This is a genomic window from Fischerella muscicola PCC 7414, assembly GCF_000317205.1.
GTDB lineage: Bacteria > Cyanobacteriota > Cyanobacteriia > Cyanobacteriales > Nostocaceae > Fischerella > Fischerella muscicola.
Genome location: NZ_AJLK01000086.1, coordinates 1 through 57671, shown reverse-complemented (window position 1 = coordinate 57671; position 57671 = coordinate 1). Strand labels below are relative to the sequence as shown.

Below are 57671 nucleotides of genomic sequence, written 5' to 3'. Positions count from 1 at the left end.
ACCCAAGGAGAAGACACAGTCTTAGCAGCAATGGCTACACGTTGCCCAGATAAAGCCCCTGTGGTAGAAGCAGAGAAAAACGAGCGCAACGCTATTCAAAAACTACTCAACTTCGGTAAGAAGAAAGAAGAAGTTGCCCAAGAAGAGTCTGAGTACGTAAATCACCCACCGCTAGTACTATTTGGTTCACTCCCCGATCCCGTAGTTACTCAGCTGACTCTAGAACTGAAAAAGCAAGGTATTAAAGTTTCTGGCTGGCTACCTGCCAAACGTTTTACAGAACTGCCTGTAATTGAAGAAGGGTATTATGTTGCTGGTGTCAACCCCTTCCTCAGCCGCACCGCTACAACTCTCATGCGGCGTCGCAAATGCAAACTCATCGGCGCACCCTTCCCGATCGGTCCAGATGGTACCCGTGCTTGGATTGAGAAAATTTGCTCGGTTTTTGGTATTACCCCCCAAGGTTTAGACGAACGAGAAGCCCAAATTTGGGAAGGTTTGGAAGAATACGTCAAACTCATTCGTGGCAAGTCTGTATTCTTCATGGGCGACAATTTGTTGGAAGTTTCCCTCGCCCGCTTCTTGGTACGCTGCGGTATGACTGTGCATGAAATTGGCATTCCCTATATGGACAAGCGCTACCAAGCTGCTGAATTAGTCTTGCTGGAGAAGACTTGCAAGGAAATGGGCGTACCTATGCCCAAGATTGTTGAGAAACCAGACAACTACAATCAAGTCCAGCGAATTTATGAGTTGCAGCCTGACTTGGTAATTACTGGTATGGCTCACGCCAACCCCTTAGAAGCACGTGGGATTAACACCAAATGGTCTGTAGAATTTACATTTGCTCAAATTCACGGTTTTACCAACGCCCGTGACATCCTTGAATTGGTCACTCGTCCCCTACGTCGCAATAACAGCCTCAAAGATTTAGGTTGGGACAAATTAGTGAAGGAAGAAGCCAAAGTTTAATAATTATCAGTGAGCAGTTATCAATTTAGTTGGAATCCACTCAAATAAATGTTCACTGTAAGTGTATAGTAATTGAAAGTTTTTGCCTTCCGCCTCTGGGTTAGCTATCACTCATTACACAGGGATTCCTGTAGATAAAAACGAAGGCAAACGGAGCGATCGCAATTAAGCGATCGCTTTTTATAGTGGCATAACACCATATTTAAGCCCCTCTCCGACACGGAGAGGGGTTTGGGGTGAGGTTCCGTAGAACTCACGTTCCTTTAAGCTTTCAGACCAAAACTTTAGTTTAGGACGTGGTAGTTCATTATTGCTAATCTGCACTCTGGTTGCATATAGGCTTGACAAATAATAGATTCCAGATATTTTGTAGATGTAAACAATTTATTGAACAATCAAAACAAAAGTAATCGAATTTTAGGTATGAGGTAACTCAATTCATAATTTTATAAATATAAATATTAAAGAATAAAAGAAATATATTTTTTGATATTAAAATTTTGATTTTTACTCAATTAATAATTACTTGTTATTAATCAGTATGGAATGATTAATTTGCATTATTTCTAAAGTAAATTAAAAAAATTAAAAAGCATTTTAACTTTATGAAATATGCTCACGTCTTACAACATAGCAAAGAAGATTGTGGCGCAGCTTGTCTTGCTTCAATTACAAAATATTACGGACGTAACTTTACTCTAAACCACATCCGTGAAGTCGTGGGTACTGGACAATTTGGAACAACTTTGTTGGGACTCAAACGAGGTGCTGAAAGACTCGGTTTTAATGCTCGTCCTGTTAAAACTTCATCAGAAGTCTTAAACCGAATCAATGAAGCACCCCTACCAGCAATTATTCATTGGAAAGGCCATCATTGGGTAGTTTTATACGGTAAGAAAGGCAAAAAATATGTAGTAGCCGATCCTGCTGTAGGGCTGCGGTATCTAACTTTACAAGATTTAGCAGAGGGTTGGGCAGATTGGTTAATGCTTTTACTAGAGCCAGATCCAATCAGGTTTTATGCCCAACAGAACGATCGCATCGGTAGCTTTTGGAGTTTCTTCAAGCGCATCTGGAATTTTCGGGCAATTCTAGCTCAAGCATTACCCCTTAACCTTCTTTTGGGGTTACTATCTTTAGCTTCTCCTTTTCTGTTACAAATTCTCACTGATGATGTGCTAGTTCGGGGTGATACAAAACTCCTCACTAATATGGCGATCGCTGTGGTAGTCATGAATGTGATTTCTAGCAGTTTATCGTGGGTGCAGTCTAACTTAATTGCTCACTTTGCCCAACGCCTACAATTGGGTCTAGTTCTAGAATTTGGACGTCAAATTTTGCAGTTACCACTCTCTTACTATGAAACTCGTCGTAGTGGAGAAATTGTCAGTCGCCTACAAGATATTCACCAAATTAATCAGTTAGTTTCTCAAATTGTTGTTAGTCTACCTAGTAAATTTTTTATTGCCATAATTTCCTTGGCATTGATGGCTTTTTATAGCCATAAACTGACAATATTAGCTCTCATTATTTCTATATTAATGGTAATATCTACAGTGATATTTCAGCCCAAATTGCAACAAAAAACTCGTGAGATTTTAGTGACAGAATCTGAAGCTCAAGGTGTTTTAGTAGAAACATTTAAAGGTGCTATTACTCTCAAAACTACTACAGCATTGCCGCATTTTTGGGAGGAATTCCAAAGTCGATTTGGGCGAATTTCTACTCTGACATTAAGCACAATGCAGATTGGTATCAACAATCATATATTCTCTAATTTAGTTTCTGGGATAGGTAGTGTTGTATTGCTTTGGTTTGGCGGAAATTTAGTAATTAATCCAGATGAGAACCTTAGTATTGGGCAATTACTTGCATTTAACTCGATGAATGGTAATTTCCTCAGTTTTATTGCTATTGTAATTACTTTTGTAGATGAATTTACTAAAGTAAAAATCGCCACACAACGCCTTACAGAAGTTATAGATGCTACTCCAGAAAATCAAGGTGATGAAACAAAGCAGTTCGCTACAATTTCTGGAGATGCTGACATTACTTGTAGTCATATCAGCTTTCATTATCCTGGCCAAGTTGAACTGCTAGAAGATTTTTCTTTAACAATTCCTGGTGGAAAAGTTATCGCTATAATTGGTAAATCTGGTTGTGGTAAAAGCACTATAGCTAAAATAATTGCAGGTCTATATCCACTCAAATCTGGTAATATCCGCCTGGGAATTTATAATCTAGAAGACTTCTGTTTGGATTGTCTTCGTCAACAGGTAATTTTAGTTCCTCAAGACGCTCACTTTTGGAGTCGCTCTATTATTGAAAACTTTCGTTTAGGAGCGCCTTATCTTACATTTGAGCAGATTGTGAAAGCTTGTCAAGTTACAGAAGCAGATGATTTTATTAGTAAACTTCCTAATAAATATCAAACTATTTTGGGTGAGTTTGGAGCAAATCTTTCTGGTGGACAACGCCAACGCCTAGCAATAGCAAGAGCTATTGTTACAGATCCACCAGTGTTAATTTTGGATGAATCTACTAGCGGGCTTGATCCAGTGAGTGAAGCGCAAGTTCTAGATCAGTTACTGAAGCATCGTCATGGTAAAACCACGATTTTGATTAGCCACCGCCCCCAGGTAATTAATCGTGCTGACTGGATTGTATTGCTAGATCAAGGTAAGTTAAAAATTCAAGGTTCGCTGATGCAATTGCGCTGCCAATCTGGAGAGCATTTGAAATTTTTAAATCCTTAATTATTCAGGTAATTATGCTCTACACTCATAATAAAAAGCTTCTGCCATCAATTCAAAATGAAGATTTTCTGCCTCCTGTTAGTCGTTGGACATCCTTAACAGGACTTTTTCTGATCGGGAGTATTGTCACTAGCATTAGTCTCTGTTCATGGATGAAATACAATGTGACGGTAAAAGCTACTGCCTTTGTGCGTCCTACAGGAGAAAATAGGCTAGTACAATCGAAAATTGAAGGGACTGTTAAAAGTATTTTGGTTAAAGAAAATCAATTTGTCAAACAAGGAGAAGCGATCGCTTATCTGGAAAATCAACAATTGCAAATCAAAAATAGCCAGCTGCAAGGTAATATCCAACAGGATAAGTTACAAATCGCGCAAATTAATGCTCAGATTAAAGCTTTAGATGCCCAGATGCTTGCTGAAGCAAGAGTTGCAGCGGGGACAGTAGCTTCTGCTAAAGCAGATTTGGAGCGTAATCAATGGGAATATCAACACCAGAAAATTATCACCAACAGTGAATTACTTGCAGCTCAAGCAAATTTGCAAAAAGCTAAAGCAGACTTGCAAAAAGCTCAAGCCGATTTAAGTTTTGCAGAGATGGATCGCGATCGCTATCAGCAATTAGCAGAAATTGGTGCAATTGGGAAGCGGGAATTTGAGCAGAAAAAGCTAGTTGTGAAGCAAACTAAAGCCATGCTTGAAGCTGAAAAAAAAGCTGTTGAGATCGCTCAAGCTCAAGTGCAATCAGCTAAAGCCGCTGTTAATCCTACCACTGCTAAAGTGGCGATCGCTCAAAAGCGCATTACCCAAGAAACTGCTAGAGGTAAAGCAACTATCGCTGCTTTAAAAAAAGAAAAACAAGCCTTAATTCAGCGTCGAGTTGCAATACAAAACCAAGTCGCACAATCTCAAAAAGAACTCCAGCAAGTTACCAATCAACTGCAAGATACAATTGTGCGTGCAACTAGTGATGGTATAGTCCTCAAACTCAATTTGCGAAACCCTGGCCAAGTGCTGCAAGTAAGCGAGGCGATCGCTGAAATTGCTCCTAATAATGCTCCTGTTATTATTAAAGCAATCATTCCCACGCAAGAGATCAAAAATGTTGCCGTTGGTCAAAAAGTACAATTGCGAATTGATGCCTGTCCTTATCCTGATTATGGGACTCTTAAAGGCGTTGTTGCAGTTGTTTCTCCAGACGCAATTACATCTACAAGCAACAATATAGATGCAGCAAAATCAGGATCTGCTAGCTATTTTGAAGCGACGATTCAGCCTCAAAGTCTCACATTTGGAAATGGTGAGCGCCAGTGTCAGATTCAATCAGGGATGCAGGCAAAAGCTGACATTATTTCTAGAGAAGAGACAGTACTGCAATTTATGTTGAGAAAAGCTAGGTTAGTTACTGATTTATAAGTATTTTTCCCTATAAAGACCAGGACACAATACGTATTTAAAAAGTCGAATTAACGCCCCTCAATTCCCGAAGCGGGGAGAAGAAATCTTACTCCCTCCCCGAAACGGGGAGGGTTGGGGAGAGGTTCTTATGAAGTGGACTACTACTAACTGTTGGTGTCAGGTTTTTCATTAATTTACATTATCGTTATTATATTGCTAATTTAATAGTTGGTTATTGCACGAAAGTAGCATTTCAATTTACAAACAAATAAATTTATAGAATTATTGATTCAGAAAACAATTCTACTTTGAGGAAAAAAATGCAGAAGTTAAAGCAAAAATTAAATACTCAAACACCACAAAAAGTTGAAAGCACCCAACTTTTTGAAGAGTTAACAGATAGCGAGACAGAGAAAGTCTGTGGAGGTGTTACTGAATTAGAGCTTAATGATTATAAAGCTGATTTCAAATTTGCCAAAGTTGAGTTTACAGCAGAATTTCTAACATTGAAAATCTGAAATAATGACTGGAAAAGTAAAACACTCATGCTTAAATATTCCAAACATTTAAGCATAGGAATATTTATTTTTTGCTTGATTTTCCGCCAGAGAAGTTTTTTCTACTGGCGTTTTTTTAAATTTAAGCGATCGCACAAGGGCGTTTTTACTCATTGTCAAACAACTTCAGTTGCCAACCAAGCCCGTAGCACTTCCGCCACTGTCCAAGCCTGAGCAATACAACCCCGCGCGGTCATGGGGGGGATTACCATCAAAGATTTCGCTGAGACTACCAATACCGTGGGCGTGCAGGTGATTGGCCATTGGTTCCAGAAATTGCCGCGCTTGGGCAGGGTCTTTGTAAACTCGCAGATGTGCCTGTACAAAGGGGCCAATTAACCATCCCCACACTGTCCCTTGATGATAAGCACTATCTCGTTGCAGCTGATCACCTCCATAATGTCCCCTATATTGCGAATGATCACTTGCAAGCGATCGCAATCCGTGGGAAGTTAGCAAATTCTGGGCGCAAGCGTCAACTACACCTTTTTGTTGGCTTGAGTTCAGAGGGCTTTCAGGTAAACAGACAGCAAAAATTTGGTTGGGGCGTAGGGACGGGTCATCGCCATCAGGCCCATCAAGGACATCGTAACAATAACCTGTTTCTTGATTCCAGAAGCGCGAGAATCTGACCAAAGCCCGTTCAGCGATCGCCTCATACTCTCGGTGAGGTTTACCAATATGGCGAGCAAAGTTAGCCATTGTCCGTAAGGCATTGTACCAGAGGGCATTAACTTCAATCGGTTTGCCAATCCGGGGCGTGACTACCCAGTCCCCAATTTTGGCATCCATCCAAGTCAGCTGCACTCCCACTTCCCCAGCGTAAAGTAGCCCATCTGCTGCATCTAGATGGATATTGTAGCGAGTGCCGCGACAGTGCCAGTCGATGATATCTGCCAGGATGGGAAATAGTTCTTCTAAAAGATCATCATCTTCTGTAAAGTTATAGTAAGCCTGTAAAGCTTCAAAATACCACAAAGTAGCATCAACGGTATTGTATTCCGGTATTTCCCCCGCATCTGGAAAGCGATTTGGCAGCATTCCCTGATTTACATATTTAGCAAAAGTGCGGAGAATAGAACGGGCAATTTCTGGGCGACCTGTAGCCAGGGTCAGTCCTGGTAAGCTAATCATCGTATCCCGTCCCCAGTCACTAAACCAGTGATAGCCTGCGATGATCGTTTTGCCATGAATTTCATCTGACCACGAACGATCAACAATAAATTGGTCGGCTGCCAAAACTAGATGGTTCACCCAAGCAGGAGTTTCTTTGGCATGGGAAGGGCGGTTAGTTTTCCAAAGGCTAATTAACTTTTGCTCTTGGGTATGGCGGAGTCTGAGGGTTGTTTCGCCATGTAGGTCTGGTTGCTTGTCTGTGCTAGCAACAAAGGTTAGAGATTCACCAGCATTGAGAGTAATTTGGAAAGTAGCAGCGTGTAAATGGTCTTCCTTGTCGCTCAATCCTCGGTAGCGTTCTACTGCTAAGTGAAATCCATAATACCAATTATGTACAGGAACAGCACTAGCATTGTCGCACAGTAAATAAAGCGGTACAGCAGTGGGAAAGGCTGTCACACAAATTCCTTGGGGAACTGGTTCAACACTCATTTGCCAACCGTTGCTTTGGGTGCTGCCATGATAATCGCGGTAGTTGACTAATGCTTTCAGCGTTAGCTGTAACGGCATAGAAGCACGGCGTAAGACATATCGGACATAGGTAGTGTTAGCACCCTGCTGCATCCAAATTCGCTTTTCTAATAGCGCATCAGCACAGGCAAAATGCCACACAGGAGTAGTGCCTTCCAAAGCAAAACGTTCTATGTGTAGATAGCCATTAGGACTGACTATTTCGTCAGCCCAACGATTTGTATGTAAAGGATAAATGCGATCGCCATACACAGCCGTTTCATCCAGCTTTGCCAACATCAGGGTACGACCCAAAGGTGGCTTTAAGGTTGCTACTAGTAACCCGTGATAGCGACGGTTGAGCAAACCTGCTACTGTACCAGATGCGTATCCACCGATACTATTAGTTACTAGCCACTCCCGTGATTCTGCTAAATCGAGAGTGCCACATACTTCCCTGCCAAATTCAATGCACATATCACCGCATACCTGTATGGAATCGCTATTTTGATTAGCCGTCGTGATTTTTACATCAGATTGAGAAGCTAATTAAGAGTTGCTAAGAAAAAACAGAGTAAAAAGGTAATCAATTGTGTAGAAAATTTAGCTAAGTAAGTCAACCATAAAAAACATAAAATAGACCTCACCCCCAACCCCTCTCCATGGTAAGGTTACGGTATACACACAAGTCTTGCTTACCCCACCCTAACCCTCCCCTTGCAAAGGGGAGGGAACAGTTCTCCCCTTTGCAAGGGGGGATTAAGGGGGTAAATCCAGCCTTTGGGCTTTCATAACCAACATATGTGTACACTGTAGCCTTGGTAAGGAAAGGGGAACCAAAGGCGGGGTGAGGTTTTATATTTAATTTGGTTGAACTACTTAATACTATTAAGGAAATGGGGAACAGGTATTTTCATCCTTAGTTGTGGGATTTTCCTATGTATTGACTAGTGGACTGTCTAGACTAAAATAGTGCATTAATAAACCGCATGAGGCAACAGAGAACACACCAGATAGAAGAAGAGATTGATTGCAACATTTTAGCCTTGACACGATACTACAGTGATTTTATTTTTACTATTAGTCATCAGTCATTCATTATTTACAAATGACTAATGACAAATAACTAATGACAATTACAGCACGCAATTCAATTCGCCGGCTTTTTGAGTAAAGCGAATGTTTTCTCGATAGTCTACAGGACAATCTATCACTGCTGGGACATCTTGAGCCAGGGCTTCTTTGAGGATGGGAACTAATTCGGTAGCGTCTTCTACACGATAGCCTTTTAATCCCATACTTTCTGCTAATTTGACAAAATCTGGGTTGCCAAAATGCACAAAGGATGACCTACCTTTACCAAATTGATTTTCTTGTTTCCACTCAATTAGACCATAGCCACCATCATTAAAAATTAAGGTGACAAATGCTGTACCAACACGCAAAGCAGTTTCTAATTCTTGGCAATTCATCATAAAGCCGCCATCACCAGTTGCTGCGACAACTTTACGATTAGGATGAACAAGTTTAGCTGCAACTGCACCGGGGATGGCAATTCCCATTGCCGCAAAACCATTAGAAATAATGCAAGTATTGGGACTATAACAATGGTAATGACGGGCAATCCACATTTTGTGTGCGCCGACATCAGAAATGACAATATCTTCTGGTCCCATTACCTGTCGCAAGTCGTAAATTATTTTTTGGGGCTTAATAGGAAACCCGTCATCCTTAGCATATAGTTCATAATCAGCACGAATATTGGATCGTAAACTGATAGCGTAAGGATTGGGTTTACCCTGGCGGTCTGCTACTTTTAAAATTTCATAGAGAGAATCAGAAATATCGCCAACAACTTCCACGCTGGGAATGTAACTACTATCTATTTCTGCTGGAGTTGCTGCAATATGAACGATGGGAATTTGACCATCGGGATTCCATTTTTTCGGGGAAAATTCGATTAAATCATAGCCAATTGCTATGACCAAATCTGTGTTATCAAAGCCACAGGTAATAAAATCACGTTGTTGCAATCCTACAGCCCACAATGCCAAAGGATGGGTGTAGGGAATCACTCCTTTACCCATAAATGTGTTGGCAACAGGGATATTTAATTGGGTGGCAAACTGAGTAACAGCATCGCTGGCTTGGTCACGAATTGCACCATTTCCCACTAAGATGATTGGATTAACTGCCTGAGAAATTATGGCTGCGGCTGACCGAATACTAGCAAAAGAAGCAAAAGTTTTTTCAATATTATCCTTATGTAAGGGTTTGCCTTCTACTGGCATAGCGGCAATATTTTCTGGTAGATCAATATGAACTGCACCTGGTTTTTCACTTTGCGCTACTTTGAATGCTTTGCGCACTACTTCTGGTGTAATACTAGGTCGCACAATCTGTTTATTCCATTTTGTTACTGGAGCAAACATCGCCACCAAATCTAAATATTGATGGGATTCGATGTGCATTCTATCTGTTCCGACTTGTCCGGTAATTGCCACTAGTGGCGCACCATCGAGGTTAGCATCGGCAACCCCTGTCATTAAGTTTGTTGCCCCTGGTCCTAAAGTTGAAAGACACACTCCTGCTTTTCCTGTCAGACGTCCGTAGACATCCGCCATGAATGCCGCACCTTGTTCATGACGAGTGGTAATAAATTGAATGGAGGAGTGTTTGATCGCTTCCAAAACGTGCAGGTTTTCTTCGCCAGGGAGTCCGAAAACGTATTGCACCCCTTCATTTTCTAAGCACCTTACTAATAACTCTGCTGTATTCATTGAACTTCCTCACTAGCGAAAAGATTTAGGAGTAGATAGTGGTTAGTGGTTAGTGGATAGTAGTAAAGAAAAAACTACTAACTACTAACTACTAACTACTAACAATTCCCAATTATTTAACCCACACAGTTTTAATGTTGACGAACTCATGTATACCTTGGATACCTAATTCCCTACCATACCCAGAACGTTTAATACCGCCAAATGGTATACGGGGATCGGATTTCACCATGCCATTGATAAATACCGCGCCTGCTTCGATTTCATCAATAAAACGCTGTTGTTCTTGGGAGTTGGTTGTCCAAGCACTTGCACCCAATCCAAAGGGTGTAGCGTTTGCTAGTTTAATTGCTTCATCAATATCGGGTACGCGGAATAATAAAGCTACTGGCCCAAAAAATTCTTCTTTGGCGATCGCACTATCTGGTGAAAGATCGGTGATCATCGTTGGTGGAAAGAAGTTACCAGGACGATCAGCCAAAGGCTGTCCCCCAATCAGAACTTTTGCCCCTGCTTTGACACAAGTTTGCACTTGTTGCTCCAGGTCTTGGAGAATATCAGGTGTGGCTAGTGGTCCAACATCGGTGTCTGGTTGCATAGGATCGCCTACTTTCAGTGCTTGGAATTTTTCTAGCAGTAGCTTTTCAAATTGATCTGCGATCGCTTCTTGGACAATAAAGCGTTTCGCAGCAATACAAGATTGCCCGTTATTGAGCATTCTTGCTGTAGTTGCAACTGCAACTGCTGCTTCCAAATCAGCACTTTCTAACACAATAAATGGATCGCTGCCACCCAATTCTAGAACTGTTTTCTTAATTTGTTTACCAGATGCAACAGCAAGTGATATGCCAGCTGGTTCACTGCCTGTTAAGGTAGCAGCTTTGATGCGCTCATCACTCATTAAATCGCCAACTTTCGCACCAGGGATTAACAAAGTTTGAAATACACCTGTGGGAAAACCAGCTTTCTGAATAATTTCCTCAATTGCTAAAGCACACTGCGGCACATTAGAAGCATGTTTGAGTAAACCGACATTTCCTGCCATCAGTGCAGGTGCTGCAAACCGGAATACTTGCCAAAAGGGAAAATTCCACGGCATCACTGCCAGGACAATACCTAATGGCTGGTATTTGACAAAACTTTTAGTGGCATCGGTTTCCACGTAGGTATCAGCGAGAAATTGGGCGGCGTGTTCGGCATAGTAGCGACAAACCCAAGCACATTTTTCGACTTCAGCGATCGCACTTTTGTAGGTTTTGCCCATTTCTAGGGTCATCAACTTCGCCAAGTCTGCTTTTTCTTGCTCAAGAATATCAGCAGCTTTGTCAAGCCAGCGCGATCGTTCGGAGAAACTTGTCTTGCGGTAATGCTCAAAAGCTTGTTGAGCCAAATCCAGTTTGGCGGCGATTTCAGCATCACTATGGGGTTCAAAGTTTTTGAGCAATTCCCCTGTGGCAGGGTTAATGGTGGCGATAGGCATAGCCAACCTCCCGTAAAAAATAATTTAAGAAAGTGCAAAAGTCACTTTTGCAAAAGGTCTATTCTAAATGCTTACCCGTGTTCATACTGTTAGCTTCCATAAAGATTTTAGACTTTTCGGCAAGACTTGGTTGGCAAATGTTAATTTTTCGCAATCTAAATGCATTAAAAAATACAATAACGTAAGTAATTCTATGTATTGGTTGGTTGTTGGTTGTTGTTTGTTGATTGGAACAAACACCAAACAACTATCAACCATCAACTATCAACCATCAACCATCAACCATCAACCATCAACCATCAACAAACACCCAAATTAATGCAATTTCGTCTGATACACCTTAACTAAGCGATTGATGCCTTTAAACCGATAATCTCCCATTTCATGGAAGTATGCAGGTTGGGAAAGCATTTTATAAGTGGCTTCACTGACGACACATTCACTAGGGGGACAAACTGCTTCCATACGCGCAGCTAAATTTATCGTCGCACCCAGAGCAGTGTAATCTACTCTTTGAGAACTGCCAACATCGCCAACCACAGCCTTACCACTGTTAATGGCAATGCGTAATTGCAGTGGTTCTTGCCAAAAATTACTAGCGTTGAGATGTTCCAGACGCGTGAGCATTTTCAGGGCTGCGGACACGGCGCGATCGGCGTGATCTGATTGTGGTTCGGGGGCGCCAAAAAATGCCATGATGCAATCGCCAATATACTTATCTAAAGTGCCGCCGTAGGCAAATACTTCTTTTAACATCTCCTCAAATAATTTATTAAGCAATTCCGCAATTTCTCTAGCGGTGAACCGTTCGGACATGGCAGTAAAACCTACAATGTCCGCAAACAAAATACTAATTTCACTTTCTCGAGGGGCTAAGCGTCCATCTGGTAATGCTCCCACTGCGATCAACTGCTGTACAACTGCTGGGGAGTGATAGCGTTCGAGTCTATGACGAATGACTTCTTCACTTTTGAGTTTTTCTGCTAATAACCAACGTTGGACACTGGAAGCGACAAGATTTGCCAAAGCGGAAAAAAAGCTGAGTTCTTCTTCACCTTCTTTTGCCCAATGGTAGGAAGAAAGATGAGCATCGGCATAAAGCACACCAACCACCTTATTTTCATCCCACAAAGGCACAGCCATAGCGCTGCGAATGTCTTTAACCAAAATACTGTGTTCGCCAGCAAAACGCTCATCATGCTGGGCATCAGCAGTTTGAATAGCAACTTTTTCTTCAAAGACTTTTTGACAGATACTACGACTGATCCAACTGCCATCGTTAGGTAGATATTCGTATTGACAGGTGCTTCTAGTCGCAGAACTTAATATTTCTAATTTGCCACTACCACTGACATCAATTAATAGTGCCAAACGATCAATACTACCTAAGTAACGAAAGACTACTTCTTGAACTTGAGAGAATATCTCTTCTATAGAAGTCGCAGCAGAGAGATTTTTAGCTATATCAACTAAGTCTTTGAGGCGAGCAATACTTTTATCTTTATTACTGATATCACCATTGTTACTATCAGCTTGTATCCATTGCTCTTGCAATTGTTTAACGTTGTGAAAAATAGTTCTGTGTTCGGCTGTGTCAACCTGTTTAGGCATGATTGTTTCTACAGGTTCCGCCAACAGTACCAGAACACTCACATCTCCCAGCCAAATTATGTCACCGTGACGCACCGGTTGGGGAGAACTGACAAGGCGATCATTCAACTGTGTGCCATTTTTGCTGCCCATGTCCTCAATAGTCCATATATCAGCAGCTGTTTTGATCAAACGAGCGTGCCAACGGGAAACACCCCCAAAGGGCAAGTACAAATCACACTCCGGCAACCGCCCGATGGTGAAGACATCTTGATTTACTGTTACTGTTCTTTCTGTATTTCCCTGTTGTAAACGCAGTTTGAGTTCAGTCATGGTTGTGATTGAAGAAAAAAGGCAGAGGAGCCACTGCACCCTTGGAGGTTCCCGAGGGCTGGATCTGAGCTTGTATCCGGCGAATATTGCCCGTTCCGTTGTAGCACGTGGCGTGGCAGAGGGCAGAAGGAAACAATTGCAGGGGCAAATTGAAAAGAGGCGTGGGGGATATGCCAGAGTTAAACCCTTATTCTTTATGGCACTCTCTAAGCCATTCCGACAACTAAGTAAGTCGGTAGGGTCGCCATTTGCCCTTTGTCATTGGTTATTAGTTTTTCTCCACGTCCCTCTGCGCTGACCTCCGCTAACTGGTGCGTTTTTCTACTTGCCACTTACGCAAAGCTGTACTAAGTTTTTCCAATATTCGGGAAAATAATATGCTTGCGGTTACAGAACAACCAACATTGAGCAAAAAGCTGGTGATCAGGCTATACAGATTGGCAATATTTGCCCTCTACTATGACTAATTCTCATCACATTCTCATTCTCCAAAAAGCACTAATACGCCACTTGTTCGGCTCTATTTTTACTTATTTGAATAATGGTGACTGATTGATGCGTAGTAAGTTTAGACAGCAAAGCCTTGATCACCATATTCATAACTGTGGGTGAACAGCAGGTATAAACATTATGGTTCAGGCTTTATACTGTTGAGATACGTATCAAAATCAACATAAATTTGGGTATTATCACTATTTTGATTGAGTATTCTCCCCGCCGCTAAACCACCACGATCTAACAACCTTTCCACAGCCTGTTTTGCATTAGTACCACGTTTAAGAGTAAATAATAGATTATTGTTGTTGCAAGTATCGTATGTGGTAGCAGCAGCACATACAACAGGTTGTCTATTCAACGTACCAGAGATAATGGTTTTGAGAGTACCGTTATCATAGCTTCTTTGAAATCTATCCGATACTTCTCTACAGCGTTGTATAGGAGATAACGTAGAGGAGAAGTAATTGTTCGGAACCCAGCGTATCATTGGTATTTTCCTTCCACTGTTAGTCTTGGCAAATGTCGTCGGATAACCTTTGCTAACAGCACAAAAGAAGGTTGTACCACTGGCATAACTAGGCTGATGGGTAATTGCAGCTATGGTAAATGCAGTCAGCAAAGCAATACCAGAAACTCTCGCAACTTTTGTCAATATGGAACTACTACTGCTCATAAAAAGTGCGTGAATAATTAAAAAGCGTAAATCCCACTGTCGTGGGGATATAAACAGCTACAAGTTTTATTTGTAGCATTTCGGAATCATGCTCAGATATATCAGTAAAAATAACATTATTTAATTTAAATCTGAAAATATTTAAATATATCTATAGCATATTTATATTCTAGTAAAGGTACTTATTTATACATAGCTTTCTAAGTATTCTTATCGCACCATCCACTCTATCATTAAAATGATCTCTAAGTGCGATCGCTCACAGGAAGATACAAGACTTTAGCCGAGAAATTTTGTTTCTTGGAATCTATATTGTTGCCTATTTTTATATCAATAGACTGATTAATTGTTAATTATGTTTTCAACATAATTAGCAAGTGTAAAAAAATAATAAGGACATAATCGATGACTGAAGAATTTAAAAAAGGAGATAAAGTGAAGTGGAACACTTCTCAAGGTGAAACTACAGGTGAAGTTAAAAAGAAACTTACCTCATCTACGGAAATCAAAGGACATCACGTAGCAGCCTCTCAAGAGAATCCAGAATACTTGGTGGAAAGTGATAAAACAGGCAAACAAGCTGCTCATAAACCCGATGCCCTTGAGAAAATAGAGGAATAATGATAGTTCTATGACTAAAGATGCAAAGTCAGTCATTGATGAGTTTCATGGCTCAGTGAATATGACAGTCAAAGAACTCCAATCTTGGCTGCAAACAAATGAATCTCAATCTGTTGGGCAAAAAGATGCAGACTCAGAGTCTATAGGACACAAATCTGGGAAACAAATTGTTAAATTATTAGAAAATAAAAAAGATGAATATAATGATGACGACATTTCGCATATGCAAAAAGTCATTAGTTACATTCATCGTCACTTAGCACAAAAACCCAATGGAGATGTGGAAAATAGACATTGGCGTTACTCATTAATGAATTGGGGACATGATCCTTTACAAAGATGAGAATAGTTAGTGCTGGGTTATCCAAACCAGTGAGACGGTTCACAACCTGGTTGAACTTTTTCACAGAGATGGCGACTGATCCAATCAGATTTTTCTTGCATGATTGAACAAAGTCTCTAAGTGTATTTGATACTCCAAGGGGCTACGAGGTAACTTGTAGTTTAGCCAACAAGCTTGCTTGGGTTCAATCGCACTATACATACAAGGGATACGGCTAAAACTGCCGTCTGCCTTCTGCCATCTGCCTTGTTTCTAAGTTAAGAGAGTAAGTCTAAAATATCCTCCAAATCAGCTTTTATGCATTATTCAAGCTATTTTCAAGTACGATCTGCTTAACAACAAACAAATGACTGCCGAAAGCTAATAGTAGAATAAGGTACAGGATAAAGCTGCATGGAAGGGAGGCAGGGAAATTGGATGAACTGAGGGCGGCACTCGAACTTGCAACCGAAGATGAATTGCAAGACTTAACGGCAATTCTGTTTAGCCGTAAGTTCAATCCCCTAGATTATGTTCAGACACCTGAACCAATAGAAATACAAAGCCAAGGTCGTGAAGCTTGGCTAGACGCACTGGAGGAACGCTTTCGTTTTTTGGCAGCCGATGGTGTGACGGTATTGCGAGGACGTACAAACCAGGTAACATATCGGCAAGCACTACTACAGGTATGTAAGCATTTAAAAATTCCTTATTCTCATGATTTATCAACTATTGATTTAGAAGCAGAAGTGTTTTTGCATCTGTTAGGGCGGGTGTGGAAAAAATTACCGGAAAAAGAAAAACAAAAATTAACTGCACAAGTGCAGCGTCAGTTGGCAAAATCACAACTGAATGAACCGCTACCACTTTCGTTGCAGCGTGATCCCTTGGGGTTAATTTTAAAAGGAGGTAGCGCTTTAGCTGTCACCTCCGTGATCCAGCCACTACTGCTGAAGCAAATTGCCCGTCAATTTGCGATGCATTTTGCTGCCTATCAAGTCACCAAACAAGCCGCACTCCAAGGTGGAGCTGCTGCTACAATGCAGTTTCAAAACTACGTTACTTTGCAGATGGCGCGGCGGGGTATGGCTGTAAGTGCAGCCCGTTATGGTGCTGTTAGGAGTGTATTTGCATTTTTAGGGCCGATGATGTGGGCTTGGTTTTTTGCGGATTTAGGATGGAGAACGATCGCTGTTAACTATGGTCGAATCATTCCAACTATCTTCGCTTTAGCTCAAATTCGACTCACTCGTGCAGAATGTTGGGAAATAGCTTGACGAATTAGTCACTGGTCATTAGTCATTGGTTATTAGTTATTGATTATTGGAATATTAAGAAACAACTGACAATAAACAATAGACAAATTACAGATGACTAATGACTAATGACAAAGAACAAATGACCAAGTATAAATTACCTTTTTTACGTCATCCTGACTCTAAACTGCAATTTTTGTGGAGTTCCGCCCAGGTAGGATTGCTAATCTTTCCATTACTTCCATTGTGGGGAAGCGTGCTTTTGGGTGTAGCATTGTTAGGAACATGGCTGATAAAATACCGCAGTATTATTCGTCAACCTCATAATTTAGGATTTACGCTTTTAAGTATATTGCTCGTCATTAGTACTGTCTTTGCTTTTGATCAAAAGGAGGCAGTTCTTGGTCTATCGAATTTCTTGCCATTTATTTTATTTTTTGCAGCTTTTAGTGTCTTAATTCAAACACCGCAACAACTGCGGCAGGTATCTTGGATTCTAGTGAGTACTTCTGTATTAGTGGTTTTGATTGGTTTAGGGCAATTGTTTTTTGGTTGGAGTACATCACAATACTGGGAAAGGATTTTTGGTTGGGCGATCGCATCAGGAGGAAACCCACCTGGTCGTATGGCTTCTACGTTCATGTACGCTAACACTTTGGCTGGCTATCTAGTCATAGCTTTTGTGCTGGGGTTAGGTTTATGGTTAGAAGAATATCGCAACTCAAAAGTTAAAACTCAAAACTCAAGAGTCATTAGTTATTCTCCCTTGCGTCTTTTTTCTCCCACTCTCTCACTGCTTTTCCTTACCTTAGTAGTAATTGTTGATTTTGTGGGATTGATTTTAACCAACTCACGTAATGCATGGGCGATCGCTGTTTTTGCCTGTTTAGTTTATGCACTTTATCAAGGTTGGCACTTTTTGGTTGCTGGTGTTACTGCTATAGCCACAACTATACTTTTAGCTGCTTTTGCTCCTCAACCGATCGCTGAATTATTTCGCAAATTCGTACCTGCTTACTTTTGGGCACGGTTAAATGACCAAATGTATCCAGATAGACCAGTAGCCCTCCTGCGCAAAACTCAGTGGCAATTTGCCTGGACATTAACTCAGCAACGTCCTTGGACTGGTTGGGGTTTACGCAACTTTACCCAACTTTACCAAGCAAAAATGCATATTTGGTTGGGCCATCCCCACAACTTTTTTTTGATGCTATCTGCTGAAACAGGATTGCCCGCAACTTTTTTATTTTGCGCTTTACTGGGCTGGATATTTATAGCAGGTATGCAACTGTTGCTAAATTCAAAAACTCTCAAAACCGAAGACAGATTAATATTTTTCAGTTATCAAGTAGTATTTGGAATTTGGGTGTTATTTAATACAGCAGATGTTACTCTTTTTGATTTGCGACTAAATACGCTTTCGTGGTTAATAATCGCTGCTATTTCTGGCGTAGTTTATCGCTATAGTCAGTACGATAAATTCATCGCTAAGCACATTTAGCGTAGTGAAAAACCTATTTTCGACATTATCTACTTATCTACCTGATCAATAGTGAGAAAAACTTAGGTATATACACAGGTGGCAGTTAAATATTGAGTTAATAAAATTACTAATATCACGTCTGTGACTGTGAGTGTGGCTAATCACACATTAGTCACTGTTGCTGATTGTTGGGAAGGTGTAGGTACACCCTTTGCGGGTGTTATCCTGCAAGACGGGCATCTCTAAAAGATGCCCTTTTCTATATTCAACATTTATAAACATAAATTTATACTATGAAATTAGCTTGTCAATTTATTGCATATTTATCATCTGCCTTAACTTTATTGATAAGTAATTTGCTTTTTTATTTACCTGCTAAAGCAGCAATTACTTGTTCTCCTGGCACCATTCAGAATTATCAAAATGGTTCGTTAGCAAGTTGTATCTTAGAAAACGATATGCAGATTCAATTGTACAACTCGAAAGCAGGCACATTAAATATTTCCTGTAAAGCCAAAAATTATATTTTATTTCACTCTGATGGAAATTTTAAAAGCTGCCTGATTAATCAAAACATTACCATCACGAAAGATAATTCTGTTGAAGTTTGCCCAGTAGAATCTACTCTAGAAGTGGAAATTTTAAAAGATGGAAACTTATCAATGAGTTGTCAAAAATTAGGTTACTGACTACCACATTGTACAAGAGGATGGTTAGCAACTATTCGGCGCCTATAATTCGCTATTATATAAACCCAGTCTATCTGTGCTGAGTAGAGAATCTCTGAAAATTTTTGCTGATAGACTATTAGAACTGTAGTATCTTAGAATAAGATAAGACTATACAAAAATTAACGCTGTTTGGTAGTCTGCTAAAGTTAAACAATACAAAAGTGTAATACCAGGAGTAGGACAACCAAAACTGGTTGCTTAAGTTCCAAAACCCCAAGCTTATAAGCCTTTGGGAGTTACAATATATTAAATGTTAATTAATGCTGAACTACTACTGCAATACCATCGCTGTAAGCGCCGGTCTTATTTAGATATTCACGGTGACTTCAGGGAAACAGATGGTGTCAATGACTTGCTCCTAAAGTTGCAGCGAGACAAAATCGCATACCAAAAGACTATCGTCTCACAGTGGAATTCTTGCCAACCCAGTTATCCCCAAGGAGACTGGCATAGAGGGAAAATAGCAACTGTGGAATTAATGCAGCAGGGCGTAGAGTGTATTTATCATGGTGTGCTGTTAACTCAGTACTCTGATATCCAGTTGCACTCATGTGAGTTGACAGATACAGAGAATATTACAGAAGCGGAAAATTTGCCAGCAATATCCTCAGTATCTCCATGTCTTCGTTTCCCTGTGTCTTCTTCCCCCGTTTCTCCTAATTTAGAAAGATATACCCTCTTAAGTCGTCCAGATTTACTTATAAAAAAGCCGGGACAATCTTGCTTTGGAGATTGGATGTATGTTCCAGTGAATATTGAACTAGGAAAACGGCCCAAGCTGGAGTATCAAACTGTAGCAGCATTTCACGCCCAAGTTTTGGCAATGGTGCAGCAAGCAGAACCAGAAACGCCTTGGCTAATTTTACGTGGCAAACAGACCAGATATCCAGTAGATTTGATGAGAGCGATGCCACAAATGCATCGCATGTTGTGGGAGTTAATTCAAACTCTGGAAAGACAACAAGCACCAGAGGTATTTATTAGTCGTCAAAAATGCAACCTTTGCCATTGGTATAGTAGTTGTTATGCGATCGCTCAATCTCAAAAACACCTCTCTCTACTACCAGGTATCACACCCGTTCGCTACACTCAACTACAAGCACTCAATATCACCACATTAGAATCTTTAGCACAAACAAGCCCAACTTTACTGGAAAATTTACCTGGTTTTGATAGCGAAGTCGCTTGTAAAATTGTCGTCCAAGCTCAAGCTGTATTAGAAAATCGCCCACTCATCCTACCTTGGCAAGACGAAATTTTAACATTGAGCGAAGATGATGTGACTGCAAATGAAACGATGGTAGTCAGTGGTAGTTACTCAAAACTGAATACACTGCTACTGTCTCCACAGCAAATAAATCATCTGAGTATTCATAATTCGCCTCCAGATATACCATTTACAGCACCGATTGAATTTTATTTTGACATTGAAGCCCAACCAGATTTGAATTTGGATTACTTATTGGGGGTTTTGGTTGTTGACAGACAAACCAATACAGAACAGTTTTATTCTTTGTTAGCAGAAAAGCCAGAAGACGAAGAATTAATATGGCAGCAATTTATAAATTTGGTGTGGCAATATCCTGATGCGCCAATTTATCATTTTTGCGTATACGAATCAGATACAGTCAAACGGCTAGGTAAACTTTACTGTACTCCCCACGCTGTTGTCCAGCCTATATTAAATCGGTTTGTAGATGTATATGAAAAATTAACTCAAAGTGTAGCATTGCCTGTGGAAAGTTACGCCTTAAAAGCGATCGCGCGTTGGTTGGGGTTCGAGTGGCGCAATCCAGAAGCAAGTGGTGCTAAGTGTATATACTGGTATGATCAGTGGTTAAGAACAGGTGATCGTACCTTACTAGAAAAAATTCAATCTTACAACGAAGATGACTGCCGTGCTACACGCAGCGTCAAAGACTGGCTAGTCAACTTTTTTGCGAACTGAGCATGGTATCGTATTGTTGACTTTTATGTTAGCAACGCTTACCCATGCAATTTTTCAGAAAAATCCTGAAAGTTCCCCAAATTATTTTATTTTTTCTGCCAATTTTAGTCATCATTTTATTCTTTAGTAATTTAAGCTCAGCTGCTGTTGAAATTGCAGATATAAAATTTATTGGTTCTGCTACTTTACCCAAAGGTTTTTTATTTCAAAAAACTGAAGTAGGAGGATTATCTGGTATCACCTATGATTCTAAAAATAATTTATATTATGCCATATCTGATGATCGTAGCAATAAAGCTGCTGCTCGTTTTTACACTCTTAAAATAGACCTAAGCAAAGGCTCACTTCAAGAGAGTGGCGTTACTACTGTTGCAGTCATCCCACTGCTGAATGAAGCTGGTAAAACATTTGCTGCTGGTAGTATCGATGCAGAAGGAATAGCCTTAACTAACAAGTCAACAGTATTTATTTCTTCTGAAGGTGATGCGAATCAATTAATCAATCCTTTTATTCAAGAGTTTTCTTTATCTTCTGGTAAAGCACTAACAACACTGCCTATACCAAAGAAATTTTTACCCGATAAAATTCGAAAACAAGGTATCCGCAATAACTTAGCTTTTGAAAGCCTGACAATTACACCCAACGAAAAAAATTTATTCACAGTCACTGAAAATGCTCTCATCCAAGATGGTGCAGAAGCGAAGCCAAGTACTAGTAGCCCATGTCGAATTTTACAATATAATCTATTTACCAATCAACCAGAAAAAGAATTTCTTTATCTCACTGAACCGATAGCACCATTTTTTAATATATCTCGCAAATTTGCTAGCGGCATACCTGATTTAATTGCTCTTGACAATCAAGGACATTTTCTGAGTTTAGAACGAAGTTTTACTGGTTTAGGATTTTATATTGCATTGTTTCAAGTTTCTTTAGCAGACGCTTCGGATATTCATAATGTCGAAAGTATTTTGGCATTAGATACAAAAAACATTAAACCAGTCCAGAAAAAGCTACTTTTTGATTTAAGAAAGCTTGACGTATTTTTGGACAATATCGAAGGTTTAACTCTTGGCCCCAAATTACCCAATGGACAGCGCTCATTAATTCTTGTCAGCGACAATAATTTTAATTCTCTGCAACGTACCCAATTTTTAGCTTTTGAACTTAAGATAGAGTCACCACTAATGAGGTTACTGCGTCGTCTGAGAAATCTTAATTTCCAACGCTAACACTGTTTGACTTGAAGTCTGATACACACAAGACAGTGGCGGGTTCCAATCCCAATAAACTTTGCCCAATTATGAACTTTTCACCTTTGTGTCTTTGTGTTTTAGTGGCGAAAAAAAATCATTTCATTAACTACAAAGACACTAAGGCACCAAGAGAATACATGATTTTAACTTACATTAGCAAAAGGCTAGGGTATAGGGATAAAGTAGGGATAAGCCTTAAACAAAAAGGCTTTTATGTTCAAAACCTTTGAAGCATTAAACCAGATTCCCATAATATTGTTGATGTAATGTGATTTGATGTATAGAGTTATATCAATGCATTTCCATCAAAAAATTATATGAAACTTTGTAAAAAAGAGGTACAAAAATAAGCGAAAATACTTATTGGGAATGGCTTTTGCGTCAGACTCAACAAGGAGTAGCGCCAATTGAAATACGCATTTGTATCAGCGATGCCAAAATGCTTTGAGTCATGGTGTGGTCGGTTTGACGAATTTTCTAGTCGGCAAACCCAGGATCAAGCGTTCCGTCCATATCTGGGGAGGGTGTTGGCAGAAAGTCAACGAACAGACTACAGTCCTAAAAAAACTTGTCTGGATAAAATCTTACAGCTATAGCTAACATACTTGTTCATTCTTAAGGAATTTTCAAAGTCCTACACAAATAGTTTATTTTTTCCCTATAAAGTTACGGTTAACCCTTATCCAACAGGCAATTCCCGTGTTAGAAGCATGTATATTTGCAACAATATTGTGCGGATTTTTCGGCATCATCCTTAAAAAGAACCTTGTGATGAAGATCATCTCTATGGATGTCATAAGTACGGGGGTTATCGCTTATTACGTGCTGATAGCATCGCGAGATGGCTTGTTCACACCTATTTTTTCAGACGTCAAAAATGTTGCTTACTCCGATCCGGTTCCCCAGGCGGTCATCTTAACGGCGATTGTGATCGGCTTTTCGATTCAAGCCTTAATGCTGGTCGGTGTCATGAAGTTGGCACGGGATAATCCCACATTAGAAAGCAACGAAATCGAGAAGAATAATACGCCATGAGTACCTTTACAATCGCCTGGATCGGACTCCCGTTTTTTGTGGGGTTCATTATTTATCTACTCCCCAAACTGGATCGCTATCTGGCACTGGGCATGGCCCTGGTTTCAGGTGGATATGCGTTGCTGCTATTTGCCGAACCACCACTGACACTGCAATTACTGGATAATTTCGGCGTCACATTAGCGATCAATCAATTGAGTGGCTACTTTATATTGACAAATGCCCTGGTAACGGCGGCGGTCATCCTCTACTGTTGGCACAGCGATAAGACAGCTTTTTTTTATGCCCAGACCATCATTTTGCACGGCAGTATAAATGCCGCGTTTGTCTGTGCGGATTTTATCAGTTTATACGTGGCGTTAGAGGTGAGCGGGATTGCCGCGTTTCTCTTAATTGCCTATCCCCGCAGCGATCGCTCGATTTGGGTGGCTTTGCGCTATCTCTTTATCAGCAACGTGGCAATGCTGTTTTACCTGGTGGGCGCGGTGCTGGCGTATAAGGCAAATCATTCGTTTAGTTTTGCCAGTTTGCGCGGGGCGCCTCCCGAAGCCCTAGCTCTGATCTTTCTGGGACTTTTGGTGAAGGGAGGAATCTTTGTATCGGGATTGTGGCTACCGTTGACTCATTCGGAAGCAGAAACACCCGTATCGGCCATGCTGTCGGGAATTGTGGTCAAGGCTGGTGTCTATCCGTTGGTGCGTTGTGCGCTGATGGTAGATGAGGTTGATCCGATAGTCAGGCTATTCGGAGTTGGGTCGGCGCTGCTGGGAGTGTTCTATGCAGTCTTTGAAAAGGATACCAAGCGGATGCTGGCGTTTCACACAGTTTCGCAGTTAGGCTTTATCCTTGCCGCACCGAAAGTAGGTGGCTTTTATGCACTGACCCACGGTCTAGTCAAATCGGCGCTGTTTCTGACCGCCGGAGCCTTACCTAGCCGAAACTTCAAGGAGTTGCAACAGAAGCCGATTAATACCGGGGTCTGGATTGCCCTAGTCATGGCCAGTTTCTCGATCTCAGGCTTTCCCATGTTGTCTGGCTTTGGGGCAAAGGTTTTGACAACGAAGAATTTGCTCCCTTGGCAAGCGATCGCTATGAACGTTGCGGCCCTGGGAACAGCAATATCATTTGCCAAATTCATCTTTTTGCCGCGTGGCGGACAAGCAGAGGTACGACGCGGTTTCTGGCCAGCGGTGATTCTGTTGATTGGTGGTCTGATTCTGGCAAATATTGTGTATTTCGAGGCGTATACCGTCGCGAATATTATCAAACCACTCGCAATTATCGGCGTTGGTTGGGTGGCATATTTTTTGATTTTTCAACGATCAGTACTCAAGCTGCCGCGTGTACTTGAGGAATTTGAGCATCTGATCGGGGTGATGAGTTTGATGTTGGTTCTGCTGTTCTGGATGGTGTTTGCATGATTGGGTATTTGAATCTGATATTGCGACTGGTCATCTGGTTTCTGCTCACCGCCAATCTGAGTGTGGCAAACATCATCATTGGTGTGAGTGTCGCTCTCCTGTTACCAGGAAGCCCCAAATCCTTAGGAAGATTGAAGGATTGGTTGCGGGCACTCTTTGAGGTCATCGTGGCAATTCCACAGGCCTACATTGAGGCTATTGAAATCATCCTTCGTCCCCATACCCAAGAAGATGTCACCTTGGAACGAGTCAAACCAGGACGGACGCCCGGACTCATATTTCTAGATATATTCCTAATTACCTTTACGCCAAAGACTATTGTCTTGAAATACCACGAAGATGGCTGGTATGAAGTACACCGAGTTCGACGGAGGAAGAACAAAGCATGAACTTGAACTTGGTACTGATTGCAATGATTCTGGCCCTGCTCATCCCCATCTACGAGGCATGGAAGGATGACAGTATCTGGCAGAAGATGTTGGCATTTTCAAGTATCGCGACCAAGACATCGGTCATGATCTTGGTGGTATCCGTTTTGCGTGATGATTGGATGATCGGTGTTGTAGGGGTAATTATCCTAAGTGTGGGAAATGCTGCATTAATGCTGCTGGCACATGTAATTAAACGAATGAGTGATGTATCAAATTGAGTGAGATAAGTACTTAGGCAGAATTAATTACACAAAACTGTATTTCTGTTCCCAGTTCCCTGTTCCCTTTCTCTACTAATAAATTTAATTTTGTCCAACTACTTATGATCAACCTGTTTAGCTATATCTGCATCGGCATCGGAATCGTCTTCTCGTTTTGGGGAACCTCTCATCTGCTCGGCAAGCGATCAGTATTGTTCAAGCTCCATAGTCTTTCCGTGGCAGATACCCTGGGATCGATGAGCATCATCTTTGGGTTGCTTCTGAAGATTCCCAGTGAATGGCCGTTACTTATCCTCGCCATTATCTCTTTGGCAATCTGGAATACGATGCTGGGGTATGTGTTGGCATACTGTTCCAGTAGAGGAGGTAATAATGATTGATAGCTATATCTATGTCATCATCGCTCTGCTGCCTTTGGCTGCGTCTATGCTGGTACTTCAGGTCAATCCATACCACGCCTTAGTCATCCGTGGCATCCTGGGAGCAGTGGCGGTATTGGTATATGCAGTTTTGGGAGCGCCGGATGTTGCTTTGACCGAAGCATTGGTGGGTACTATGCTTGCAATTACTCTCTATGCAATTACGGTGCGTTCCTCGCTGGTCATGCGTCTGGGCGTGATTAAAGACGAGTCGGTGGAGGCAGATGAAGATCACCATTTTGGGCAACTGATGGATGAGTTACGAACAATTTTTGGCAAACGCCATATGCGCCTTGAATTAGTAACCTACACAAATATGCAGGCTTTGCACCGGGCACTGCTGGACAAAGAAGTCCATGCGACTTGTAGCCGAGCAGAACACAGCGATCAAAACGGTCCAGTACCTGGGGACGAAGAGCGATCGTATCACACCACGACCAGGGTGCAACGCATCTATGAAATCATACAAAACGAACTTTCTTTACCAGGGACAACCCTAACTTATGTAAGTACACCAGAGTCAGGGGAGAAGCATTGATGAAATGGGTCTATATTATCGCAGGGATAGCGCTGTACGTCAAAATGCTCGTCATTCCCAACCCAGCACCAGACTTGTCAATCTCTATAGTCGAGTCCATTGTCCGAGATAGTGGAGTCCCAAATGCAGTTTCAGCGATCATTTTCAGGAATCGTCTGTACGACACTATCTTTGAAGTAGTTGTATTTACAATTGCGATCTTGGGTGCTAGTTTTCTGTTGGCGAATGAAAGACCGTCTTGTACAATCTATCAATTCACCGATCAACCATCAATTGTCCTGGCGCGCCTCGGAGCAACAATTGCCGCGTTGGTGGGTATCGAATTGGCGATTCGGGGGCATTTGAGTCCTGGTGGTGGTTTTGCAGCTGGGGTAGCGGGGGGAACGGCGATCGGTCTAGTGGCGATTACCTCATCATCGCAGTGGATGCAGGAAATTTACAAGCGCTGGCACGCCGCTACATGGGAGAAGGTTTCGGTTCTGATTTTCACTGTACTGGCGGTGATAACTTTGGCTGGAGTAGAATTACCGCACGGAGAATTGGGCGCCCTTGTCAGCGGCGGGGTTATCCCCATACTTAATATTCTGGTGGCAGTAAAAGTCGCGTTGGGGTCGTGGGCGGTTATTTTGGTTTTTATTCGTTATCGGGGATTGTTGTGAGATATCGCTGATTTCAATAGCGATCGCCTACAATCTCAAATGTCATTTGCAAAACCTTGCTCCTGTTGGGTAAGGTTAATTTTCTTCGTTCTACTCCACTTGATTCAAGTTATCAGCGCCTTACGGGCAACAACAGCGTTGAATGCAATACTACCTTTGTTAGCACAATAATTGCCAAAACACTAGTAATACGTAAACTTTGTACCATTACCGCAAACATTGTTTGTTCGCGGGTAATATCCTTAACTACAAATACTAACCACTAAAAAATCAGTGTAACTACTTATTTAATTCCCAAGATTAGTAACTAGCCCTTCAGTTTCAGTGTAATTTCTCATACTTGTTAATTCATAAATATGTTAAACCAGTTTTACAGGCGTTTTACATATTTTTACTGGGATGAGTTTGTCAAACTTTTATAATCACTTGTATTGATTTTTATAGTAAATAAATAAGGTTTAAAAATGTTGATTCGTTTTCACCATAAGATTATATATTAAATATTTTTGAAATATTATTAATATCCAAGGAATAATTTATTTTATGTTGCAAAATGAAATTCATCGTCAAGTTAAACAAAAAACAGAATTAGATGCTTATATTGGCAAATTTCTCAACAGTCGTTATCTGATTAGAGATTTAATTGGCAAAGGTGGAATGGGTAAAGTCTACCTCGCAGAAGATGTAGCAAAAGGTGGTATGCCAGTTGCAGTTAAGATTTTGTCAATGAATTTAGCTAATCAACAACTTTCTCAACGCTTTGCCAGAGAAATTTTTATTGGCGCTCAATTAGGACGCAAAAGTACACACATCGTTCGAGTATTGAGTTATGGTGTCACCGAAGACAAAATCCCCTATTATGTCATGGAGTATTTGCAAGGAAAAAATCTTAAACAAATTTTGAAGAATGAGCATTTAAAAATACCAAGATTTTTAGAAATTTGTCATCAAATTTGTTTGGGTTTACAGTGTGCTCATCAGGGTGTCAGTATTAAAGGAGAAATTTTTCCAGTTATTCACCGAGATATTAAACCAGAAAATATATTTCTTACCGAAGATGATAGTAAAGATAAGATTGTCAAAATTTTAGATTTTGGTATTGCCAAATTTTTAACTGAGCGTGCTGGAATTACCCTAGCTGAATCTTTTATTGGTAGTTTACCTTATTGTTCTCCAGAACATATGGAAGGACGTAAACTCTTAGATGTGCGTTCCGATATCTACAGCTTAGGAGTTTTGATGTTTGAAATGCTAACAGGCAAACATCCATTCCAAATTAAAAGTAATTCTTTTGGTGATTGGTATCAAGCTCATCGCTTTGAAATGCCCCCTATGTTTGAAGATATAGCACCTCAGATATCTATACCCAAGGAGCTAAAAAAATTAGTAATGAGTTGCTTAGCTAAAGAAGTAAGCGATCGCCCTCAAGATATTAGTCAAATATTAGTAGTATTAGAACAGTTACAGCGTAAATATAATAATCTTATTTCTGATAAGCAGAAAAATATTCAAAATCAAGAACTATTACATTTAGTACCTGTTACGTCATTATCTGAAAAATTTTGTTTACAGAAGAGTTGGCCGAAAAATCAACCAATAGCTCCAATTTGTTTTTCACATTTATTACCCACTGAACAAGGAAGCGTACCTACTTTTTGGGCTATGTTAGCTAAAAAAGAAATCGCTAAATTTATAGATAAGAATAATTATACAGAATTTATCTTTCAAAAAAATCTATATCCTATTATCTTGTGGATAACTGTTTTATCAGATGCACAAGTTCAACTGACACGATGGCTATCTTGCTTTTTAGATTTAAAAGATACTAAAGGGCAAAAACTAGTACAAAGTTTAGTAAATACTGGATACTACCATCTACTCTTTTTCGCCTTAGAAGATCCAACAGTTTGTGTAAATGTCATCACCTTAACTCTGAGTGCATTTCAGCGTCAGCAACTATTAGATTGGTTGGATTATAGCCAAAAGCTCAATACAATATCTTCTCTTCCTGAAAGTAAAACAATTTTGAAAACAGAATATGAAAAAATTAAACCCGAGATTTTGCAAAAGCTTGTAAACAAGCAAAAACAAACAAGATTTAATATTAAATATTGGTTACTTAATTTCTGTGATCATATCTTAAGCTTATTGCCACATTATTCTTTTATTGAAGAAAGCAAAACTACAAAAGAAGGCAAAACTAAAAGACAATTAGTAGGAGATTCAAACCCTCATTAATCATAGGCGGTAGCCTTCGTATAGGGCTTAAAAAAATAAATTACGCCCCTGGGAAGCAGAAAGATTTTGTATTCCAGAACGGTATTTAGCACGTTTTGTCTCTCAAATGGAAATAGTTTTAGACCTTTACAGCCAAGAGTATTTTCTGCCCCCTGCTTCCTGAAAAAAAACCACCCCCCTCTCCAGCTACGGAGAAGGGGGTCAACAGCATGAGATGCTATTCACTACTAATAAGCGTCTTGCAACTCGTAAAAATCAGGCGAAACGTAATCCTTACGCAAGGGCCAACCTACCCAATCTTCCGGCATTAAAATTCGCTTCAAGTTCGGGTGTCCTTCATAAACAATCCCGAACATATCGTAAGACTCGCGCTCTTGCCAGTCAGCTGTCTTCCAAATCCAGTAAACTGAAGGTACTCTCGGATTTTCTCGTGGCAAGAAAACTTTGATACGTACTTCCTCTGGTTTATCAGTATTATCACTGAGTTTTATCAAGTGATAGACACTGACCAATTCCTGTCCAGGGCCTAAATCAATCCCACCTTGAAACTGGAGATAATTAAACCCGTAGGCATACAAAGCAGTGCAAGTTGGCAGCAAGAAATCTGCCTCTACCTTGATAATTTCTACACCATTGACATCAGGTTGTAAAGGTTCGTTGGCAAAGCCGTTTTCCGTCAACCACTGGGAAACTTTACCTGCTGCGATAACTGGAGATTGTTCCTGCGCTGGTACTGGTTTTGATTCTTCAGCCACGGTTTACCTCCTCCTTTTTCTCTGTCAACAAAGCAGGTGGTACGGGCATACCGATCGCTTCGCTCAATTCCTTCGGTGGTGCAACACGAGTATCAGAGAGCAAATACTCACCAGTGTGGATTTGTGAGACTGATTTCATGCTGTGAGTCGTACTGTAGTAGCGGTGGGTTTGCTTAATGACGCCCCGCTCTTGCATGGAATCATTAGCGATTTTCTTCCGTAACTTAATAATTGCATCGATAATCGCTTCTGGGCGTGGTGGACAACCAGGTAAGTACACATCCACCGGAATCAGTTTATCAACTCCACGTACTGCTGTCGGGGAATCGACGCTGAACATCCCGCCAGTAATCGTACAAGCCCCCATGGCAATTACGTACTTTGGTTCTGGCATTTGTTCATACAGACGCACCAGTTGGGGAGCCATCTTCATCGTGATTGTCCCGGCTGTAATAATTAAATCAGCTTGCCGGGGACTAGAACGAGGGATCAGCCCAAAGCGATCAAAGTCAAAGCGAGAACCAATCAATGCTGCAAATTCAATAAAGCAGCAAGCTGTACCAAACAATAAAGGCCAAAGACTAGAAAGACGCGCCCAGTTGTAGAGGTCATCAACCGTAGTTAAAATGACGTTTTCCGACAGTTCTTGAGTCACTGTCGCACGCCCAATCGGGTTGAGAATACGCTCTTTTTGCAGCTGTTCCAAATCTTTGGCTGTTAAGTTAGCATCTAAGACCATTCCAAGGCTCCTTTACGCCATGCGTAAACTAAAGCAACTACAAGAATTGCAATGAAGATAAGCGCTTCTATAAATGCCAGTAGCCCTAGACGGTGGAAAGCAACTGCCCAAGGATACAAAAACACCGTCTCTACGTCAAATACTACAAACACTAGCGCAAACATGTAATAGCGAATATTGAACTGAATCCAAGCTCCACCAATCGGTTCCATGCCGGATTCGTAAGTGGTGCGCCGTTCTGGGTTGCGCCCACTGGGTCGCAGTAACTTAGATGCCGCTAGAGCTAAGGCAGGCACTAAGCTACAGATGATCAAGAAGCCTAGAAGGTACTCGTAACCGCTGAGGACAAACACAATGAATATCTACTGTTATAGGTGGAAATAACCTGTTACTTTCTTTTACATTATATATTTTTAGTATTTCTGAGTTTTGGAAAACAGACTCAGAGTTTATTTGATTCGTTTTTGCTTGTTATAGAAAAACCTAACACTTATGTCATAATTTTTAACGTATATTTAAGCTTTGACCCTCACCCATGCCACAGCCATGAGCGAACAAGCTGTTGAAAATCCGCTTTTAGACCGCTATGAGTGTCGTGCCTGCGGTTATGTTTACGAACCTACCAAAGGGGACGAAAAACATGACATTGCCCCAGGCACACCTTTTGCAGAACTGCCGCTAACTTGGCGTTGTCCGGTTTGTAGTGCCAAGAAGAACGCTTTTACCAATGTCGGCCCTGCGGGTAAAGCTTCTGGCTTTCAAGAAAATCTCGGTTATGGTTTCGGTGTCAATAACTTGACCCCCACTCAAAAAAGTATTCTGATTTTTGGTGGTTTAGCTCTTGCTGTCTTGTTTTTCCTCAGTCTTTATGGCTTAAAATAGGACGCGTTTTTAAGATGGGGGCAATGCCTAAAGGTAGACCCTCACCTTTTTGTAGGGGAAACACTTGCTGTCTCCCCTCACTCAGTAAACATAAACTAAATTTACAAAAAACTAATAAATACAAATGCGTTCAAGAATGAAAATTTGGCACAAACTAATTGCCCTATTTGCAGTTGTTCTAATATGTGTCGGTTGTAGTAAGGTTCCTTCTACAAGTTACAACCCTTGGGAGGTCATTTCTGTAGACACAGATGCCAAATTGTTGGACATTGCTTTTACTGGGAATCCCCGGCATGGTTTCTTGGTAGGTAGTAACGCTACTCTTTTGGAAACTAAAGACGGTGGTGAAACTTGGCAACCAATCAAACTGCAATTAGATGAGGGCAAGTACCGCTTTAACTCTGTCAGTTTTAAAGGGCAAGAAGGCTGGATTGTTGGTGAACCTGCTTTGTTGCTGCATAGTACTGATGAAGGGAAATCGTGGTTGCGAATTCCTTTAAGTGAAAAGTTACCTGGGAATCCGATTAGTATTATTGCCCAAGGAAGTAATTCAGCAGAAATGGCAACCGATGTGGGGGCAATATACAAAACTACAGACGGTGGTCAAAATTGGAAAGCCCAAGTAGAAGAAGCTGTTGGTGTGGTTCGCAATCTGGAACGATCTGCCGACGGTAAATATGTTGCTGTTTCCGCCAAAGGAAATTTCTACTCGACTTGGGAACCTGGACAAAATGCATGGGTTCCTCACAACCGCAACAGTTCCCGACGGGTAGAGAATATGGGCTTTAGTGAAAATGGGCAGTTGTGGATGCTAGCGCGGGGAGGTCAGATACAGTTTAGCGAAACTGCTGATGCTGAGAAATGGCTAGAGGCACAAAATCCAGAACTAGCTACTAGTTGGGGCTTGCTTGATTTGGCCTATCGCACACCAGATGAAATTTGGGTTAGTGGTGGTAGCGGTAATTTGTTACGCAGTCCTGATGGTGGTAAAACCTGGGAAAAAGACCGGGATGTGGAAGGAATTCCTGCTAATTTTTATAAGATTGTTTTCTTTTCACCTGAGCAGGGATTTGTAATAGGCGATCGCGGTTATTTACTAAAGTATCAACCAGATATCGCAACTGCTTCTAAATCTGATGCTGTTTAGTGTAACAAAACTTTACGAATTCATTGCTTAATTTCTGAGAAAGAAGTTGCAAGATGTAACTCTTTCTTAACTTTATAGGATAATGAATTCATGTAAAAAATCTAAATAGACACGAACCCAATCGGGCGAGTGTGTAGTAGTCCCGTCTGGGGGCAAACATCCAGAATCAGATGTAGTGTACTTAGGTAAAACTAAGAAGTCTACGCGTTAAAACATCTTTGAAAAGACAGGTAGGAATCTAAATGTCAGGAAGTACTGGAGAACGTCCGTTTTCGGATATTATTACCAGCGTTCGCTATTGGGTAATTCATAGTATTACCATTCCAGCATTATTTATTGCAGGTTGGTTATTCGTCAGCACTGGTTTGGCATACGATGTGTTTGGCACACCTCGCCCCAACGAGTATTATCCACAACCACGGCAAGAATTGCCGATTGTGAATAATCGTTATGAAGCAAAACAACAAGTTGAAGAATTTACTGGCAAGTAGTTTGAAATTATGAATACAACCGATAATCAACCCATACAATACCCAATTTTTACCGTCAGATGGCTGGCAGTTCACACCCTAGCTGTGCCTACTGTTTTCTTTTTGGGCGCGATCGCCGCAATGCAGTTTATTCAACGCTAGGAGAAAATCATGGAAAGAAGCCCCAATCCTAACAATCAACCGGTAGAACTTAACCGGACTTCACTTTACCTGGGACTCCTACTGGTTTTTGTTCTAGGGATTCTGTTTTCCAGTTACTTCTTTAACTAACTGGAACAGTTACTATTTGATTCAGTGAACAGTTATCTAAAGATATGAAACTGATGGCTGATAACTGATAATAATCTGTGTTGATTTTGTGTTTAGGGAGGAGAAAACAGTGTCTGGAAGTGGGAGAATTCCTCTGTGGATTGTTGCTACAATCGCAGGATTAGGTGTTATTACTGTTGTAGGTATTTTCTTCTATGGAGCCTACGCTGGACTAGGTTCTTCTGTCTAAATTTGACATGAGCCTAATACCAAAAGTCGGACTTTTCTAACAATTTGTTTAGAAATCAGCATTAAAAAACCGCCCGTCTCCAAGAGATAGGCGGTATTAATTTTGTTAGTAGTTAGTGGTTAGTAGTTAGTAGTTAATTGTTTAGAGACTATTTATAAAGTAAATCTTAACTTTGTAGGGTGCGTTAAAGCGCAGTGCAACGCACCGAAATGAACAGTGCGTTACGGCAAAAAATATTCTTTTCGCTATCTTTTTGTATCCTCATGCCGTAACACACCCTACTAGCATGACTTAATATTTTGTTTATAAATAGCCTCTTACCACTAATTAATAACCAATAACTAATTTAGACAATATCCTCGCGTTCAATGTAGATCAGCAAAAACGAGAATACGACAATTGGTACAATCCAACCAATACTGTAGACGAGAATTGGAGACAAAAAAGAAGCAGGGTATGAAGCCAAAAGTGAAACCATAGTAAAGATTCCTTTTAAAGCACACTACAATTCAAAATGAGCTTACTGCAATTCTTCGCCTAAATTTGTAAATTCTAAAGATTTTTAACACACAAAAGCTAATTATTGGTGAGAGTCAATTGTCAATTGTCATTGGTCATTTCCCTTGTCCTCCTTGTCTCCCCATCACCCCACACTCCCCACTTTGCCTTCTAAATACCCAACAGTTCATCTAGTTGCAAAGTTGGTAAATCTTCTGGAATCACAGTTCTAACTACAGTGGCTTTGTGGCTTTCTTGTTGGTTGGCTGTGTCTACAGCGATCGCTTCTATGCGAACTTCTAAACAACCTGGAGGAATATGGATTTGAGTAGTCACCTCTAATCCTGAGGCTGTGGGTAGTAAATTGGTAAGTAAACATGGCCCGTCCAGTATCCAGCGTGTTTGGCAATCTTCAACCCATAGTTTGATAGCAGTCTTAGGGCGTACACAATCTAACTCCACACGTACTCTCACAAATTTCCCACAGATGAGTTCGCCTTCTGGTACATATAGTTGGGGAGTCGGCAATGGTTCAGTCATTGCGGGTGCGATCGCCACAGAAATTTCTTCTGGCTGTAAGGAACTACCAAATTCTTCTTGTGCATCGGTGTCATCTACGACAATTTCTTTGGCTAACCAAGCTGGTTTTTTAAATTGTCGGATTGGTAATAGAGGAGGTGGGGGAGGAAGGGGGAGTGGGGAAGAAGGGGTGGTGGGGAGGTGGGGTGATGGGGTGATAGGGTGATGGGGTGGTGGGGAAAGTGGGGAAGAAGGGGTAGTTTCTTGTTCTTGTGTTGCTTCTAATTCTGTGTTTAATTCTGGAGTTTCAGTATCAACGGGGGACATAGATTGTTGTTGTGATATCTCTTCGTGAGTGGGTGAAGAGGTATCGTAGTCCTCATACTCAACATCGATAGGTTCGGGCAAAGAGTAGCCATGACTGTGCATCCACTTCCTAATCAAAGGCGACATGTTGGAAGTTTCTACTGTTAACAATTCTGAACTGCGTTGAACAACTACTGCTACAGAGTCATTAAAAGAATCATCTGGATATTGTTTATCTTCATTTGTTACTAGTTGAGGCTGATCGCCTTCTGGAAGTAAAGGCGGTTCTGGTGTTTCTGGTATATTGCTTGTGATATTTTCGCGATCGCCTGGTAAGCTTTTGATGCGTCTCAAGAATGGAAAAATAGTATTATTCCTGCCTCTGTGCTTGACAATGGCAAAAGAAATGTTTTTGGGCAATGACTGCAACTGTGTGGGAGTTGCACAAGCAAGGACAATAGCAGTAGTATCCATAGTTGCCATTTGCTCATCTTGAGCAACAGGATCTGCTTTTTCCCAAGACTCTATTGGTGTTGGGAGTTCACAAATAGCAGCGACAGGAGTTTGCTTTTGGGGCAGCTTGGGCAGTTGTGGTGAACGGAGATTAGCTGATTTCTGAGATTGTGTAACTAATGGTGGTAGAATGTTTGCAGTAGACTGGGTAAATGAAGATTGAGCTATTTTTTTAGATTTAACAATATTAAAAAGTTCCAAATTCAGCTTTACAGATGGTTCTGGTGTGACATCGCTTGGTGGTATTAGTGCTGGTTCTGGTTCACTGGCTGCTGGAGTACTTGTTGTCAGTAATTGGGTAATATCGGCTGTAATTGTGAAAGATTGGCTAGCTAACAGTGTAGTTTCACCAGCAGGGGCGAGTTTACCATGCAAACTAATCTCACCCAAAATTAGTTTTGATTCACATTCAGTAGGAATTTCGATTGAAGATTTGATCGAAAATGGCAATAACTTTTCTGGTAAGGGTTGGCATGTCTGGGCTAATATTTCTAAGCTTTGAGGCGATCGCAATTCAAGGCGTAGTTCTCCAGTCACTAATTTTTGGAGAGTGGATGTTTCTGGAGACTGCACACACCCATCAATACTGAGAATTTGTCCCCAACGGGCGATATAGGTTTCTTGTTCTAAACTCAGCAGCAGTGGCAGTTGTAGGATGACTGGAGGAGAATCCTCTACAACTTCATCTTCTGTAAAAGGTTCACAAGCAGGTAAAGCTAACTCTACTAAATGTTGTAATATTTGCTCTGCTGTCTGGCCTTGTAGCCAAACTGGACTGACAGGCTGATTAATAATTGCATCTTCATCGTCAATTGTAGTGGTTTCGACGATTGTGGAGATTTCTTCGTATTCACTCTCCTCATCTTCTAATTTGCCCATCACCCCAGGCAAAACTTGCAGTTGCAAACTACGCTGCCAGGGCTTACCGAAAAGATCCGACATCAAATCGCCAGAACATTGTAACTCCCAAAGCCCAGGCTGGAGGTAAGTGAAAGAAATTACCGCCATTAAGCCTTCAGCATTAGTACGACGCGATCGCTTATAAACACGCCGCTTTGGTGGTACTTCCAGAGTTGAGTAGTGAGTTACCCGTACTTCCACATCAATATTAGCAAGGTTGGAGCGAGCTACAACTCTATACCTACCTTCCGATATTTCTACATTTGGCGATTCTAGGGTGTGCCACGAGCGATCGCCCTGTTTCTGTATCAGAAATTGCCAGTGTTCCATTGTCAGAGATGCCGAGAACGCAGAGCCACGCATGTAATCATAGCTTTAGTTTGTTTGCCAGTTTACACGATTATGAGGAGATATCCACATGTTCTGGTTGTGGGTGGAGAAAGTAGAAAAACACTGCTGCATGTTTTGTTTGTAATATCTATAAGAGATTATCTAGACTAAAATACCATCAGTGAATCTGCCGTGCTGTTTAATTCTAAAATTAGTTTTTATAAGTATAATTGCGGTTAATGATAGCTGCTGAGAATGACTATGCTGTTGGTTGCAAGTCGTCTACTAACGCTTAGTATTATCAGTTATGACACAGCAAAATTTTTTAGAACTTGCTAAACAGGGTGATGCACAAGCGATCGCATTCTTGATTAACAAACAACTAAAACCCAAAGGTATTACAGCAAAAGTAGCCTTAAAGGATAATTGCTTACAGGTAATGCTGGAATCACCTCAATTACAAAACGAGAAGGCTTTGGTTGATTTGATCCGTAAAGGAATAACTAACTTAGGTACTAAATCTATTGAACGAGTTAAGGTTTATGGACGGCAAACTGGAGAAGATTTTCCAACGTGGAGCCAAGATTTTTCTATTGGTAATTTAGCTGAATATGAAGAATTGGAAAGTAATATTATTAGTTCACAAGCCAAGACTGTTACTTTATCAAATTTCTCAATTTTTAATACTTCAGCAGATGTAGCTTCTCGAGTTCAATTTGATAGTAAAGCTTCGTGTCCTCGTACTTATTTAGTACCGTCTATTTTAGTCACTTTATTTGCCTTTTTACCTGTTGGAGTAGCTGCTATCATTTTTGCTACTCAAGTTGAGGGTAAATATAATCAAGGTGATTATGACGGTGCAAAATCTACTTCCAATACAGCTAAAATCCTATGTCTAGTGAGCGCTGGTATTGCAGCACCATTTTACTTGTTATTTATCTTATTAATTTTTGGAGCAATTTTATTACCATCTACGACAAATCAACTAAGTAAAGCCAAACAATCAGAAGCAAAACAGAATATTGGGGCTATTAATCGAGCGCAACAAGCTTTCTACCTAGAAAATACTATAGATAGCAGTAATGGAAATTTTTCTTCTACTTTATCAGATTTAGGAATAGGAATTCGTCCTGAAACCCAAAACTATATTTATGAAATAAATGTAGATGATACTAAAGCGATCGCAACAGCCACAGCAAAAACAAGTGGTATCAAAAGTTATGTAGGAGCAGTATATAAAATCAAAACTGAAGTATTGAGTGTAGATGAGACATTGACAATTGCAAAACTTTGTGAAAGCAATCAGCCATCAACAACACCGCCAGGAATACCTGAATTGATGGGCAAAGAAATTATTTGTGCAGCTGGTTCTTCCGATCCTTCTCTTAAATAGTTTAGGTTAATACATTTTCCAAAAAATAACTATAAATTTTTCTTGGCTAGTAGCAAGCACAAAGCGTGCTTACTACAATGAGAAATTTCAACGTCGTGCTAATTCAGGAGTGCGCCCTTTCAAACCAATCATCAATTTGAGAGTATATATTTTCAGGATTGGTACTCGCTGCATTACCCATAAACCTAAGCGACGAACTACCATTACAGGCAAGAATGTATTAGAAAACATCCTGTCTAACAAATCAGTAAAACCTAAAATAGTCAGGTTTTCTCGTTTCCGCCAACGTTCGTAGCGTTTGAGTATTTTAATATCGCCAATATCTTCCCCAGCTTGATGTGCTTTTTGGATTACCTGTGCTAAAGCTGCTGCATCGCGGATACCCAAATTTAAACCTTGTCCGCCGACGGGATGACAGTTGTGTGCTGCATCACCTACCAAAGCGAGTCGGTGTTTGACATAGCGATCGCTTTGCATGAGTTGCACCTGAAAAATAAAGCGATCGCCCAGCAATTCCAACTTACCCATCTGATTCCCAAAACGACGAGTTAACTCTTTTAAAAATTCCTCATCATCCAAACCACACAAGGCTTTTGCTTCTTCATGGGGAGCAGTCCAGACAATGCGACAGCGATTTCCCGGCAAAGGTAAAATTGCAAATGGGCCGCTAGACCAAAATTTTTCGTAGGCAGTATGATTGTGTGGTTTCTCTGGTTTGACAAATGCCACAATACAAGACTGCCAGTATTTCCAACCATGAGTTTTAATGCCAGCAGCTTGGCGAATTGGCGATCGCGAACCATCAGCAGCTACTAATAATTTGCTGCGGACTGTCCGCATTTCCCCTGCTACTTTGATATCTATTGTGACAATATCTTGGTGATAACAAGTACTTACCACTTCTGCTGGACATAAATAAGTCACATTCTGACAATCTTTGACAAACTCGCGCAGAGGATACAACAGCGCTTGATGTTCTGCTACATAACCCAAATCTTGCTTGTTGATATCTGCTGTTGTAAATTCCACCACATCTGGGTGATCAGCATCAGAAAGGCGGACGCGACGGTAAACTTCAATTTGAGGTAAGATTTTGTCCCAAACTCCAATACCTTGATATATTAGCGCCGACAGCATGTGTACTGCGTAAGCTTGTCCCTTAGCTACTGCTGCGGATTCTGCTTTTGCTTCTATCAGCAGTACACTTAATCCTGAGTTTTTGAAAGCAGATGCTAGGGTGAGACCGATAATTCCGCCGCCGACAATGACCAAATCATAGTCGTATCCCCGTTTGTCTGTGGCTACCTGGTTGGGGGAAAAAGTTTGTGGAAGCTGTGCTTGCGCCATTGTTAAGACAGATTACAGCATTTTAATTATTATTTTTACGCGATCGCGTCGTGGAGGGCAAGCGGGAGGTGGGGAGGGTGGGGAACTCCGGGGTCCCCACCTCCCCCAAGGGAGTGGGGATTAGGGGCAGTGGGGTGGTGGGGAGATGGGGAGATGGGGAGATGGGGAGGTGGGGAGGTGGGGAGGTGTGAGGGGTGTGAGGAGTAAACAACTAACTACTAACTACTAACTACTAACTACTAACTACTAACCAAATAAAGAAAAAACCCTACTGGTGCATGAGGAACGCAATAGGGTAGAAACTATGTTTATGTGTGTAGAAGAGTAAGGTAAAGTTACTTGTTATTGGTTGTTAATGTTTAGCTATTGGTTGCTTGATACTACCAGTTATTAGCATTTGGTCATCAACAATATCAATATCTCAAACGGATATGACACTGTTGTGTAATTGAGATGAATTTTGTGTTTCAGAATTCACTAAGCCATAACAACCATTAAATTTTCTGGCATTTCAAAGTTAGCCGTGACGTTTTGTACATCATCCAAGCCTTCTAAAGTATCTATTAATTTCAGTAGCGATCGCGCCTGTTCTGTATTATCAATTTCCACGTTATTACTCGGAATCCAACGCAATTCAGCGTCTGTTACCTGAAAATTCTTTTCTTTGAGGGTTTGGTTGAGGTTTTCTAAATTTGCCACCTCAGTAAAAACCTCAGCAGTTTTCTCATCAGTCATTTCGTAAGATTCAGCACCACCTTCTAGGGATGCTTCTAAAAGTTTTTCTTCGTCTTCTACTCCCTCAACAATACAAACGCCTTTTTGGTCAAACATCCAGCTGACGCATCCTGTTTCACCAAGATTACCACCGTTTTTGCTGAAGGCGGCACGTAAGTCAGCTGCGGTACGATTGCGATTGTCTGTCAAGGCTTCAATTAAAATAGCAACGCCTCCGGGCCCATAACCTTCGTAACGAATAGCTTCTAAACTGGAACCATCACCTGTAAAAGTTCCTGCACCTTTAGCGATCGCCCTTTCAATATTTTCGTTGGGAATACCAGCCGCTTTGGCTTTGTCTATTGCTGTTCGCAGTTGAAAGTTACCTGCTGGATCTGGAATACCACTTCTAGCAGCAATAATAATTGCCCGGGAAAGCTGTGTGAATGTCTTACCCTTTTTGGCATCTACTACAGCTTTTTGGCGTTTAATATTTGCCCATTTACTATGTCCTGCCATACTTTACAAGAGTTATCAGTTACCGGTTATCAGTTGTCAGTTTTAATTATCTCTTGGGTTTGAGTTCATGGATAGCAAAAGGCAGCAGCCTTCCCGTTCCCCAAAGGTAGGGTATCTGACGGAGTGCAGAGTACTTTACGAGCCGTGATGCGTAAAGCCCCTGGTTATAAACGGGGGAGTATGTCAACTCAATCCTTGGCAGGCAAAAGCCGCCCAAAAGTGAGGATATGCAAAGGGAAATTTTTCACTACTATTTTTTAGTTTAGTAATCTCAAGCATTACTCCAGCGTACTTTCTATATTCGCGATCGCATTCGAGATATTCAGGTGAATCTACTGGGTATTTTTTTCGCTGATTTCTGGCTTCCTTACGCTTTAATTCTGCCTGTTTGGATATTTCTGTAAATTTCTCTATCAAATACTCTTTTTTGCTTTCACGCAGTTTAATTTGTGCTTGCTGTAGTGCTTCTGGGCGACTTTTCCCCTCTTTTCGCTGCTGGTAGTAAAAGATGGAAAACAGTGCTGTTGCTAAATCATTTACTGACCAAAGAGTACTGACAACGCTTCTTGCCCCTGCACATAAAAAGCCTGTAGAAAGGGTGAGAATATCATCAGTGAGGGAAGGATTACCCAAATTGGTTTCACAGCAGGAAAGAAACACATCAAAGAGGTTTGGTAGACGCCAGCTTGGTGACATCAATTGCCCCAAAGTAATACTGCCATCACCTAATTTTAATTGAGATTCCAGAGGATTATCAAGGCGAGATTGGGCGTGATGACAACTGTGGAGTACCTGGACTTTTTGTGCTAGCTGCTGATAGTTGTGAAGGGTAGCCTGAGTTTTCCCTTTTAAGCGACGTTGATCAGGAATAAGGTGCAAATTAGCGATTTGTTCGCCTTCAAAACTAGCAAAGGGAAGGTCATTAGTTGCATCCTCTACAGTTCCGTATTGTAGAGAATTTGTGTGCAAAGTCTCGAGTTTACCTCGTTGTTGACAAAATTCCAAAATTTGGCAACTAGGGATGTAGCGAATCAGAAATTTGTCACCTAAGTAATTTTCTTCTACAGGTAAAGCTGCAAAAGGAATCTGATGCAACAACAGGTGAGGTACTAAGATAAGTTCTGCAATTCCTTGTAAATGCTGAGATATGAGGTTTGATAGTTGCAGACGCTCACCCAGTTCGCCCAAGATGCTTGTAATTAGAGTTTCCCATGTTTGGCGATCGCTCACATAGGACATCAACCATTTTTCCCGAATCCAAGCTTGTAAATTCTCCTGTCCTTGTCCTTCACAGGTATGGAGGCTAATTTGGTTCTGGCGTAGAACAAAAATATGGGTGTCTTCCTCAGTGCTGTAAAAACTGAGAATAGCAGTGATAGGCTGGTCAATTAACTGTTGCATTGCAGCCAACTTGGGTGGACTGACTTGGATTTCTCCTGCTACTACGGGGTCTAGTTGTCGTAATTTCTCCCAGACTTGCTGTTTTTCGGCTTCTAGGGCAGCGATAATTTCGTTATCTGCTTCTAAGGCAGCACGGTTGCGATTACTGACTCCCGCCAATTCTCGCTCACTACCAAAATTATTTTGAGAACGGAAATTATCAATTTGCTGTTGGAGGCTTTCGTACTGTTGCAAAAACTCTTGGACAACCTGGGGTATTTCGCCACTTTGGTATAGATCCTTACTCGCCATCAAGTCTACTAGGCGTTTGGAACGGGAACGTTCGACGTATTCCAGGGCTTTGTCTATTTGTCCTGCATTGATACAGGCTTGCACCATTTTGTGGTATATATCAATGAATTCTTCTAAAATTTCTTGGCGACGGGTTTCGGAAGTTGCCCAAGTGCGACTAGTTTCTACTGCTGCAATGGCTTGAGCATAGCCAAAGATTGCTTGATGCCAGATTTTTTCTATAAAGGCAATATTACCAAGTAATAGTCCAGCTTCATAGCATTGATCTGGAAACGCATTAGGCGTATATATTTGCAACTGTTCTGTCAAACAGTGGATGGCTTGAGCAATATTCTCTGGGCGATTTCCTTGAATTCTTATTAGGTAAGCCGCAGCGAGATTATGTTGAATGTCTGCCCATCGTTGAGGAAAATTATCGTGCGTGCATATTTGTAATGCTTGTTGGTAGTGGTAGATTGCTTGTTCAATATTTTCGCTTTTCTCTGGTAGGACGACATCATCAAGTGTTTCTACCAAATACCCCAAATTACGAGAGCGTGATGATATCAAGCTACCGCCACTCACAAAAGAACCTTGGGTTATAATGCTTTTAGAATAGGCAATCCCCAGTTCCATGTGAGTCGATATCCACATTTGTGGGTTTTCTTCAGGAGTATATTCTTGTAATGCCTGCTGTAAACAGCCAATAGCCTGTTTCGTATTCTCAGCTATATCACCTTCAAGCCGATCAACGTAAACTGTAGCGAGGTATATTTGAATTTCTGCCCATAGCTCTGGATTTTCTTTGCGGATATTTGCTTGTGATGCCTCTATACAATGTTTAAGAGCTAGTTCGAGGTTTTCAGATTGATCGCCATAAATGCGATCGCGTAAGGCAACGCCTAAATAGCTTTTAGCTTTTGCCCATTGTTGTGGTTCGCCTTCCGGTGTAAAAACTTGTAATGCTTGCGTAAAGCAATTGATCGCTATTTCGATATTTTCTGCTGTATCCCCTCGAATACGACGTAGGTAGGAATTGCCCTGATATTGTTGGATTTTTGCCCACTCTTGAGGATATTCTTCTTGAGTGAATACTTGCAAAGCTTTAGCATAAAAATAGATCGCTTGTTCTAGGTTTTTAGCTCTATCTCCTTCGTGATTAGCGTCGTAAAAATCCCCAAGGTGTCTTTGGATATTTGCCCATTTTTCTGGTTCACACTTTTGAATAAATTCTTGTAAATCATCTGTAAAATTAAAAATGATTTGCTGATGATCCTCTTGTAAATAATTTCCTTGGATAAAAATTTCTTCAAATAAAACAGAAGCAAGATTATGTGAGAGCCAATCTAATTGTTCAGGAAATCTATTATGAGGAAATGCTTGTAATGCTTCTGTTAAATGATGAATGGCTTGTTTAATATTCTCAGAGTGATCGCCTTGGATGCGATCGCTATAAGCAACACCGAGGTCATTTTTAACTTTTAGCCATTCTTGGGGGTAATGATTTTGTGTGTGTATTTCTAATTCTTTGTTAAAACAATTAATAGCTTTTTCAATATTTTCTCCTCGTTCACCTTGGATGCGCTTCATGTAGCAGTTACCAAGATCATGTTGAATGTTTGCCCATATTGTTTTAGGAAAGCAAGGGCTTGTAACAAAAACTAATACAGTTTCATTTCCAGCAATTGAAATCTCTATACAACTAGCTGTGTCTACCTGCCTAAAGTTTTTCAGCAAGTTAATAAATCCTAAAATGGCATCTGCTGTGTTATATGCCTGTTCAAAATCTTCAGATAATTTAACCTTTGCCCAGCGCCGCAAAACTTCTGCAAGGTAATCATTCAGTTTGTCTAAATTAGCTTCTAAGACTGGATAGACAGCTTTTTCAAGATGATTTGGATGTTGTGAAATTATTTTTAATACTTTACGCAGGAAATCTACATAATCTTTGTAATCTTTTTCGCCATGCTTTTGCTTTTTAATACCAAATCCTTTTCCCATATTGATTGAATCAAATTAACTTTCTCCACAAATCTCTGTCAACTTTTCTAACAATTCTTCTGCTAAATCCAACAAGTCAATTTCATCATCATCACTGACATCACGGTAGATGCTACCACTCGTAACGCTACCTACTAACACATTCTTCAACGCAAAAATCCGCTCTTCTTCTTCACCAAAACTCAAACAGTTTTCCAACTCAGTAGCAATTTCTTGTAGCGATTTATCTTTTAACTGCTTTCGGACTTTCACTGCAACTGAATCATTACTTTCCAAAAAGTTAACAACAGATTCTACAAAAGTATTTTCCTCGTCATCTCCCCAAGTTTCTAACCAATCACCATCCACATCTTCACAATACAAATCCGCAGCGGTCAGCCCATACTTAAGTATGTCATCCTGTAATTTGCGTGCTTCTTCTAAATGTCGAAGAAACTCTTCAAATTTGCTTGGGCGGTCATTTTTAACTTCTCTAATCATGATGACCAAATTATTGTGAATATTAATCTAGATAAACGACAGAACTTGTAACTATAAACTGAATTTTAAATATATACTTGATTTGAGGTTATCACTGTTATGTAGTGACAAATTGACTATTTTATTAATAAAATCATTTTTACCAGGATTGTAATTTAAAAATAAACCTCTTTCAATCGCCCAGAAACGCAAAGTATTTTCCCAAGCATCCGATTTTTCTTGAGAATATTTATTAGTGAGGCTAGTAAGTTGAATACACAATGCCTTATCTTGCCTACTACTAACAATTATATCAGTCGCCATTGATAGGTCTGCTATGTAACGCTTGATAACTGTACCGCCACGAATTTCAATACTATTCACCACAGAGTTGAGTAAATTAGCATCTTCCTGACGGAACTCCCCTGCCATTAACTTTTGTCGCCAGATGATAAATTTTGGATCGTTTTCCTTTAACCATTTGGCAAATAACTCTCTAAACCAGTATTTTTCAGTGGCTGTCATTTTTGCATAATAAACTTCTTGCTCCTCTGGGGAAGCTAAAGCTTGAATATCAAGCCAAAGTCGAGAGTCTTTAATAATTTGTTCCAAAAACAGTCTTAAAAATCTTTTAGTGTTACCATTGAGCGAACCAGACTTAACATCTTTAACCCAACGATCTATTTGTTCTAACCTCTTCGCTAAACTTGGGTCTATTGTAGACGCTTCCTTAATCAGAGATTTTAATGTTTGTTTAATATCTTGTGCTTGCAAAAGATACCAACCTTCGACTTAAATTTTAAATTGGTAAATTCACACTCACCTGGTTTTAAAATTATTACATATTTTTGTGGGACAGGTATCTTTACCTGTCCCTCCATTTTAGGTATTTTCCTTAGTTGCTTCTTCTGATTTCTCTGGCTTGAGTAAGGGGAAAGCGATCGCATCCCGAATACTAGCACAGTCAGTCAGCAACATGACCAACCTGTCAATACCAATACCTAAGCCTCCTGTGGGTGGCATTCCGTATTCTAAAGCTGTCAAGAAGTCTTCATCTACTCCCTGGGCTTCTAAATCACCTGCTGCTTTGCGGGCTGCTTGTTCTTCCAAGCGTTGACGTTGATCAATAGGATCAGTAAGTTCTGAGAAACTATTAGCAGTCTCTCGCCCGACAATAAATAACTCAAAACGTTCCACCAAACCAGGCTGAGAACGGTGTGGTTTTGCCAAGGGTGAAATTTCTACAGGATAGTCAATCACAAAGGTAGGTTGAACTAGGTTCGCCTCGACTTTTTGTTCAAAGGCTTCATTCAGCAACTTGCCAATTGATGGGCAATCTTCTATACCTTCTAATTCAGCATTTTTACATGCTGTTTTTGCCTCTTCCAGAGTTTGGAAAGAGTTAAAATCCAAGCCTGTGTATTCTTGTACCAAGCCGTGCATAGTTACACGCCGCCAAGGCGGTGTTAAATCAACTGCTTGCTCTTGGTAAGTAATTTGCAATGTGCCGAGTGTCTCTTGGGTGACGGTGGTAATAATCCCTTCCGTCAACGCCATCATGTCGTTGTAGTCGGCATAGGCTTGGTAAATCTCAATCGTAGTAAATTCTGGGTTGTGCCGGGTAGAAATTCCTTCGTTGCGGAAAATCCGTCCCAGTTCAAATACTTTTTCAAACCCCCCAACAATCAACCGCTTGAGATGAAGTTCTGTAGCAATCCGCAAATACAACTCCATGTCTAAGGTGTTGTGGTATGTAATAAACGGACGCGCATCAGCACCTCCTGCTTCTGCTTGTAAAACAGGGGTTTCAATTTCCAAGAAATCACGCTCTTCCAAGTATCTACGAATACCAGCCGTAATTTGAGCGCGACGCCGAAAAGTTTGCCGGACTTCTGGGTTAACAATTAAATCTACGTAGCGCTGACGGTAACGTTTCGCTACATCTGTCAAACCGTGCCACTTATCAGGCAGGGGCAACAAAGATTTTGTCAGGATTGTATATTGTTTAACGTAAACTGATAACTCGCCCTTTTCAGTCCGTTTAATAGTTCCTCTAGCACCCAGAATATCGCCGACATCTGTAAGTTGTTTGAGATGATTAAAAGCATCGGCGTCAATATCTGCCATGCCTTCCTGGATGCGATTTTTCTCTAAATAAAGCTGAATTTTGCCGGTTTCATCTTGTAAAGTGAAGAAAGCAAGTTTACCCATGACGCGACGCGCCATGATGCGTCCAGCGATCGCCACATCGATATCTACTTCTTCTCCATTGGCTAAATCAGCAAATTTTTCCTGCAATTGTGCTGCGTAATGGGTAGATTCCCAACGATAGGCGTAGGGATTCATCCCTAATTGTCTCAACTGTTCTACTTTCTCTAGCCGTGTAGTACGGATTTCTTCTTCCGACATAGTTAACGAACTTTCAGGGGGCAAGAATTAATTATAGATGCTGCTAAAGTAGCCAACAGCTGGTGTTGAAAATAGCGATCAGGGATGAACTTAACAGCAAACGCATGATCCATCTGTGTTAATCGCCTTGCACGGTGTTCGTTTAAATTTTTATCCCCTCTTTTTGGGTGCAATCGCCCTTGGGGTTCTCGCTTGAGAACAATAATATTTGGTGGTCACTGATAACTGTTAAATAATACCCTCAGCTAATTCTTCTTTATAACCCAAACGCGATCGCTCCTGCAAAAATAACTGCTGCATTTGTTGCAGACAAGGACACAACAACGTTTTCTGTTCTGTGTTCAAGTGGCTGATGATTGTTTCTGTCAAAAGTTGACACCATTTTTCTGTCATTTCCCATTGAATGCCTACACCCTCTACAACCATCACACACAACGGTAGCAGTTCTGTTTCTATAGATGCCATGCTGTTTTCCAAAAAGCACAACCACAGATAAGCTTGAAACATGTTCAAATCGCGCAGACAAGAGTGTTTAACATCTGGCTTACTCAATTCCCCTCTCCGGCTATGATGATTAGGCAACAACTCCACCAGTTGCTGATAAACAGATTCAGCAATTTTTGGTGTAGCTAATATCATCTGTTCCATAAGCTTTAATTCCTGTGAATCTATTTCATACTTGACAGCAGCCGCACAAACTCGTTGCCATGGCATAGCAACCTGTTCTTCAACAAATTTTAAGTAGGGAGTCAGTAATATTTTTTCTGTTGGTGTAAGTTTTTTCAGAATTAATTGGTTAGTAAAGTTTAATTGTGTAGTCATAAAGCCAAGGGAACGCCAATCCTTAGAGACTACATGCTGTTCTTGAAATACTAGTAATACTGGTTCTAATGAATATGCCAATTCTGTAATCTCTGGTATTCCCAATATAAAAATGTGATTATTTTCCCATGTTGCGTTTGTAGGTACGTTAATTTCAACCGAGTGTTTCTCGTAAACATCAAGTATTTTCTTATAGACACGAAAAGCAAATTGAGTGATAAGTCTTGCTTCGTTCAAATCTATGATATTAGGAATATAACTATAAAATGTTTTCGTTTGTATACATGCCATTTGGCAATTAATATTTAATAGATTATTCCTCAATTTTGTTGATGTTAAAGCTCGTCCCTCTGGTGAAGCAGTTGTTATCAAACTAGTATAAAGAGATTTTTCTAATGACATATGGTAAAAATCAAGCGTGTAACGCCTTGCCCAAAGCTTGAGCAATCTTTTTACTGATGGGGTTTGAACAGTTTCTACTGATTTAAGCATCAATTTTTCCTTTGGAATTTATTTTTGATTTTTGTGGCAAATAAATTAAACTAATATAGTTAATTATGAATACTTTTCGCATTCATAATAAATAAGTTTTGAGGAAAGAAAGATTTGCGACAAATTAAATCTTCAGTTGAAGAAATTGCTTGTGTAGCAGAAATATGTAAGATTGAGTTATTACAACTATCAAGCGTAATTAAAAAAACAAATAAGGATATCACAGAATATTTGTTGAAACAGAGATATTGTACTAATTACGATTAGCCGTGAAACAAATTTCACAGCATGAATTCTAAAGCCGTTTTAACCCGTAGATGCCCGTTATGGTGGCTTCCTGGAGGGTACTTTATTCAGGGCTAAATTTTAGGCTTGTTAAAAATAGTGCAACATATCAATTGAAATGGGCTAATTGTCAACTACTAGGACTGTTATCGGTGTTCAAAACCTTAATTAGAGGCTAATAACCTGCGTCAGTAAACTTTAGTTTTTTATTTTTTCAACAGCAAACACAAGGAAGTTTTGCGTAACAACCCTTTTTTGTACTTTACACAAACTTTAATAATAATCCGGAAGGATTTCATAAATTTTGCTAGGCAATATTTTTTTCCTCTACTAGATGTATGTGTAAATTGTTATATGATTATAGTAACAATAGCTACAAAAATCTGATATTCTCAATAATTAGTTTAATTAATCTAGGTGAGGCTCAAAATAGGTATTTGTATATCTGATAACAATTATTTGTGTATTCCAGATTTGTGCGATCGCATTCACAGGACTTTGAATAGAACGCCTTGTTGAATTGTTGCACTCTGCGCTCTCAATCATTTTTCCTTGTCCACAAATAATTTAAGGGGCTTACATTCTTTATCTTCGGGGCGTGAGTATTCTTCTCGTCCCGTTGACTGAGTCTTTGTATAAAGTAGGGGCTTAGTTAGTAAACTTGCTGATTGAGGAGAACTTATTACACCTACTGTCTAGGAGATGTAGCAATGAATAATTAACCCATATAATTATAATAATCAAAAATATTTGAAATATCTCATCATTAAGACTCTTGATAAGCTTATATTTGTAATTGTTTGAAAACGGGTTACTTTTATTATTGTGTGTGTCTTTTTTTATGCAATGTCTGAAATTTTTTTGCTGATTTGACAAATCAAATTCTAGCTTAAAAAGTAAAATTAAATACCAGTTCTTAAAACAGAGAAAAATGATTTTTAAAATTCATATTGCATATTGTGAAAATTCGTTATAATTTCTTATTATGCCTATCTCAGCAAATCGTTTCATTATAGTCAAAGTCACTTCTATACAAAATTAAGTATGTTTAGGACTTACGCACACTCTATGAACTCTTGGCGTTCTTGGCGTCTATGGCGGTTCGATAAATTAAGCTTTTTCGTGATTTTTGCGTAAGTCCTGATGTTTACTAAATCAGTATTTAAATTTACAAAAAATTTAAATACTACTGGGTATATGTTTTTGTATAGTAAAAAGTAATTTCTTACTTAGAAATTCAAAAAATTAAAAAGTAGATTTAGCTTAATTTATAGAATAAAAGTCTTTGCTATTGATAGTTAATTAGCAAAAAATAATCTACTTTCATCCATACAAGCAATGTAAAAAAAGCATATATAAATAAAACTGCTGATTTTAGCAGTAAATTAACTGCTTTTATCCTTGTTTTTCATTAAAAAAAGTGCTTGTTATGATGAGGATATTGGGAAGAATAAATCAGCGTGAATCTATTATCTAATCAAAAGTCTAATTTACATGGAGATTTTGTGGCTATGCAATTAGAAGACAGGGTAGCAATTGAAGATGTAGAACAAGAAGCGTGGGAGGTTTTAGAAAAATCAATAATGTACTATAAAGGTCGTCCAGTAGGAACGATCGCAGCCATTGACAGTACAGTAGATGCGCTCAATTACGACCAATGCTTTATTAGAGATTTTGTTTCTTCCGCTCTACTATTTCTCATCAAAGGTAGAACAGAAATTGTTCGTAACTTTCTAGAAGAAACCTTAAAGTTACAGCCAAAAGAGAATCAGTTGGATGCCTATAAACCAGGTCGAGGCATGATTCCAGCCAGCTTCAAAGTAGTTGTATCCCCAAGTGGTGAAGAATATTTAGAAGCTGATTTTGGAGAACATGCGATCGCCAGAGTCACACCAGTAGATTCGTGTTTTTGGTGGGTAATACTGCTACGTGCTTATGTAGTAGCTACAAAAGATTATTCATTAGCATATCAAAGCGATTTTCAACACGGCATCAGGTTAATTATGGAGCTATCTTTAGCGACACGTTTTGATATGTATCCTACCCTGTTGGTTCCAGACGGTGCTTGTATGATTGATCGTCGTTTGGGTATCTACGGGCATCCTTTAGAAATTCAATCTTTATTTTATGCTGCATTGCGTGCAGGGCGAGAACTACTAGTTTGCCAAGGCAATCAAGATATTGTTACAGCCATTGATAACCGCCTACCTCTTTTACGCGCTCATATTCGTAAACATTATTGGATAGACTTAAATCGCCTCAATGCTATTTATCGCTACAAAGGTGAAGAGTATGGTAGAGAAGCTGTCAATCAATTCAATATATATGTAGATTCGCTTCCTTATTCTGAATTAGATCGGTGGCTACCCAGAAAAGGTGGTTATCTCGCAGGGAATGTTGGTCCATCACAGATGGATACCCGCTTTTTCACATTAGGAAACTTGGTTGCGGTTATTTCTGATCTTGCTAGCGAAGAACAATCGCAAGCCATTATGAATTTAATAGAGAAACGCTGGGAAGATTTAGTCGGAGATATGCCGATGAAAATTACTTTCCCTGCCTTAGAAAATGAAGAATATAGAATTATTACTGGCTGCGACCCGAAAAATATACCTTGGTCTTATCACAACGGCGGCAATTGGCCAGTATTAATGTGGATGTTAGCAGCAGCTGCCATCAAAACTAATAGAGTGTGTCTAGCAGAGAGAGCAATTGCAATTGCCCAAACTCGCCTCAAGGACGATGAATGGCCAGAATATTACGATGGTAGAAGAGGGCGACTACAAGGCAAACAAGCTAGAAAATATCAAATATGGACTGTTGCAGGTTTCTTATTAGCAAAAGAATTGATTAACAATCCCTCTTGGTTGCCATTAGTCAGCTTTGAACCATTTACAGCAGAACAGGTTTCTAGGGCTTGTGAATTTGAACTTAACAGCTTTGACACTTAAATCTACTGAGTGGGTTGTTAGTTGTTGGTTGTTAGTGGTTGGGAATTAGTAAAAAGTTAACAGTTAACAGTGAGTAATAGAATTTGATAACTGATAACTGAATTACACTTCCCCCACTCCTCACACTCCCCATACCCCCACTCTCTGCGTCAATTCTCATCCTCATTTTTTCAAAACTAACTGGAAAGAATTCAAATACCCATTAATAGTTTTAGATAGAGACTTGTGTTGCTTATTGGTTGTGATCGCCATGACTTGATACAAGCGCCCATCAGCAACATACATGCGGTTTTTAGTTATTTTTCCACCAGAGTTGACATACTCGATTTCTTTGCCAGGATGACCATTGGAACTACGGATGCTACGCTGACCAATTAAATTACTTTGGGTAGTTTTTACAGCCATAGTTTGGGCATTGTTAAGTATTACTTGGGGATTGGTCATTTGACCATAGCTATAGGGAAAGTCGTTGTATGCCACTACATAAGCCACTTCTTGGTTAGGTAGTTGCCCAACAAACAGTTGTAAGTTTATTTCCCCCATATAGGTTTTTTGGGTCTGAGACATGGCTTTAGGTCTCCCTGGCATTAAGACAGTGAAGCTACCATCTGGAGCAGTAAATAACTTCCATTCTGACTTAATTGGTTTATTGGGGGCTGGTTTGGTAGGAGAAATGGGGCGTTGGGGAGGACGCGCCTCAACGCGTGTAAATCCGCTACATACTAAAGCCACAGTAATTAGGGACAACAACACTCTTTTTGTCATAGTTTTTGCTTTTACACGTGCTAATATTACGTAGGCTGATAGTTTGTTATAACTTAGCAAAATGTCTAAAAGCACCCGTAAAATTGTGTAAAAAGAGCGTTGTAGTCCTACGCATATCTACTATAACCTAGCAGCGTAAATAGCAGCACCTATCAACCCAACTTGTTGATTTGTTACAACATGTACTGGTATTTCTTCTAGCAGGGGACGCATTCTACCTTTATGGGTGAAATTAAACAGGAAATCACCTTGTTGAATTAAAGACAGAATTTTTGGGGCGATACCACCGGCAACATATAAACCACCGTAAGGGAGGAGTTTGAGAGCAAGGTTGCCTGCTTCCGCGCCGTAAGCTTCTATAAATAACTGCATTGTTTGTTCACAAAGGCGATCGCTTCCTTGTAAGGCAGCATTACCAATGGCTGCACCCGGATCGACGCTTTTTTCTTGTTTTCCTGCCTCTTGTTCCCAAGTTCTGACTATTTCGGCAATCTCTGGTGATTCGTCGTCAATTTTGCGATCGCGTAAAAATTGGTAAATAGAAACAATTCCTAATCCAGAAACTACCCGTTCCACAGAAACGCGCTGGATACTATGTTTATCCAACAGATATTTCAACAGTTGAAACTCCAACTCCGTGCGAGGGGCAAAATCAGCATGTCCACCTTCAGAGGGGAAAGCTTGATAAAAATTTCCCTGTTTGATTAAAAATCCTTGTCCTAAACCAGTACCAGCACCAATAATTCCAATTGGTGCGTCTGGATTGGATTTGCCAGTTTGCAGTGTATAAAAGTCTTGTGTTTCTAAGCCTAAAATGCCATAGGCAACAGCAGTAAAATCATTAATTAAAGAGACATAAGTGATACCGAGTTGTTGTTGCAGACGTTCAGCATCGAGAAACCAAGCCAAATTAGTCAGCTTGGCAGTATTGTGAACTATAGGCCCAGCGATCGCAAAACAAGCTTTTTCAGGTGTCGGCGTATTAGCTGCGGCCAAAAACTGTTGTACTATTGGCACTAAATCGGGAAAATCCCCACTGCGGTAACGTTGTTCATAGACTGTACGTAAAAGAGGTACTTCTGTTTCCTCCATCAGTCGCAGAATAGTTTTCGTCCCGCCGATGTCTCCAGCTAGTAGTAAAGTCATAAATATTAAAGTTAATAGTTAGTGGTTGGTGGTTAGTAGTGGATAGTTAGTAGTTGATTTTTTATCACTAACCACTATCGGTTTTCAATTACCTACAGATTGTTGACTGTTTGTCCATATACGACTATCAACCACTAACCACTATCCACTAGCAGTCAGCACGCGAAATTGGTTTAGCTATAATCCTTAACATCCTTAATTAAACCGAACAAATTCCTCTACTTGAGTTAAATGAGAAGTATCTCCCTTAAGTTCAAGAAACCATTCTGGATGCTGACGCACAACTTTTACTAAACTACACAAAGTTGCTTTAACTTCTGTTACAGCAATTTCCCCAACAAGTCCCATAGCTGCCCCAAGTACAGATGCACCGTGTCCCACCAGCAAAATGTTGTCTGGAGAGTATTCTGTGGCTAGACATCTAGCAGTTTGTCCAGAACGCGCCCGCACTTGTTGTTGAGTTTCTGGGTATTTAGCTGCAATGCGGGGTGTGTAGCTAATATCTATTCTAGGGAATAATTCAGCAAGAGCAGGGATAGAGAGTTTTTGTGGTTCCTCTGTCATCCAAGCAGGATTAAGCCATTCACTCAAACCTGTTTCTAGTTTAATTGGTAAATCTAGAACTTCTGCAACAGCGTTTGCAGTTTGTACTGTTCGTAAGAAAGGCGAAGCAAAAATATGGGCAATTTTTTCTCGCTTGAGGCGATTAGCTAGCTGCTTTGCTTGGATGAAGCCATCTTCAGACAAAGGCGGATCGTAACGTCGTTCGGCGGTAAGAAACCAATCAGGGTTAACAAAATCAAGACGGTTAGCGTGTCTTGCTATCCAAATGATTTGACTCATGGATGGATTCCCAAGCGGATACACTTTGCGGACTGCAAAGTAAATATCATCTCATGTTGGGAAATGTCAGGATTAAAAATTTTTGACAAAATGTGATTTTGTTCTAATATCAAGCATTACCTAGTGCATATACTGTAGTGGTTAAGTATTGATTGCTTCTTGACTCTACAGGTAATATTTATGGGTTTTATATTTTCTCTCTTAACAAGCCTGATTGCTATTTTTATCTATTTAAACTCTGGCAAAATGTCTAATGAACGATCGCGCTGGATAATTCGCTCAGTAAGTGTTTTAATTGGTGCGATCGCTCTACTTACTTCTGTTTCCAGGCTTTTAGTAATCGTACCGCCAGGTAATGTTGGAGTTGCCAACCTCTTTGGTCAAGTCCCTGATGACACATTTAATCCAGGTGTGCATTTGATGAATCCTTTTGCTAAGGTAATCAATTTTTCTGCACGCCTCAAAGATGTCAAAGAAAATGTCGATGCCACATCTCAGGAAGGGTTGAGTCTCAATCTTGATGTAAGTCTGCAATACAAGCTTGACCCCCAAAAAGCAGCAACAGTATATAAAAATATTGGTACAGACGAAACACAATTAGTTATTTCTCGATTTCGCTCGACAATCCGCGCTATTACAGCTAACTACCCAGCAGCAGCTATTTATTCTACCAAGCGTCAAGAAATAGTCCAGCAACTCAATCAACAGCTGACTCAACAGTTACTTCCTTTAGGTTTCATTGTAGAAGAAGCTTTGTTAAGAAATGTCAAAATGCCTGACAGCTTACAAGCAGCAATTCAAGAGAAACTCAAAGCAGAACAAGAAAATCAGCGCATGAAATTTATTTTAGAAAAAGAACGTCAAGAAGCAGAACGCAAACGCATTGAAGCTAGGGGTATAGCTGATTCCCAAAAAATTATTTCTGATGGACTTAACAATTCTGTACTGCAATTACGAGCTATAGAAGCTACTGAGAAATTAGCACAATCTTCTAACTCTAAGATTGTGGTGATTGGTGCTGAAAAAGGCACAGTACCAATTTTACTTCAACAAGAAACGAAGTAGAAGATGGAATTATGGGCTGTTGAAATTCACAAAGCTTAATACCATTTAAATCTTTTGTAACAACCTTTGTGACAACTTTACCTAAAACTTGATCCGATGGTTCAAAACCAGATTGCTTAATTGCATCCAAATCTGTTGTGCTATCGGTGGCTATTTGCTGGGAATAAGTCATTGGACAAGATCCTTTATTCAAGCAAGTTTTTGACTCGAGAGCATTACTGTAGTGCTTGCTACTATTAACCATTTACTCATCAAGTCCAACTGATGCCCGGAAGCTTTAAAATTTCTTCAGCAAGCAAATATCTGGTCACAAAAATGAGCAATACACAAAATTTCTATATTGTCAAGCGTCCTGCTGGCAACTGCGAAATCATCCCTAGCAATGAAGTTGCTGGGGATGACAATCCAGAGGTTATAGAAAAGTGGGGACCCTTTGAATCGCCAGGGGAAGCGATCGCTCGTCGTGTTGGACTGATTCGCGCGGGTAAATGCCAGCCAGTCTAAAGGCAAAAGTTAAACCACTTTCTAATTTCTTTGTGCGCTTGTGCCTTTAGCTGCAATTTCTTTGGCTAACACTTCCACTGCTTTAGCAAACTGTGGATCTGCTTGAGTACCGACTTTTTCTCGTTCTTTAAGCCACAAGTCTTGTCGCTGCTTATCATTTAAATCCACTACTATATTTGGGTCAATCCCATGTTTGTTGATATCTCTGCCCAGGGGGGTATGGTATTTAGCGATCGTGACTGCTAAGCCGGAACCATCATCCAAGGGGCGTACAGATTGTACTAGACCCTTACCAAAAGTCTGACTACCCACTACGACTGCACGCTTGTTGTCCTGCAATGCCCCTGAAAGAATTTCACTAGCACTGGCACTACCTTTATCTACCAATACCACCAAGGGTTTGTTCGTTAAAGCCCGTCCGTTGGCCATTTCTCGTTCCATCTCACCCTGACGGTCGATAGTGGAAACAATTGTGCCTCTATCCATCCACATCCGGGCAATGTCTACACTAGAGTACAGTAGACCACCCGGATTATTACGTAGGTCTAATATATATCCAGATACCTGCTTGCTTTCTAAATTTTTGATTGCATCCCGCATTTCTTTGGCAGCATTGGCACTAAACTGCTTCAAGCGGATATAGCCAATATTACCTGCAGGTGTTTGCTTTTGAGAAAATTCTACCGGATGGATTTCAATTCGCGCCCGTGTTATCGTAAATTCTTTTCTTTGACCATCACGCAGGATTGTTAAGTTAACTTTGCTGCCTGGTTCACCTCGGATTAGGGATACTGCTTCATTAGTATCCATGCCCTCTGTGCTTTTACCATTGATGTAGATAATGGTGTCTTTTGCCAGAATCCCAGCCTTAAATGCAGGTGTATCCTCAATAGGAGCAATTACAGTTAGCTTTTTCGTTTTTTCATCCAAACCTATTTGGATACCAATACCTGTCAATTCGCCAGAGGTATCAACTTGCATATTTTTGAATTCCTCTGGATCCATAAACCGGGTGTATGGATCGTCTAGCTTCTTCAGCATTTCCCGGATGGACTTATATGCTTCTTCATTGTTTTTGTAGGACTTATTCAGGTACTCACTCCGAACAGCTTTCCAATCTACCTGATTAAAAGTACCGTCTACGTATTGTTTATTAATAATTTGCCAAACTTCATCTACTAATTCCTTAGGACTTTCTTTAAAAAGAGCTTGTCCTTGCGAGTGAATGCCAAGGCTTGTAACTGCGATTGTGGATAGCGTCACCGCCGTAGCACCCAAAACAAGTCCATTTCTTGTAATTACCATAATGACAGCTGCGTGGCTAGGGACAAAATTTCATATGTCAGTATGCTCAATCTAACACAGGCAAATACTGTACAGAATGAACATATCTTGTTATTTCTACAAAGTTATTAGGGATCGGGGAGGTGGGGAGATGGGGAGGTGGGGAGATGGGGGGCTAGGG

52 protein-coding genes and 2 pseudogenes (1 of these 54 running past the window's edge) are annotated in these 57671 nt (G+C 40.4%); 31 read left to right on the top strand and 23 right to left on the bottom strand.

The genetic code is table 11. From position 1 onward, the window contains the following. The 4 genes from UYI_RS0112905 to UYI_RS0112890 form a co-directional block, all read left to right on the top strand. A protein-coding gene (locus UYI_RS0112905) for a ferredoxin:protochlorophyllide reductase (ATP-dependent) subunit N (RefSeq protein ID WP_016867076.1) crosses the window boundary here: on the top strand, nucleotides 1-972 show its 3' portion. It extends 429 nt beyond the left edge of the window; only the last 972 of its 1401 coding nucleotides appear in the window; its start codon lies beyond the left edge, outside the window; it ends in the stop codon at nucleotides 970-972. A gap of 605 nt (nucleotides 973-1577) precedes the next feature. Continuing rightward, nucleotides 1578-3728: a peptidase domain-containing ABC transporter gene (locus tag UYI_RS0112900; protein ID WP_016867075.1), complete on the top strand. Its 2151-nt coding sequence runs from the start codon at nucleotides 1578-1580 to the stop codon at nucleotides 3726-3728. A 14-nt stretch (nucleotides 3729-3742) separates the two neighbouring features. After that, nucleotides 3743-5143, top strand: a complete 1401-nt coding sequence (locus UYI_RS0112895) for an HlyD family efflux transporter periplasmic adaptor subunit (protein ID WP_016867074.1) — start codon at nucleotides 3743-3745, stop codon at nucleotides 5141-5143. Nucleotides 5144-5445: 302 nt separating this feature from the next. Further along, the gene (locus UYI_RS0112890) at nucleotides 5446-5643 is read left to right on the top strand and encodes a hypothetical protein (protein ID WP_016867073.1); all 198 of its coding nucleotides are present in this window, start codon (nucleotides 5446-5448) and stop codon (nucleotides 5641-5643) included. 155 nt (nucleotides 5644-5798) lie between these two features. Here UYI_RS0112890 and UYI_RS32530 read toward each other — a convergent pair. The 4 genes and pseudogenes from UYI_RS32530 to UYI_RS0112865 form a co-directional block, all read right to left on the bottom strand. Beyond that, nucleotides 5799-7785 (bottom strand): annotated as a pseudogene (locus UYI_RS32530) (amylo-alpha-1,6-glucosidase). Nucleotides 7786-8444: 659 nt separating this feature from the next. Continuing rightward, nucleotides 8445-10088 carry an acetolactate synthase large subunit gene (locus UYI_RS0112880; protein ID WP_009455855.1) on the bottom strand — a complete coding sequence of 548 codons (1644 nt, stop codon included), beginning with the start codon at nucleotides 10086-10088 and terminating at the stop codon, nucleotides 8445-8447. Nucleotides 10089-10200: 112 nt separating this feature from the next. Continuing rightward, nucleotides 10201-11568, bottom strand: coding sequence for an NAD-dependent succinate-semialdehyde dehydrogenase (locus UYI_RS0112875; RefSeq protein ID WP_016867072.1), 1368 nt, complete (start codon nucleotides 11566-11568; stop codon nucleotides 10201-10203). Between the two features lie 315 nt (nucleotides 11569-11883). Then, nucleotides 11884-13491, bottom strand: coding sequence for an adenylate/guanylate cyclase domain-containing protein (locus UYI_RS0112865; RefSeq protein ID WP_016867070.1), 1608 nt, complete (start codon nucleotides 13489-13491; stop codon nucleotides 11884-11886). On the opposite strand from UYI_RS0112865, the gene UYI_RS37640 reads away from it, so the two are divergent. Next, the gene (locus tag UYI_RS37640) at nucleotides 13490-13789 is read left to right on the top strand and encodes a hypothetical protein (protein WP_016867069.1); all 300 of its coding nucleotides are present in this window, start codon (nucleotides 13490-13492) and stop codon (nucleotides 13787-13789) included. The two genes, UYI_RS0112865 and UYI_RS37640, sit on opposite strands and share 2 nt — an antisense overlap. Nucleotides 13790-14119: 330 nt before the next feature. Here the strand turns inward: UYI_RS37640 and UYI_RS0112855 are convergent, their stop codons facing one another. Then, nucleotides 14120-14662 carry a COP23 domain-containing protein gene (locus UYI_RS0112855; RefSeq protein ID WP_026085927.1) on the bottom strand — a complete coding sequence of 181 codons (543 nt, stop codon included), beginning with the start codon at nucleotides 14660-14662 and terminating at the stop codon, nucleotides 14120-14122. 405 nt (nucleotides 14663-15067) lie between these two features. Between UYI_RS0112855 and UYI_RS0112850 the strand changes: the two genes are divergently transcribed. Next, nucleotides 15068-15283, top strand: a complete 216-nt coding sequence (locus UYI_RS0112850) for a hypervirulence associated TUDOR domain-containing protein (RefSeq protein WP_016867067.1) — start codon at nucleotides 15068-15070, stop codon at nucleotides 15281-15283. Nucleotides 15284-15293: 10 nt separating this feature from the next. After that, the gene (locus UYI_RS0112845; protein WP_016867066.1) at nucleotides 15294-15626 is read left to right on the top strand and encodes a DUF3140 domain-containing protein; all 333 of its coding nucleotides are present in this window, start codon (nucleotides 15294-15296) and stop codon (nucleotides 15624-15626) included. A 17-nt stretch (nucleotides 15627-15643) separates the two neighbouring features. Here UYI_RS0112845 and UYI_RS38945 read toward each other — a convergent pair. Further along, nucleotides 15644-15845 (bottom strand): annotated as a pseudogene (locus UYI_RS38945) (hypothetical protein); the annotation flags it as partial. A gap of 194 nt (nucleotides 15846-16039) precedes the next feature. Between UYI_RS38945 and UYI_RS0112835 the strand changes: the two are divergent. The 14 genes from UYI_RS0112835 to UYI_RS0112780 all read left to right on the top strand — a co-directional run bounded on the left by UYI_RS0112835 (nucleotide 16040) and on the right by UYI_RS0112780 (nucleotide 29241). After that, nucleotides 16040-16882, top strand: coding sequence for a YaaW family protein (locus UYI_RS0112835; RefSeq protein WP_016867065.1), 843 nt, complete (start codon nucleotides 16040-16042; stop codon nucleotides 16880-16882). A gap of 100 nt (nucleotides 16883-16982) precedes the next feature. Beyond that, nucleotides 16983-18362, top strand: coding sequence for an O-antigen ligase family protein (locus UYI_RS0112830; RefSeq protein WP_016867064.1), 1380 nt, complete (start codon nucleotides 16983-16985; stop codon nucleotides 18360-18362). 275 nt (nucleotides 18363-18637) lie between these two features. Then, a complete protein-coding gene (locus tag UYI_RS32525) occupies nucleotides 18638-19033 on the top strand; it encodes a hypothetical protein (RefSeq protein ID WP_016867063.1) in 396 nt (131 codons plus the stop codon). Nucleotides 19034-19325: 292 nt separating this feature from the next. Next, nucleotides 19326-21023, top strand: coding sequence for a TM0106 family RecB-like putative nuclease (locus UYI_RS0112820; RefSeq protein ID WP_016867062.1), 1698 nt, complete (start codon nucleotides 19326-19328; stop codon nucleotides 21021-21023). A 44-nt stretch (nucleotides 21024-21067) separates the two neighbouring features. Next, the gene (locus UYI_RS0112815; protein ID WP_016867061.1) at nucleotides 21068-22255 is read left to right on the top strand and encodes an esterase-like activity of phytase family protein; all 1188 of its coding nucleotides are present in this window, start codon (nucleotides 21068-21070) and stop codon (nucleotides 22253-22255) included. A 431-nt stretch (nucleotides 22256-22686) separates the two neighbouring features. Beyond that, nucleotides 22687-22875 (top strand): hypothetical protein, encoded by a 189-nt coding sequence (locus UYI_RS37635; protein ID WP_146007602.1) that lies wholly within the window; start codon nucleotides 22687-22689, stop codon nucleotides 22873-22875. Between the two features lie 103 nt (nucleotides 22876-22978). Beyond that, nucleotides 22979-23314: a cation:proton antiporter subunit C gene (locus UYI_RS0112810; protein ID WP_016867060.1), complete on the top strand. Its 336-nt coding sequence runs from the start codon at nucleotides 22979-22981 to the stop codon at nucleotides 23312-23314. Further along, nucleotides 23311-24735 carry a cation:proton antiporter gene (locus tag UYI_RS0112805; RefSeq protein WP_016867059.1) on the top strand — a complete coding sequence of 475 codons (1425 nt, stop codon included), beginning with the start codon at nucleotides 23311-23313 and terminating at the stop codon, nucleotides 24733-24735. Before UYI_RS0112810 ends, UYI_RS0112805 begins: the two co-directional genes overlap by 4 nt. Beyond that, nucleotides 24732-25124, top strand: coding sequence for a Na+/H+ antiporter subunit E (locus UYI_RS0112800; RefSeq protein WP_016867058.1), 393 nt, complete (start codon nucleotides 24732-24734; stop codon nucleotides 25122-25124). The genes UYI_RS0112805 and UYI_RS0112800 overlap by 4 nt, the downstream gene beginning before the upstream one ends. Next, nucleotides 25121-25384, top strand: coding sequence for a hypothetical protein (locus UYI_RS0112795; protein WP_016867057.1), 264 nt, complete (start codon nucleotides 25121-25123; stop codon nucleotides 25382-25384). Before UYI_RS0112800 ends, UYI_RS0112795 begins: the two co-directional genes overlap by 4 nt. A gap of 104 nt (nucleotides 25385-25488) precedes the next feature. Continuing rightward, nucleotides 25489-25767 carry a monovalent cation/H(+) antiporter subunit G gene (locus tag UYI_RS34815; protein WP_071588835.1) on the top strand — a complete coding sequence of 93 codons (279 nt, stop codon included), beginning with the start codon at nucleotides 25489-25491 and terminating at the stop codon, nucleotides 25765-25767. Next, nucleotides 25760-26344 carry a DUF4040 domain-containing protein gene (locus UYI_RS0112790; protein WP_016867056.1) on the top strand — a complete coding sequence of 195 codons (585 nt, stop codon included), beginning with the start codon at nucleotides 25760-25762 and terminating at the stop codon, nucleotides 26342-26344. Before UYI_RS34815 ends, UYI_RS0112790 begins: the two co-directional genes overlap by 8 nt. Continuing rightward, on the top strand, nucleotides 26344-27003 hold the full coding sequence (locus UYI_RS0112785; protein ID WP_016867055.1) for a Na(+)/H(+) antiporter subunit B: 660 nt from the start codon (nucleotides 26344-26346) through the stop codon (nucleotides 27001-27003). The genes UYI_RS0112790 and UYI_RS0112785 overlap by 1 nt, the downstream gene beginning before the upstream one ends. Nucleotides 27004-27546: 543 nt before the next feature. Continuing rightward, nucleotides 27547-29241: a serine/threonine protein kinase gene (locus tag UYI_RS0112780; RefSeq protein WP_016867054.1), complete on the top strand. Its 1695-nt coding sequence runs from the start codon at nucleotides 27547-27549 to the stop codon at nucleotides 29239-29241. Nucleotides 29242-29468: 227 nt separating this feature from the next. Here UYI_RS0112780 and UYI_RS0112775 read toward each other — a convergent pair whose 3' ends face one another. From UYI_RS0112775 to ndhC, 3 genes are read right to left on the bottom strand one after another with little or no spacing between them, the layout of a single operon-like run. Next, nucleotides 29469-29996: an NAD(P)H-quinone oxidoreductase subunit J gene (locus UYI_RS0112775; protein WP_016867053.1), complete on the bottom strand. Its 528-nt coding sequence runs from the start codon at nucleotides 29994-29996 to the stop codon at nucleotides 29469-29471. Further along, nucleotides 29989-30735 carry an NADH dehydrogenase subunit K gene (locus UYI_RS0112770; protein WP_016867052.1) on the bottom strand — a complete coding sequence of 249 codons (747 nt, stop codon included), beginning with the start codon at nucleotides 30733-30735 and terminating at the stop codon, nucleotides 29989-29991. The genes UYI_RS0112775 and UYI_RS0112770 overlap by 8 nt, the downstream gene beginning before the upstream one ends. After that, nucleotides 30726-31088, bottom strand: a complete 363-nt coding sequence (ndhC, locus tag UYI_RS0112765; protein WP_009460047.1) for a photosynthetic/respiratory NAD(P)H-quinone oxidoreductase subunit C — start codon at nucleotides 31086-31088, stop codon at nucleotides 30726-30728. The genes UYI_RS0112770 and ndhC overlap by 10 nt, the downstream gene beginning before the upstream one ends. 193 nt (nucleotides 31089-31281) lie before the next feature. Here ndhC and UYI_RS0112760 point away from each other — a divergent pair, with 193 nt between their 5' ends. From UYI_RS0112760 to UYI_RS0112745, 6 genes are all read left to right on the top strand, one after another. Next, complete coding sequence (locus tag UYI_RS0112760) at nucleotides 31282-31617, top strand: rubredoxin (protein ID WP_016867051.1); 336 nt, start codon at nucleotides 31282-31284, stop codon at nucleotides 31615-31617. 124 nt (nucleotides 31618-31741) lie between these two features. Next, nucleotides 31742-32764: a photosynthesis system II assembly factor Ycf48 gene (locus UYI_RS0112755; protein ID WP_026085926.1), complete on the top strand. Its 1023-nt coding sequence runs from the start codon at nucleotides 31742-31744 to the stop codon at nucleotides 32762-32764. Nucleotides 32765-33006: 242 nt separating this feature from the next. After that, the gene (psbE, locus tag UYI_RS0112750) at nucleotides 33007-33255 is read left to right on the top strand and encodes a cytochrome b559 subunit alpha (RefSeq protein ID WP_016867049.1); all 249 of its coding nucleotides are present in this window, start codon (nucleotides 33007-33009) and stop codon (nucleotides 33253-33255) included. Between the two features lie 9 nt (nucleotides 33256-33264). Next, a complete protein-coding gene (gene psbF, locus UYI_RS32520; RefSeq protein WP_009460051.1) occupies nucleotides 33265-33396 on the top strand; it encodes a cytochrome b559 subunit beta in 132 nt (43 codons plus the stop codon). 9 nt (nucleotides 33397-33405) lie between these two features. Then, nucleotides 33406-33525 (top strand): photosystem II reaction center protein L, encoded by a 120-nt coding sequence (locus UYI_RS34810; RefSeq protein ID WP_015209609.1) that lies wholly within the window; start codon nucleotides 33406-33408, stop codon nucleotides 33523-33525. A 109-nt stretch (nucleotides 33526-33634) separates the two neighbouring features. Next, on the top strand, nucleotides 33635-33754 hold the full coding sequence (locus UYI_RS0112745; protein ID WP_016861092.1) for a photosystem II reaction center protein J: 120 nt from the start codon (nucleotides 33635-33637) through the stop codon (nucleotides 33752-33754). A gap of 346 nt (nucleotides 33755-34100) precedes the next feature. Here UYI_RS0112745 and UYI_RS38025 read toward each other — a convergent pair whose 3' ends face one another. After that, nucleotides 34101-34232 (bottom strand): photosystem I reaction center subunit VIII, encoded by a 132-nt coding sequence (locus UYI_RS38025; RefSeq protein ID WP_071588834.1) that lies wholly within the window; start codon nucleotides 34230-34232, stop codon nucleotides 34101-34103. Nucleotides 34233-34423: 191 nt separating this feature from the next. Next, nucleotides 34424-36853, bottom strand: a complete 2430-nt coding sequence (locus UYI_RS0112740; protein ID WP_016867048.1) for a hypothetical protein — start codon at nucleotides 36851-36853, stop codon at nucleotides 34424-34426. Nucleotides 36854-37127: 274 nt separating this feature from the next. Between UYI_RS0112740 and UYI_RS34120 the strand changes: the two genes are divergently transcribed. After that, complete coding sequence (locus UYI_RS34120; protein WP_016867047.1) at nucleotides 37128-38213, top strand: type IV pilin-like G/H family protein; 1086 nt, start codon at nucleotides 37128-37130, stop codon at nucleotides 38211-38213. Between the two features lie 87 nt (nucleotides 38214-38300). Here the strand turns inward: UYI_RS34120 and UYI_RS0112725 are convergent, their stop codons facing one another. From UYI_RS0112725 to UYI_RS0112695, 8 genes are all read right to left on the bottom strand, one after another. Next, nucleotides 38301-39560, bottom strand: a complete 1260-nt coding sequence (locus UYI_RS0112725; protein WP_016867046.1) for an FAD-dependent hydroxylase — start codon at nucleotides 39558-39560, stop codon at nucleotides 38301-38303. A gap of 22 nt (nucleotides 39561-39582) precedes the next feature. Beyond that, nucleotides 39583-39771: a hypothetical protein gene (locus tag UYI_RS36775; RefSeq protein ID WP_157226333.1), complete on the bottom strand. Its 189-nt coding sequence runs from the start codon at nucleotides 39769-39771 to the stop codon at nucleotides 39583-39585. A 266-nt stretch (nucleotides 39772-40037) separates the two neighbouring features. After that, nucleotides 40038-40793: a YebC/PmpR family DNA-binding transcriptional regulator gene (locus tag UYI_RS0112720; RefSeq protein ID WP_016867045.1), complete on the bottom strand. Its 756-nt coding sequence runs from the start codon at nucleotides 40791-40793 to the stop codon at nucleotides 40038-40040. 183 nt (nucleotides 40794-40976) lie between these two features. Beyond that, nucleotides 40977-44465, bottom strand: coding sequence for a CHAT domain-containing protein (locus tag UYI_RS32505; RefSeq protein WP_016867044.1), 3489 nt, complete (start codon nucleotides 44463-44465; stop codon nucleotides 40977-40979). 15 nt (nucleotides 44466-44480) lie between these two features. Continuing rightward, nucleotides 44481-44945 carry a hypothetical protein gene (locus UYI_RS0112710; RefSeq protein ID WP_016867043.1) on the bottom strand — a complete coding sequence of 155 codons (465 nt, stop codon included), beginning with the start codon at nucleotides 44943-44945 and terminating at the stop codon, nucleotides 44481-44483. A 51-nt stretch (nucleotides 44946-44996) separates the two neighbouring features. After that, nucleotides 44997-45698 (bottom strand): hypothetical protein, encoded by a 702-nt coding sequence (locus UYI_RS0112705; protein ID WP_016867042.1) that lies wholly within the window; start codon nucleotides 45696-45698, stop codon nucleotides 44997-44999. 108 nt (nucleotides 45699-45806) lie between these two features. Continuing rightward, complete coding sequence (lysS, locus tag UYI_RS0112700) at nucleotides 45807-47333, bottom strand: lysine--tRNA ligase (RefSeq protein ID WP_016867041.1); 1527 nt, start codon at nucleotides 47331-47333, stop codon at nucleotides 45807-45809. A 228-nt stretch (nucleotides 47334-47561) separates the two neighbouring features. Then, complete coding sequence (locus tag UYI_RS0112695) at nucleotides 47562-48647, bottom strand: hypothetical protein (RefSeq protein ID WP_016867040.1); 1086 nt, start codon at nucleotides 48645-48647, stop codon at nucleotides 47562-47564. A 1796-nt stretch (nucleotides 48648-50443) separates the two neighbouring features. Between UYI_RS0112695 and UYI_RS0112690 the strand changes: the two genes are divergently transcribed. Then, complete coding sequence (locus tag UYI_RS0112690; RefSeq protein ID WP_026085924.1) at nucleotides 50444-51883, top strand: glycoside hydrolase 100 family protein; 1440 nt, start codon at nucleotides 50444-50446, stop codon at nucleotides 51881-51883. Nucleotides 51884-52045: 162 nt separating this feature from the next. On the opposite strand, the gene UYI_RS0112685 is transcribed toward UYI_RS0112690, so the two are convergent. The 3 genes from UYI_RS0112685 to UYI_RS0112675 form a co-directional block, all read right to left on the bottom strand. After that, the gene (locus tag UYI_RS0112685; RefSeq protein WP_016867038.1) at nucleotides 52046-52648 is read right to left on the bottom strand and encodes a hypothetical protein; all 603 of its coding nucleotides are present in this window, start codon (nucleotides 52646-52648) and stop codon (nucleotides 52046-52048) included. Nucleotides 52649-52768: 120 nt separating this feature from the next. Continuing rightward, complete coding sequence (locus UYI_RS0112680; RefSeq protein ID WP_016867037.1) at nucleotides 52769-53794, bottom strand: glucokinase; 1026 nt, start codon at nucleotides 53792-53794, stop codon at nucleotides 52769-52771. 195 nt (nucleotides 53795-53989) lie between these two features. After that, nucleotides 53990-54637: a histidine phosphatase family protein gene (locus tag UYI_RS0112675; RefSeq protein WP_016867036.1), complete on the bottom strand. Its 648-nt coding sequence runs from the start codon at nucleotides 54635-54637 to the stop codon at nucleotides 53990-53992. Between the two features lie 180 nt (nucleotides 54638-54817). Between UYI_RS0112675 and UYI_RS0112670 the strand changes: the two genes are divergently transcribed. Together UYI_RS0112670 and UYI_RS0112665 are read left to right on the top strand one after the other, a co-directional pair. After that, nucleotides 54818-55702 carry a prohibitin family protein gene (locus UYI_RS0112670; RefSeq protein ID WP_016867035.1) on the top strand — a complete coding sequence of 295 codons (885 nt, stop codon included), beginning with the start codon at nucleotides 54818-54820 and terminating at the stop codon, nucleotides 55700-55702. A gap of 315 nt (nucleotides 55703-56017) precedes the next feature. Then, complete coding sequence (locus UYI_RS0112665; protein WP_026085923.1) at nucleotides 56018-56206, top strand: hypothetical protein; 189 nt, start codon at nucleotides 56018-56020, stop codon at nucleotides 56204-56206. A 21-nt stretch (nucleotides 56207-56227) separates the two neighbouring features. Here UYI_RS0112665 and ctpC read toward each other — a convergent pair whose 3' ends face one another. Continuing rightward, nucleotides 56228-57511 (bottom strand): carboxyl-terminal processing protease CtpC, encoded by a 1284-nt coding sequence (gene ctpC, locus UYI_RS0112660; protein ID WP_016867033.1) that lies wholly within the window; start codon nucleotides 57509-57511, stop codon nucleotides 56228-56230. Between the last annotated feature and the right edge of the window lie 160 nt (nucleotides 57512-57671).

Excerpts from the sequence above, each read along its gene's own strand:
- UYI_RS0112900 (WP_016867075.1), top strand. The coding sequence starts at position 1,578 with ATGAAATATGCTCACGTCTTACAACATAGCAAAGAAGATTGTGGCGCA.
- UYI_RS0112895 (WP_016867074.1), top strand. The coding sequence starts at position 3,743 with ATGCTCTACACTCATAATAAAAAGCTTCTGCCATCAATTCAAAATGAA.
- UYI_RS0112890 (WP_016867073.1), top strand. The coding sequence starts at position 5,446 with ATGCAGAAGTTAAAGCAAAAATTAAATACTCAAACACCACAAAAAGTT.
- UYI_RS0112880 (WP_009455855.1), bottom strand. The coding sequence starts at position 10,088 with ATGAATACAGCAGAGTTATTAGTAAGGTGCTTAGAAAATGAAGGGGTG.
- UYI_RS0112875 (WP_016867072.1), bottom strand. The coding sequence starts at position 11,568 with ATGCCTATCGCCACCATTAACCCTGCCACAGGGGAATTGCTCAAAAAC.
- UYI_RS37640 (WP_016867069.1), top strand. The coding sequence starts at position 13,490 with ATGGTTGTGATTGAAGAAAAAAGGCAGAGGAGCCACTGCACCCTTGGA.
- UYI_RS0112865 (WP_016867070.1), bottom strand. The coding sequence starts at position 13,491 with ATGACTGAACTCAAACTGCGTTTACAACAGGGAAATACAGAAAGAACA.
- UYI_RS0112855 (WP_026085927.1), bottom strand. The coding sequence starts at position 14,662 with ATGAGCAGTAGTAGTTCCATATTGACAAAAGTTGCGAGAGTTTCTGGT.
- UYI_RS0112850 (WP_016867067.1), top strand. The coding sequence starts at position 15,068 with ATGACTGAAGAATTTAAAAAAGGAGATAAAGTGAAGTGGAACACTTCT.
- UYI_RS0112845 (WP_016867066.1), top strand. The coding sequence starts at position 15,294 with ATGACTAAAGATGCAAAGTCAGTCATTGATGAGTTTCATGGCTCAGTG.
- UYI_RS0112830 (WP_016867064.1), top strand. The coding sequence starts at position 16,983 with ATGACTAATGACAAAGAACAAATGACCAAGTATAAATTACCTTTTTTA.
- UYI_RS32525 (WP_016867063.1), top strand. The coding sequence starts at position 18,638 with ATGAAATTAGCTTGTCAATTTATTGCATATTTATCATCTGCCTTAACT.
- UYI_RS0112820 (WP_016867062.1), top strand. The coding sequence starts at position 19,326 with ATGTTAATTAATGCTGAACTACTACTGCAATACCATCGCTGTAAGCGC.
- UYI_RS0112815 (WP_016867061.1), top strand. The coding sequence starts at position 21,068 with ATGCAATTTTTCAGAAAAATCCTGAAAGTTCCCCAAATTATTTTATTT.
- UYI_RS0112805 (WP_016867059.1), top strand. The coding sequence starts at position 23,311 with ATGAGTACCTTTACAATCGCCTGGATCGGACTCCCGTTTTTTGTGGGG.
- UYI_RS0112800 (WP_016867058.1), top strand. The coding sequence starts at position 24,732 with ATGATTGGGTATTTGAATCTGATATTGCGACTGGTCATCTGGTTTCTG.
- UYI_RS0112795 (WP_016867057.1), top strand. The coding sequence starts at position 25,121 with ATGAACTTGAACTTGGTACTGATTGCAATGATTCTGGCCCTGCTCATC.
- UYI_RS34815 (WP_071588835.1), top strand. The coding sequence starts at position 25,489 with ATGATCAACCTGTTTAGCTATATCTGCATCGGCATCGGAATCGTCTTC.
- UYI_RS0112790 (WP_016867056.1), top strand. The coding sequence starts at position 25,760 with ATGATTGATAGCTATATCTATGTCATCATCGCTCTGCTGCCTTTGGCT.
- UYI_RS0112785 (WP_016867055.1), top strand. The coding sequence starts at position 26,344 with ATGAAATGGGTCTATATTATCGCAGGGATAGCGCTGTACGTCAAAATG.
- UYI_RS0112780 (WP_016867054.1), top strand. The coding sequence starts at position 27,547 with ATGTTGCAAAATGAAATTCATCGTCAAGTTAAACAAAAAACAGAATTA.
- UYI_RS0112770 (WP_016867052.1), bottom strand. The coding sequence starts at position 30,735 with ATGGTCTTAGATGCTAACTTAACAGCCAAAGATTTGGAACAGCTGCAA.
- UYI_RS0112760 (WP_016867051.1), top strand. The coding sequence starts at position 31,282 with ATGAGCGAACAAGCTGTTGAAAATCCGCTTTTAGACCGCTATGAGTGT.
- UYI_RS0112755 (WP_026085926.1), top strand. The coding sequence starts at position 31,742 with ATGCGTTCAAGAATGAAAATTTGGCACAAACTAATTGCCCTATTTGCA.
- psbE (WP_016867049.1), top strand. The coding sequence starts at position 33,007 with ATGTCAGGAAGTACTGGAGAACGTCCGTTTTCGGATATTATTACCAGC.
- psbF (WP_009460051.1), top strand. The coding sequence starts at position 33,265 with ATGAATACAACCGATAATCAACCCATACAATACCCAATTTTTACCGTC.
- UYI_RS34810 (WP_015209609.1), top strand. The coding sequence starts at position 33,406 with ATGGAAAGAAGCCCCAATCCTAACAATCAACCGGTAGAACTTAACCGG.
- UYI_RS38025 (WP_071588834.1), bottom strand. The coding sequence starts at position 34,232 with ATGGTTTCACTTTTGGCTTCATACCCTGCTTCTTTTTTGTCTCCAATT.
- UYI_RS0112740 (WP_016867048.1), bottom strand. The coding sequence starts at position 36,853 with ATGCGTGGCTCTGCGTTCTCGGCATCTCTGACAATGGAACACTGGCAA.
- UYI_RS34120 (WP_016867047.1), top strand. The coding sequence starts at position 37,128 with ATGACACAGCAAAATTTTTTAGAACTTGCTAAACAGGGTGATGCACAA.
- UYI_RS0112725 (WP_016867046.1), bottom strand. The coding sequence starts at position 39,560 with ATGGCGCAAGCACAGCTTCCACAAACTTTTTCCCCCAACCAGGTAGCC.
- UYI_RS0112720 (WP_016867045.1), bottom strand. The coding sequence starts at position 40,793 with ATGGCAGGACATAGTAAATGGGCAAATATTAAACGCCAAAAAGCTGTA.
- UYI_RS32505 (WP_016867044.1), bottom strand. The coding sequence starts at position 44,465 with ATGGGAAAAGGATTTGGTATTAAAAAGCAAAAGCATGGCGAAAAAGAT.
- UYI_RS0112710 (WP_016867043.1), bottom strand. The coding sequence starts at position 44,945 with ATGATTAGAGAAGTTAAAAATGACCGCCCAAGCAAATTTGAAGAGTTT.
- lysS (WP_016867041.1), bottom strand. The coding sequence starts at position 47,333 with ATGTCGGAAGAAGAAATCCGTACTACACGGCTAGAGAAAGTAGAACAG.
- UYI_RS0112695 (WP_016867040.1), bottom strand. The coding sequence starts at position 48,647 with ATGCTTAAATCAGTAGAAACTGTTCAAACCCCATCAGTAAAAAGATTG.
- UYI_RS0112690 (WP_026085924.1), top strand. The coding sequence starts at position 50,444 with ATGCAATTAGAAGACAGGGTAGCAATTGAAGATGTAGAACAAGAAGCG.
- UYI_RS0112685 (WP_016867038.1), bottom strand. The coding sequence starts at position 52,648 with ATGACAAAAAGAGTGTTGTTGTCCCTAATTACTGTGGCTTTAGTATGT.
- UYI_RS0112680 (WP_016867037.1), bottom strand. The coding sequence starts at position 53,794 with ATGACTTTACTACTAGCTGGAGACATCGGCGGGACGAAAACTATTCTG.
- UYI_RS0112675 (WP_016867036.1), bottom strand. The coding sequence starts at position 54,637 with ATGAGTCAAATCATTTGGATAGCAAGACACGCTAACCGTCTTGATTTT.
- UYI_RS0112670 (WP_016867035.1), top strand. The coding sequence starts at position 54,818 with ATGGGTTTTATATTTTCTCTCTTAACAAGCCTGATTGCTATTTTTATC.
- UYI_RS0112665 (WP_026085923.1), top strand. The coding sequence starts at position 56,018 with ATGAGCAATACACAAAATTTCTATATTGTCAAGCGTCCTGCTGGCAAC.
- ctpC (WP_016867033.1), bottom strand. The coding sequence starts at position 57,511 with ATGGTAATTACAAGAAATGGACTTGTTTTGGGTGCTACGGCGGTGACG.